The sequence below is a fragment of the Haloarcula japonica DSM 6131 genome, assembly GCF_000336635.1.
Taxonomy (GTDB): Archaea; Halobacteriota; Halobacteria; order Halobacteriales; family Haloarculaceae; genus Haloarcula; species Haloarcula japonica.
The window spans coordinates 1-54,619 of sequence record NZ_AOLY01000039.1 but is presented as its reverse complement, the minus strand read 5'-3'; the positions used below and the strand labels follow the sequence as shown (position 1 = coordinate 54,619).

The window sequence follows — 54,619 nt, the reverse complement described above, 5'->3', positions numbered from 1 at the left end:
TGCGGGCGCTACTACGCGATGGACCGCGACCAGAACTGGGAGCGCACCCGCCGGGCCTACGACGCTATCGTCCACCGCGAGGGTGACCACCACGCCGACGACGCGGTCACGGCGGCCACCGAGTCATACGCCCGCGACACCACGGACGAGTTCATCGAGCCGACGACCGTCGGCGACCACGCCGGCCTCGAAGACGGTGACGCGGTGGTCTTCTTCAATTTCCGGTCTGACCGCGCCCGGCAGCTCTCCCGGATGCTCGGCGACATCCGTCCGGACGACTGGGGGGCAGACACCGAACCGCCGGACATCCGGCTGGTGACGATGACGCAGTACGACGAGACGTTCGACCTGCCGGTCGCGTTCCCGCCGAACCAGCCCAAGGACGTGCTCGGCGAGGTGCTCTCCGAAGCTGGGAAGACACAGATTCGGCTGGCCGAGACGGAGAAATACCCCCACGTCACCTACTTCCTCAACGGCGGCCGCGAGGTCGCGTTCGACGGTGAGAGCCGCGAGATCGTCGACAGCCCCGACGTGGCGACCTACGACCTGCAACCGGAGATGAGCGCGCCGGAACTGGCCGACACCGCTATCGAGTTCATCGAGACCGAGGACCCCGACGCGCTGGTCCTGAACTTCGCCAACCCCGATATGGTTGGTCACACCGGCGACTTTGACGCAGCGGTGACCGCCGTCGAAGCGGTCGACGAGCAACTCGGACGGTTAGTCGAGGCGATTCAGACCGCGGGCGGCCACGTCCTCATCTGTGCCGACCACGGGAACGCCGACGACATGGGAACCGAAGACGACCCGCACACGGCCCACACGACCAATCCAGTCCCGTTCATCTACCTCTCCCCGGACGAGACTGCCGCCGGCCGGACCGCCCGCGACGGCGGGACGTTGGCCGACCTCGCGCCGACGATGCTCACGCTCATGGGTATCGCCAAGCCGGACGCGATGACCGGTACGCCGCTCGTCGAGTAGCGGGCGACGAGACCACGCACAGCCTCCGCGAGTCAAACCTGATCGCGCTATTTTTCGAGCACTGAGAGATACTGCGGCGGCACGCGGGCAGTCGTGTACGTCTCGGCCCCGCGCTTGACGATCCGGCGGTCGTCGGCCTGCATCGCCCCGGCGTCGACGACGAACACGACGGGGTCGTCGGCGTGGCGACACCCCACCTCGCGGGCCGTCGCGACGGAGTCCGAGAGGTGGACCGTCTGGCGGCCCATCGGTTTCAGTCCGTCCTCGCGTATCGGTTCGACGTTCCGCGGCGCGGTTCCGTGATACAGCGTCGCCGGGACCGGGTCGTCGGTCCCGTTGAGGGCCACGTCGACGGAGTGCCCGTATGCCGCCCGGACGCGGCCGCCGGCTACTGACCCTGAATCATCGCCGACTCCTGTCCGCTCGAACCGCCCCTTCGGGTCCGTGGCGATGACGCCGGCCAGCGCCTCGCCGTCTGCCCAGTCGTACTTTCGTTCGACCGCGTTGCGGAGGGACGCGAACGCCGTCCATCCCGCCTCGTCCAACTCGACGTTCGCGTCCTCGGGAAAGTGTCTGAGCGCACCGGAGACGAACTTCGAGAGCTGTCGCCGCCGTGCGCCGTCGAGAACGTGAGTTCCCCTTCCGGCACAGACCGGGCACGTATCGCCCTCGAAGAAGCCGTCATCGGGACAGCGACGGACCGCGTCTGGCATGACTGGGGATGCGCCGTAGTCACACAAAAGCGTCACGCGAGCAGAAACCACGCAGTCGTATCGGTCCGAACGTACAAACACGCTCGCTGCCGGTCGTGGCGTCGCTACTGGCCCGCTGACCCTGAATATCCCGGCATCTGTGCCGGGTGTTTTCAAGTGGATACAGTCACCAATGGCTCGTAGCGAAATGCCGTCCCCCACAGACCTCGAACTCGGCGGTGACCGCTCCGACGTGTATCGGTTCGTTGAACGGTACGGCCCCGTCGCGCCCGCCGAGGTGGCCGAAACCATCAGCGTCGACCCCGAGCGGTTCCAGCACCACGTCTCCATCCTCAAGCGGGACGACCTCATCGAGACCACCGAAGACGGGAAGCTCACCGTGGCACTCCACCACGGTGAGGCGGCCGAATATTACGAGGCCGGCGTCAGCTACGAGATACGGCCCTCCAGACCGTCGGACCTCTCCGGCGTCGTCGGCACGATACGGGATGTCTCCAGCGAGGAGCCCTACGTCGTCGCGGCCGGCATGGCCGAGCAACTGGCCTACGAGGACACGCTCGTCCGCTGGTGCCCGAACCGCTGTCGCGTCGTCTTCGTTGCCACCGTCGACGATGATGTCGTCGGCTGGGTCCACGTCGCCATGTCCGAGGTTGACGAACTCGCGTCGACGGCCGAACTCACGCTGGGGGTGATGGAGACCTACCGCCGCCATGGCATCGGCAGTCACCTGCTTCACCGCGGGGTCGAGTGGGCCGCCAGCCGCGGCTGCCGAAAGGTGTACAACAGCCTGCCGGCCACGAACGAGCGGGCCATTGACTTCCTGCAGGAGGCCGGCTGGTCGGTCGAGGCCGTCCGCGATGACCACTACGAAATCCGTGGGGAACTGGTCGATGAGGTGATGCTGGCGCGGCAGTTCGACGGGCGGGAATGACAGCAAGACGGCGCGGAGGGCCGCTCAGCCAGTCCGAAACGAGAAATCCAGCGTCGGCGCGGAGTGGGTCAGCGACCCCATCGAGATGATGTCCACGCCCGTTTCGGCGTACGCCGGCACGTCCGCAACGGTGATGCCGCCGCTGGCTTCAGTGAGGGCATCTGCGTCGGCCGCCGCCACGAGGTCGGCCGCCCGCTCGGTCTCGCCGGGGGACATGTTGTCCAGCAGGACGATGTCCGCGCCGGCCTCGGCGGTCCGTGGGGCGTCTTCCGGGGCCTCGACCTCTACGTCGAGCTTCGTCGCGAAGGAGGCCCGCTCGCGGAAGTGCTCAATAGCGTCAACGAGGCCCATTTCGGCGATGTGGTTGTCCTTGACCATCACCATATGCGAGAGGTCAAGCCGGTGGGTGTCGCCGCCGCCGGCTGCCACCGCTCGCTTCTCGATGCCGCGCAGGCCCGGAGTCGTCTTTCGCGTGCCGGCGATGCGGGGTGTGGAATCTGTCGTGGTGGATTCCGCCGCATCGACGGCGGCCCGGGTCTTCGTCGCCACTCCCGAGGCGTGGCCGGTGACGTTCACGGCGACGCGCTCGCCACGGAGCACCGACTGCGCAGGACCGTCGACCCGAAGCACCACGTCGCCGGCGTCGATAGCGGTCCCGGATTCAATCGGTGTCTCTACCGCACAGTCCAGATACTCGAACACCGCGGTGGCGGCGTCGAGGCCCGCCACCACGCCGGTCTCTTTCGCTACCAGACGACCCTCCGTCGTTCCGGGTACGTCGTTGGTCACGTCGTGGTGGCCCACGTCCTCGCGGAGCCACCGCTCGATGTCGCTATCGGTGAGCATCAGTCGGCCGTGGACTCCGGTGGTTCCTCGCTCACGTCTACGAGGTTGTGCGTGCCGACGCTCTCCTCGTTCTCGGCGGCGTGGCGCGCGACCAGCAAGGCAGTGACGCTCGCGTGACGGAGTTCGTACAGCGAGCGGCTGGTTCGCGTGCGGAGGTAGGCGTCGACCTCGCCCTTGAGCCGGCGCAGGACAGCCATCGCTCGCTGGAGGTCGGCCGGGTCGCGCTCGACGCCGACGTACTCGTCCATTACCCGGGTCAACCGCTGGAACTTGTCGCGGGCGAACCGCTCTGGTAGGTCCGGGTCCCGTTCCAGCAACTCCGGCGCTTCGATGGGCTCCGGCTCGGCCCCGGCAACGTCTTCGCCGGCGCGCAGGCCCCAGACCAGCCCCTCCAGCAGGGACGTGCTGGCGAGGCGGTTCGCGCCGTGGACGCCGGTGCGGGAGCACTCGCCGACGGCGTAGAGCCGGTCGAGCGTCGTCCGACCGCGGTCGTCGACGCTGATGCCGCCACAGAGGAAGTGTTCAGCCGGCGCGACCGGGATACCGTCAGCCCAGTCGATGCCGTGTTCCGCACAGCGGTCCGCGAGGCCCGGAAACTCCGCGGCGAAGTTCAGCGGCGACACGTCCAGTGTCACTTCTCCCGTCGCCTCCCGCTCGGCTTTGACGGCGCGAGCCACCACGTCACGGGGCGCGAGTTCGGCGTCGGCGTGGTAGTCGGGCATGAATCGCTCGCCGTCGCCGTTGCGGAGCAGGCCGCCCTCGCCGCGGACGGCCTCGCTGACGAGGAACGCGACATCACCCGCTCCGGCGGTTCCACCGCCTCCGTCCGAGCCACGGGGTGGCTCGCTATCGAGCGTACAGGCCGTAGGGTGGAACTGGATGTACTCCATATCCTCGACCTCGGCTCCGGCGAGTGCGGCCATACCGATGCCGTCCCCGGTCGTGTTGTCAGGGTTCGTCGTCCGCGGGTAGAGGTCGCCGATACCGCCCGTCGCCAGCACGACGCTGCCGGCGAAGTACGGGTCGACCTCGCCGTCGGATTCGAGCATTGCGCCGTGGACCCGGCCCTCGTGACGGATGAGTTCCAGCACGGCGGTGTCGTCCAGAATCTCCACGCCGTCGTGGTCGTCGATGTAGTTCAGGAACGGGACGTGGATGTGCTTGCCTGTCGAGGCGTCCACGTGGAGGATGCGGTCTTCGCTGTGGGCGGCCTCGCGGGTGAAGTCGTGGCCCGAGCCGTTCTGATCAAAGTCAATGTCGAGCATCTCCAACAGCACGTCCTCGACGGCCTCGTTGGCGTTCTCGACCAGCACGTCGACGGCCCCGGGGTCGGCGGTGCCGTCCGAGGCGGCCATGATGTCTTCTTTGAACTCCTCGGGCGTGTCCCGGGAGATGGCGATGCCGCCCTGCGCCCACCAGGATGAGGAGCCTTCCGGGCGCGTCGCCTTCGTAGCGAGCGTCACGTCGTCGCCTTCGCGGGCCGCGGCGAGCGCCGCCGCCAGCCCGGCGATCCCGGAGCCGACGACCAGCACGTCCGTCGTAATCGGGTCGTCTGTCATGGTTAGATCTCCAGCATTCGGTCCATCGCGACCTGTGCCAGTTCCTTCTCCTCGGGCGCGACTTCGATGACGTTGCGCTCGCGGCCCTCGACCAGTTCCTCTAGCACCCACGCGAGGTAGTTCGGGTCGATCTGGCGCATGGCGTTGCAGTCCATGCAGGCCTCGCCGCACAGCGGCACGACGTTCACCTCGGGATGCCACCGCTGGAGGTGGTGGGTGAGGTGTATCTCGGTGCCGATGGCCCACGTGTCGCCGGGGTCGGCCTCGGCGATGGACTCGCAGATCGTCGACGTCGAGCCGGCCACGTCGGCGGCCTCAACGACTTCGCGGCGACACTCGGGGTGAACGATGACGTTCGCGTCGGGGTAGTCCTCGCGGATGGACTCGATGTGGTGCTCGCGGAAGCGTTCGTGAACTTGGCAGTACCCCTCCCAGAGAATGATGTCATTCTCGACGGCGTCGGCGGCGTCGGTCCCGTCGACATCCCACGGGTCCCACTCGACCGTCTCGTCGGCCATCCCGAGCCGGTGGGCCGTGTTCTCCCCGAGGTGCTTGTCGGGCAGGAACAGCACCTTGTCACCTCTTTCGAAGGCGTACTCGAACGCTTTGTGGGCGTTCGAGGACGTACAGACCAGGCCGCCCTGCTCGGCACAGAAGGCCTTCAGGTCGGCGTAGCTGTTCATGTACGTGATGGGGATGATTTCCTCGTCAGCGTCGAGGGCTGCGGTCAGTTCCGCCCACGCGGCGTCGACCTGCAGCGCTTCGGCCATGCCGGCCATCGGGCAGGACGCCTCCATTGACGGGAGAATCACGGACTGGTCGTCGTCCGTGATAATGTCAGCGGATTCGGCCATGAACGTCACACCGCCGAAAATCACATAGTCGGCGTCGGACTGCGCGGCTTCCTTTGAGAGCTGGTAGGAGTCGCCGATGAAGTCGGCGTGTTCGACAATCTCCTCCCGCTGGTAGTTGTGGCCGAGGATGACCACGTCGTCGCCAAGCTCGGCGAGCGCGCTCTCGATGCGCTCGGTCCGTTCGTCTGCCTCGAGGTCCCGGTACTCCGGCGGGAGCTGTTCGAGGTTGTCGTACTTGAAGAGGCTGAGGTCCGTCTCGAACGCGGCGGTTTCCATTTCGGGCACGATGTATCCACCTGTGGGTACTCACACTTCGGAACTACTTCGTGAAAAGATTTTATCTTCAAAGAAGTTAGTTGGTGGTGGAAAAGATTTTATAGTGGGTATCGGTGGCCACTATATTTTTGTATCCGGGTTTGGTGGCGGATATAATTTTACACTCAATTTTGGCAACATATCGGCTTCTATATCCCACATTGCTGAATCAAGTTGTATGTTATCGAATACCAATAAACGACCCGCTTCGATACCGCTCTCTGTGTGACTCAGTCGCTGGCGTTGAACACGACGTCGCCGCCACTGACGGTCAGCGTGGTTGGTATGTCCGAAATCTCCCCGTCCGGCACTTCCCACGGCGAGCCCGATAGCACGGTGAAATCCGCGACCGATCCCGGCGCGACTGTGCCCATCCGGTCCTCGTCGAAGCCCGCATACGCAGCACCGCTGGTGTACGCCCGGAGCGCCTCATCGACTGTCAGGCGCTGGCTCGGCTCCGGCGCGGTGACAGCCTGCTGAACGCCATATAGCGGAGAGAGCGGCATACAGTCGCTCCCGAACGCCAGCCGTGCGTCGGCGTCCAGGAGGTCGCGAAAGCGGTTCGTCAGCTCGCGACGCTCGTCGAGGCGTTCGTCGTACAGGCCGCCGGGGGCCGCCCAGCGGTGGAAGTTCGGCTGGGCCGAAACGACCAGTGGCGACGCTGCCAGTCGCTCTACCAGATCGCCGGTAAGGACTTCGGCGTGTTCGACACGGTGGCGCTCGTCGGCGGCGTCGACGGATTCGATAGCTGATAGCAGCGCATCGATAGCCGCATCACCGATGGCGTGGGCGGCGAACTGGAGACCCGCATCGTCGACCGCCAATACGAGTTCCCGGAGTGCGTCCGGATCCGTCCGCCACTCGCCGACGCTGTCGCTGTCGGCGTAGGGGGCCCGGAGCCGGGCGGTTCCGGCCCCGAGCGACCCGTCGATGTACGTCTTGATAGCGCCCGTCCGGACCCGGTCGCTCCCGTGGTTCGTCACTAAACCGAGTTCCCTGATCGCATCGAGGTGGTCCGCCCAGTAGTTGAGCCGGACCCGGAGAGAGAGGGCGTCCTCGGTGTCTAAGTCGCGGTACACTCGTGGGGCGTGCGACTGCCGAACCATGTCGTGGACAGCGGTGACCCCCTCAGAGAGCGCCACTTCCTGTGCAGCCAGCAGGTACTCCCGGGTCTGTGCGTAGCCGGGCGCGACGGCGTCGAAGACGGCTTCGGCGGCTTCCTCGACGAGCACGCCGGTTGGTGCGCCGTCCTCAGTCTGAACGCCGTCGTCGGGGAGGTCCAGCACATCCAGCGCGGCGTGGTTCACCGATACGGTGTGGATGTCCTCCCGCGCGGCCGCGACCGGCCGCTCGGTGCTCACTCGGTCCAGTGTTGCCGCCCGCAACAAGGTCCCGTCCCAGTCGCTCTCATCGTAGCCGAAGCCGAGTATCCAGCCCTCGCCGTCATCGGCCGCCAGCAGCCGGTCGATGCAGTCGTTCGGGCCGTCTGCCCCAGCGAGGTCCGCTTCGACCGCACGCCGGCCGACGATGTCCAGATGCGTGTGGGCGTCGACGAAGCCGGGCAACAGAACGCCACCGCGACAGTCGACGGTCTCGGCACTCGCTGTCGAGAGTTCGTCCGGGTCCCCGACGGCTGTGACGGTTCCGTCCGTTACTGTAACCGCCGACGCCGGGTCGTCGCCGGACAGCGGCCGTACTTCACAGTTCGTGAATACGCGGTCGACCATACAGACTCCGGGCGCGGCGACTGGAAAACCCTTGGCCCGCCAAGAGCAACTGTTAGGAGTCCCGAAGCCACACCGGTCAGTATGACCGACTCCGACGTCGTCGCGCTCGCAGAGCGCGTTCGTGACGGTGAGTTGCGGCTCTACGAACTGGAAGACCACGCTGACCCCGACACTGCGGCGGCGGCCCGCAGACACCTGCTGGCCGAGGAGACCGACACGGACCTTGCTGCAGTCGGCGACTACACCTTCGACGCCGCCGACGCCGAGAGCAACATCGAGAATATGATCGGCGCGGCACAGGTCCCGATGGGCGTCGTCGGCCCGCTGCCCGTCGACGGCGGGGCTGCCGAGGGCGACCACCACCTCCCGCTAGCGACTAGCGAGGGCGCGTTGCTGGCCTCGGTCAACCGCGGCGTCTCGACCATCCGCAATGCCGGCGGTGCGACCGCTCGCGTCCTCAAGTCTGGGATGACCCGCGCGCCGGTGTTCCGCGTCGAGGACGTGGCCGAAGCGGGCGAAGTGTCGGCCTGGGTCCGCGAACACGTCGATGTCCTCGCCGACGCCGCCGAGTCGACGACGAGCCACGGCGAACTACAGGACGTGACACCCTACGTCGTCGGCGACAGCGTCTTCCTGCGCTTTTCTTACGACACCAAAGACGCGATGGGGATGAACATGGCCACCATCGCGACAGAGGCGGCCTGCGAGGTCGTTGAGTCCGAGACGCCGGCCGACCTCGTGGCGCTCTCGGGCAATCTCTGTTCGGACAAGAAGCCCGCCGCGATCAACGCCGTCGAAGGCCGCGGTCGGACCGTCGCCGCGGACGTGCTCATCCCCCACGAGCAGGTCGAGGACCGACTCGATACGACATCTGACGCAATCGTCGAGGCCAACACCCGAAAGAACCTCGTCGGCTCCGCCAAAGCCGGCGCGCTGGGGTTCAACGCCCACGCCGCCAACGTCGTCGCTGCCGCCTTCCTCGCGCTCGGGCAAGACATCGCACAGGTGGTCGAAGGGAGCAACGCCATCACGACGGTCGACGCCCGCGAGGACGGCCTGTATGCCTCGGTCACCATCGCATCGCTGGAGGTCGGCACTGTCGGCGGCGGGACAGGCCTGCCAACGCAGTCCGAAGCGCTGGACGTGCTGGGGTACAGCGGCGGCGGCGACCCCGCCGGGAGTAACGCCGACGCGCTTGCCGAGGTCATCGCCGCCGGCGCGCTAGCCGGTGAACTCTCTTTGCTTGCGGCGCTGTCCTCGCGCCACCTCTCCTCGGCACACGCCGACCTCGGGCGGTAGGGTCGGCTTCCGGGCGGTGCAGTATCACTGCCGTCTCTGACTCACCAGAAAACCGGCCCCCGCGACGAGCACGACGACGCCGGCGAGGAGGAGCGCTTCCTGCCCGAGTAGTGGACCCAGCACCAGCAACGCCCATGCGACGGCAAAGACACCGTGGGCGATGGCGAACAGTCGTCGGCCCCGGCGAGCGAACACGACCGTCCCCAGCGCGAACCCGAGCGTGAGGACGACCGCCGAGAGCGCGATAGTGCTCACCCGCAATGAGCCGACGGCAACGGGTTCGACGACCGGCGTGAGCAAGAACAGCAGTCCCGAGAGACCGACAAGCGTCCCGACTGCAACCGGGCCGGGCTCGAAATCCAGTGTCGCGGTCATAGCAGCCGGTACTGCCCCCGGCTCTCCGATGCCTCGCCTGCGCGAACCAGCTTTTTCAGTGCCTTCCTGGTGTACGATGCCGGGACGCCGCGCTCCTCGGCATAGCCTACGATATCGTCCTCGGTCGGCTCGTCGAGGGTTCGCAACGCATGCAGGACAGTTTCCTTTCGGCTCGACCCGCCCGTTGCACCCTGTTCGGCTCGGTCGGCGGCCGCCGACACGGCATCGGTGTCGACCCCCGAATCTTCGAGGTACGTCTCGTCATCTACCCCTGCGTCGTCGACCTGTCGCTCCATCTCGGCGTAGGAGTCCAACTCCGCGAAGGCGTCGCCCTCTCCCTGCCGGTTCGCCAGCATCGACGCCCGAACCTCGCGAGCGTGGGCCTCGTCGTCCGTTTCGACGAACTTCCGACGCTTCTCGTGTTTGCGGCGCGTGCCACACCGCGGGCACTGGGTCGTCTCCGGTCGCCCCTCGGTGACCCACAGCGCGCTGCAATCACTACACCCGACGACCGCGTACATGCCTCTCTGTCAGGACCGGACGGTACTGAATCCACCGACGTCCGGTGCCGGGGGACGAAGGCTTAGGTTGAGTGGGCGCGACAGCACCGCGCATGGAAGAAGTACCACAGGCGGCCTGTGAGACAGTCGAAGCAGTCGACGGCGTCCACCTGACACAGATGGCCGTCGGAGAGCGGATGAGTGTCCAGCAGTTCCATATCGAACCCGGCGCGGCCGTCCCGGAGCACAGCCACCGCCACGAGCAGGTCGGCTACGTTGTGAAAGGGACCTTTACGTTCTACGTCAACGGCGAGGAGTACGTCATCGGCCCCGGAGACTCCTACGTGGTCCCGAGTGGGGAACCACACGAAGCGCGCAACGACGGCGAGGAGCCGGTCCGTGGCATCGACGTGTTCAGTCCGCCCAGAACGAACCCGGACTGGCAGGACTAACCACAACTGTTTGAGTCCTGCAATCGTATGGTAACTAATGACGCGGGCAGTGGCTGCCGTCGTGACGCTCGCATTCGTACTCGCCGGCTGTTCTGGGTTCGTCCAGCCGGAGAACCCCGAGACGGTCACGCCGGCACCGGTGCCGACCGACGGGGTCGGCTATCCGCCGGGCGTGAGTGACGACGCAGTGGTTCCGTCAACGCTGGCCAGCGCCCACACGCGGACGCTCGCGACGACGAACTACACGCTGGTCACCCGACAGCGGGTTACCGACGGCAACGGGACAGTACTCCGGCGGTCAAACCACATGCGCTACGTCGCGGCGAACAAGACGACGTACGCCGGGCAGTTCCGCCAGAACGGCACCGAACTGAACGCGTTCACCACTCGCATCGACTACTGGACCAACGGTTCCATCGTCGCGGCCCGATACGATGAGCGAGCGAACAGGCGCAACCGGGTCACGTGGCCAGTCCGCGACGACGGCCCGGTCTCGGACCTCTCGGAGCGCCGGACGATACGTGGCGTCGGAGAAGCCGTCGATCTCTCCGTTGCGGACCGGCGTGACAGTGGCGTCGTCCTCGTCGGCACCCGCTTTCGGAACCCTGACAGACTCAACACACCGCTGTTCGTGAGCGACCCCCGCAACGTGTCCGTCCGTCTCCGCGTCAATCACGACGGCACTGTTTCGGCGTTTCGGCTGGCCTTCGACGCTGAACGAAGCGACCGGCAGGTTCGTGTCACACAAGAGATGCGGCTACGACACGTTGGGTCGACGACAGTGAAACAGCCTGAGTGGGTCGCAAATACGACCCAGCGGTCGCTTCAGGACTACAGTCCGCCTGCAGAGAACAATCAGGCGCTATCGAGCGCGGGCAGGACCCGTCGTGAGGCGAGCATATAGCCGGCGTACAGGAGGACCAGCCCCATATACACCTCCCAGGTAGCGAACGCGGAGATGCCACCGGACAGGTCAGCGAGAGCGGCCTGTTCGGTGAGTGCTCCCCCCACAGTTAGCCCGGTCGCGAGCAGCGTTGAGAGCAGGAGTTCGAATAGCTCCGGAATCGATTCTGAAACCATGTATGCACAGATATCACTACGAATGCGCTTGTAGCTCTTTCGATCCGAGAGAGCTTAGTAGGCCCACGAGAACTGACCTGTATGAGTCAAAACTGGAACGCGGACTACGCGACACTCGCAAAGCGCGGGTTCATGCTCGGGGCAGGGTTGTTCCTCCTCGGTATCGCAGGGGAGGTCGCTGGGGGCACCGTTCTCGGAACGCTCCCTGCCTGGGGCGACACGCTGCTGGTCGACATAGAAATGCTCGGTATTCTCGTCGGGCTCCTCTCGCCGCTCGTGTTCGGCGTGGTTATGCCGCTGACCGAGTAACGCTTCTCGGATCGACTGTGCTCCATGGAAAAACGATTCCCGAGCGATAGCTCTGTTCTTCCGATAGTAGCTGCTCGTCTTGCCACTCCGGGCTGTGAGAGACGATAAAAATTGAGCGTCTATGTCGTCGGCGCGGCTCGCTTATGCGAGCTTCTCTATGTTCTCGACGACCTTCTCGGCGAACTCGCTTGTGGCGAGCTTCGTGCCGCCCTCGATCTGGCGTTCGAGGTCGTAGGTGACGTTGCCCGAGGAGATAGTCTCCTCGACGGCGTCACGAACGAGCTCGCCGGCGTCCTTCCAGCCCATGTATTCGAGCATGAGGCGGCCGGAGAGGATCATCGCGGTCGGGTTGACCTTGTCTTCGCCGGCGTATTTCGGGGCGGAGCCGTGGACCGGCTCTGCGAGACAGCGGGCCGAGCCGAAGTTCGCACCGGGAGCGATGCCGAGCCCGCCGATCTGTGCGCCGGCGGCGTCGGACATGTAGTCCCCGTTGAGGTTCATCGTCGCGATGACGTCGTACTCGTCGGTGCGGGTCAGGAGCTGCTGGAGCATGTTATCGGCGATACGGTCGTTGACAACGAGCGCGTCCTCGGGCGCTTCGCCGTCGTACTCGTCCCAGAGCTCGTCCTCGGTGATGACGTGCTCGCCGTACTCCTCTTCGGCGACCTCGTAGCCCCAGTCACGGAAGGCACCCTCGGTGAACTTCATGATGTTGCCCTTGTGGACCAGCGTGACGCTGTCGCGGTCCTCTTCGAGGGCGTAGTCGATGGCCTCGCGGACGAGGCGCTTGGTCCCGAACTCGGTGATCGGCTTGACACCGATGCCGACCGGGCCGTCGTGGATGGTCTCGTCGAAGTCCATCTCGTCCTCGACGAACTCCTTGACCTCCTCGACTTCGTCAGTGCCGGCCTCCCACTCGATACCGGCGTAGACGTCCTCGGTGTTCTCCCGGAAGGTGACCATGTCCATCTCCTCGGGGTCCTTGACCGGTGACGGGACGCCCTCGATGTGGTAGGTCGGGCGGACGTTCGCGTAGAGGTCGAGCGTCTTCCGGAGTGCGACGTTCAGCGAGCGGAAGCCAGCGCCGACCGGCGTCGTCAGCGGGCCCTTGATAGCGACGTTGAACTCCTTGATGGCCTCGACGGTGTCGTCGGGGAGGTTCTCGTCGTACTTGTCCCGTGCGGACTGACCGGCGTAGACGCGCATCCAGGAGATGTCGCGACCAGTAGCGTTCGCGGCGGCTTCGAGCACCTTCTGTGCGGCCGGACCGACGTCCGTTCCGATACCGTCCCCGTGGATGATGGGGATGATCGGGTTCTCCGGAACGTCGAGTTCGTCGTCCTCCGTGACCTGAATCTGCTGTCCCTCGTCGGGAACCTCCACTTTGTCGTAATCGTAGCCCATATTCCGCCAATTGATAGTCGCCCCTAAAGGCGTGCCGCTTTGCCTCAGACGTGGTAACACGGTGCGTAAAGAAAGGGCTACGGCTGCATATCGGCACGTCACTATCGTCATTGCCGGAGGTGATATGCCGTTCGTGTGTCAACTGGATTTTATGCACGTCATCGTCCACGGCGGCGCGGGCAGTCCACCGGAGTCACCGGCTGACCGGCAGGAAACGCTTACTGAGGCCGCTGAACAGGCGATAGAGTCGGAACACCCGATGAACGCGGTGCTGGCCGCGCTTCGGCCGCTTGAATCCGACCCGGCGTTCAATGCCGGTATCGGTGGTGCTGTCCAGAGTGACGGCGAGGTCCGGACTGACGCCGGATTGATGACCCATGACGGTCAGATCGGGGCGGTGTGTGCAATGTCTGGCATTGTACACGCTGCGGATGTGGCCTATTCTGTGGCAACTGAGACGCCACACGTCCTCCTTGCCGGCGACGAGGCTATCGAGTTCGCGGCGGGTTCCGGCGTCGAAACCGGTCGAGACCTTACGACGGCGGAGACCCGACAGCGATACGAGGCCGCTGGCCCACCCGATGGCGGACCCGCAGACCACCTCGACTGGGTCCATGCGCATTTCAGCGGCACCGACACTGTGGGCGCGGTCGCGACTGACGGGGACCAGCTTGCGGCGGCGACATCGACCGCCGGACGCTGGTACGCGCTGGCCGGTCGAGTCGGCGATGTGCCACAGGTCGGCGCTGGCTTCTACGCGGATGACCGCGGTGGCGCGAGCGCGACCGGCGAAGGGGAGGCCATCGCCCGGTTCGGCCTGGCTCGCCGCGCCGTCGAACTCTTAGACACGTACGGCCCGCGGCAGGCCGCCGAAGAAGCAATTGCCGAGTTCGAGGACGCGACCGGCGGGCGTGCCGGCGTAATCGTTCTCGACCGTGCTGGCCACACTGGGGCCGAACGGAACACCGCCGCGATGCAGACTGCGAGGAGATAGCCAGAGGGAAACCCCTTTGCCCGCCACCGACTAACCGGCGTGCATGACCGACGTGGACTTCGATGCCGAGCAGTACGAGAAATGCCGCGAAGCGGGGGAAATTCTAGCGCAGGTGCGCGACGAGGCGGCCGAGCGCGTCGAGGTGGGCGTCTCCCATCTCGAAATCGCTCAGTGGGCCGAGGACAAGATCCGGGAGCTGGGCGGCAAGCCGGCGTTCCCGGTGAACATCTCCATCGACGAGGAGGCGGCCCACGCCACGCCCGAGCGCGACGACGACGCCACCTTCGGCGAGGAGATGGTGAACCTCGACATCGGCGTCCACGTCGACGGATGGCTCGCCGACACCGCCGTGACGGTCGACCTCTCCGGACAGGACGAACTCGCCGAAGCCCCTGCAGAGGCCTTAGACGCCGCGCTGGATGTTGCCGGCCCGGGTGTCGATGTGGGCCAGATCGGCGCAGCTGTCGAGGAGGTCATCGAGGGGTACGGCTACAATCCCGTCGTGAACCTCACCGGCCACGGACTGGGCCACTGGGAGCAGCACACGTCGCCGAACATCCCGAACCGCGAGGTGGCACAGGGCGCAACACTCGACGTGGGCGACGTGGTCGCTATCGAGCCGTTCGCCACTGACGGTCGCGGCAAGGTTCAGGAAGGGGCCGACGAGGAGATTTTCGCCCTCGAACGGGAGGGGTCAGTCCGGAACCGGCAGGCCAGACAGGTCCTCGAACAGATCACCGAGGAGTACCGAACGCTGCCGTTTGCCGCCCGCTGGCTCGACTCGCCACGAGCGGAGATGGCGCTTCGCCGCCTGAAACAGCAGGACATCGTCCACGGTTATCCAGTTCTTAAGGAACAGGACGGGGCCTACGTCAGCCAAAAGGAACACACCGTCATCATCACCGAGGACGGCTGTGAAGTGACGACGCGCTCGCGGTAGCGCGACACCGACTCCGAACTTGTCGGGTGATATCGGACTACTGTTTTCGAGTAGCAACGCTATCGCTCCGAGAGTCGTGTGAAAGGGTGGGGTGTGTGGCCACGCAGTCAGAGACCGCGTGGCGTATTGAAACGGGTGGGTGGGGGGTGTGTGGCCACGCAGTCAGAGACCGCGTGGCGTACGGAAAGGGTGGGTGGGGGGTGGGGTGCGTGGGATGGTTAGGCGTTGTTCATCCGCGTCGACGTGGTTGTCCCACAGATTTGACACTCGCTAACCCGATACGGCTCTCGGGAAAACGCCGCGTTTTCGCGTTTATCGGACTCTGTCTGTATCTGGACACGCACGGCGTGCGGTGTCTCACGGTCACACGTCGAACAGTGTTCGGCCATGTCAACGCCGTCGTTTATCGCTGCCATCCCGTCTGATACAAATCCGGTAGAGAGTATAAAAACCACATTCAGTTCTGGTCCGTTCAGCACTGTTTATCGCAAGACAGCGACCGATTTCAGTCGATTACAACCGTATATTCGCCGAGAATGTTTAAAAAGACCGCTGAGGCCACAGAACCCGGTTAGATTGCGTGAACGGCCAATGCTTTTATATGCCTCTTTCTTGGCATCAGCCACGTCGTTTTTGCTGGTGGGTCGATAACTGGCGGCATGGACAAGGTGTTTGCGCCGTGGCGCATCGAGTGGGTCGAGCGCGAGGAGACGAACCCAGATGTCGACTGCGTGTTCTGTGCGTTTCAGGCACAGGACGACGACCGGGCGAACAATCTCGTGGCGCGAAGCGACCACGCCTTTGTCCTCCTGAACAACTACCCGTACAACCCCGGTCACGTGATGGTCATTCCGCACACCCACACCGGCGAGTACGGCGACCTTGACGACGAGGTCCTGCTCGATCACGCCCGCCTGAAACAGCGGACGTTCGACGCCCTCGAAACTGCGCTGTCCCCGGATGCGTTCAACGCCGGGCTGAACCTCGGTGGTTCCGCGGCCGGCGGGTCCATTGACGACCACCTCCACACCCACGTCGTGCCGCGGTGGAACGGCGACACTAACTTCATGCCGGTCATCAGTGATACGAAGGTCATCGTTGAGGCCGTCGAAGAGACGTACGACCGGCTCTACGCTGCGTTCGCGTCACAGGACGGAACAGCTGATCCTGGGGACGGGGCTGTCCGAATCAACTGAGACAGCCGTAAGCAACGCCCGGAGCGAACCGTGTCAGTGTCGAAGCGGCTTTGATGGCGGCCCGATAACGGAGGAGCAATGTCACGCCGCGCGACGCTCAGGCGAGTCGGCCTGCTCGTTCTCGGCGTCAACCTTCTCCTCGTGCTGCTGAAAGCCAGCGTCTGGCTCACCACCGGGAGCCTCGCTGTCCAGTCCGAGGCGATCAACAGCGCCGCCGACACCGCCTACTCGCTGGTCATCGTCGCTGGGCTGTACCTGACGACGCGCCCGCCTGACTTCGAGCATCCCCACGGCCACGAACGCATCGAGCCGTTCGTCTCGCTGTTCGTCGCCGCAGGTATCTTCGCCGCTGGCGGGTTCGTCCTCTGGAACGCCGGAAACGCCCTGTTGACCGGGGAGATATCGGTGACACAGGGGCCAGCCGCTGTGCTCGTACTCGTGTTCTCGGCCGTCGCGAAGTACGCCCTCTACCACTACTGTCTCCGTGCGGGCACGGACCGGAACTCCCCGGCACTCATTGCGACAGCGAAGGACAACCGCAACGACATCCTCACCGCCGGAGCGGCGCTGGTCGGCGTCGCCGGCGCGATGGCTGGCTACCCAATCGCTGACCCACTGGCCGCACTCGTCGTCGCTGTCGGCATCATCTACACCGGCATTGAGGTCGTCCAAGAAAACGTCACGTATCTCGTCGGCGGCGCACCACCGGAAGACCTCCGGCGCGAGATTCTCCGCCGTGCGCTTGACCACCCGAAGGTCAGCGGCGCACATGACGTCATCGCCCACTACGTCGGTCCCGAAATCGACGTGAGCCTCCACATCGAGGTGGAGGGCGACCTGACGCTGTTCGAGGCCCACGACATCGAGACGGCAGTCATCAAGTCCATCGAGGAACTTCCGGAGGTCGACGACGCGTTCATCCACGTCGACCCGAAGGAACTGGGGGAGTGGAAAGACGACGAAGAAGTAGAGCGGCTTGCCGATCTGGAGTGACGTTTTAGTAGCTTCCGTGCCATGCCGTAGCATATGGGTGACGACTCATCACGTAGCTGGCTCGCGCTTGGACGACTGTTGTTCGGCCTCGGCGTGGCCCTTCAGGCTGCTGAGGACTTCCGCGACATGGAGGACGCTATCGAGTACGCTGAGTCTGCGGGTGTCCCCGCGCCGGACCTGCTGGCTCCGCTGGCCTCGGGAATGATGCTGGTCGGTGGGCTTGGGACGGCGTTCTGGCGGCTCCCCCGGATTTCGACCGGTGCGGTCGCCACGTTTCTGGCCGTCGTCACGCCGACGATGCACGACTTCTGGAACGCTGACCCGGACGACCGGGGCGGCGAGCGTCTGGCCTTCTTCGGGAACCTCGCGATGTTCGGTGCAGCGGTCACGTTCCTTCGCGAAGCCTATCGTAGCGACTGAGTGTCTGGTCGGTTTTTTGACTGAAAATTTGAGCCGACGACCACCTAGTCCGCAACCTGCGCCCGCTCGACCGGTTCGCCGAAGGCGTACACGGTGTTGTGGCTCGTGATCTCCACGTCGACCGTGTCACCGATTTCGAGGCCGCGCTCCTGTGCGTCGGCGATGACGACCTGCCGGTAGGCCTCGTCGTAGCCCACCAGCGACTCGTCGGTGCCGTCCTCGACGAGCAACACCGAGGACGTGTGACCGACCATCTCCTCGTAGGCCTCGGCCATCAGTTCCATCTTCGCCTCGCTCATCTCCTTCGAGCGGTCCTTCTTGATCTGGCCGCCCAGTCCCTTCATATCGTCGGCGTCGGTTCCGGGCCGCTTGGAGAAGCGCGTGACGTTGATTTTCTCGGGTCGGGTCTCGCGAAGCAACGCCATCGACTCCTCGTGGTCGGTCGGCTCCTCGGTCGGGAAGCCGACGATGAAGTCCGTCGACAGCGTCCAGTAGTCCAGGTGGTCGTCCAGCGTCTCGATGACCTCCAGGTACTCCGAGACGGCGTGCTGGCGGCGCATATCGGCCAGTACGTCGTCGCTGCCGGACTGGACCGGCGCGTGGATGAAGTTGTATAGTTCGTCGTGCTCGGCGAACACCGCCGCGAGTTCCTCGCGGACGCCGTGGAGGCCCTTCGGGTTCGCCATGCCGACTCGTACTCGGAAGTCGCCGTCGATATCCGTACAGATGCGGTCGAGTAGCTCCGGTAGGAGGCTCGTCCCCTGGTTCGTATCCCAGCCGTAGACGCCCGTGTCTTGACCGGTAATACGGATTTCTTTCGCACCGGCGTGGACGAGCGCGCGGGCCTTCTCGACGTTCTCGTCGACGGAGGGCGACTCTATTTTCCCGGTCGCCTGCTTGGTGATGCAGTAGGAGCAGTCCGACATACAGCCCCGGGCGATTGGGAGGATGCCGACGACGCCGTTGAGCACCGTTTCGGTGTCCGGCGTGATCGTCGGGCATTCGCCGTTGAGGACATACTGTGGAACGTCGTCCCAGTGGAGTACTTCGGCGTCGATATCGGCGGTTTGGAACTCCTCACCCTGTGCGAGCGCCATACAGCCCGTGATGACGAGGTCGGCCGGCGTTTCCTTGTCGAGTTCTTTGGCCCGTGCGAGCATGTTGCGTTCGGTCTTCTCAAGCACCGTGCAGGTGTTGAGGATCGCCACGTCGGCGGACTCCGGCCCGTCGGCGGGGTGGTGCCCGCCCTCCCGGAGCGCCTGCTCGATCTGCTGGGTCTCACCTCTGTTCGAGGTGCACCCGTACGTCTCGATGTGATACCGGGCCATTCAATCGAACACTATCGCCAGGACGGCAAAAGGGCGACGGATTGGACCGGTCAGTAGCCGTCGGTCGTGTCTGGGTCGTCCCGGTCCCGCTCCGGTTCGGTCACGGTCTCCCCTTCCGTTGCGGCCTGCCATTCCCGAACAATAGTATCGCCACTCGACGCGCCGATCCGCTCGGCCCCGGCCTCGAACATCGCTTGGGCGTCGGCCCACGATCCGACGCCGCCGCTAGCTTTCACTGGGAGGTACTTGCTGAGAATCTCCACGTCGTGGACCGTCGCACCGCCCTCGCTGAAGCCCGTCGCGGTCTTGAGATATGCGGCGTCGGCGTCTGCGACGAGCTGGCCGACCCGTTCGAGTTCGTCGTCGGAGAGCAGCGGCGCTTCGACGATGACCTTCACGGGAACCGGGACGCTGGCGACGACTTCCGTGATGTGGTTCCGGACGGCATCGTCCTCGCCGGCTTTGAGCAAGCCTATGTTGCACACCATATCCAGTTCGTCGGCTCCGGCGTCCCAGGCCAGCTTGGCCGCTTGGCAGACGCTGTCGGTCTGACCCTGTCCGTGCGGAAAGTCGATGACGGCCGTCAGTTGGACGTTCGCGTATTCGGTCGCAAGCGGGAGCGCCCACGGCGGGATGCACGCTCGCATGCCGTACTGGAGCGCCTCGTCGAGACAGGTTCGTACATCGTCCGGTGTCGTCGTCGGTCCGAGGACCGTATGCTCAATGCGGTCTGGTATATCGTCCATACCGCGGGATGATACGTGGTGTCCACGTAAAGACGGCGGGCGGCAGACGGTATCGGCTACTGTCTGTCCGTCTCACTGTCCGATGGGTGTCGCTCAGGCTCCGACACCCACCGTCGGTCTCGTTCGGAAGGTTTTCCCTCATCCGAGTCGGCGTGAGGGACATGGTACTGCCTTCGGGGTTAGCGCTCCCGCCGCTTGAGTACACTGTGGCGCTGCTTGCGGGTACACTCGTGGTGACAGCGCTGTTGTACGCCCTCGAACCACCGATTGGCCAGCGGACCGTGGTCGCTCTGACGCCGTGGATGGCACTTGGCGGCGCGCTCCACGCGTTCCATCAGCCGCCGATTGAAGCGTACAGGCCAGTGGTCGCACCGCTGTTCGGCGCACCGGCGGTGTACCTCACGACGTTGGTCACGCTGGGCGTCGTCTGGATCACGTTGACGCTGTTCAGTGTTCGACGCGGCCACAGCGAAACGATTTCGCGCAACCTCGGCCTCATCGGAACTGGACTGCTGACGGTGTTGCTCGTCATCGCCGTCGTGATGGCACTGGAGTCCGGCCTGCTAGGGCTCATCTGGCCGACCGTCGCTGTCGTTGTCGCGACTGTCGTCACCGCGGCGACAGTGCTTGCGGTCGCGCTGTGGCGGACGCCGGTCGTGGTTCGGATGCGCTATGCGGCCCCGACGGTCGTGTTCGCGCATATGCTCGACGGCGTCTCGACGGCAGTCGGCGCTGACGTCATCGGCATCACGGAGCGAACGCCGATCCCGGCCCGGATCATGGAGTTCGCCGGCACGCTCCCAACGGCTTCGTATCTCGGCAAAGGCTGGCTGTTCGTCTTTGTCAAATTGCTCGTGGCGGTTGCGGTCGTCTTTCTGCTGGATGACTACCTCGAAGAAGACCCCGCAGAAGCCAGCCTGCTGCTCGCGCTCGTGACCGCGGTCGGCATCGGTCCGGCCACGAACAACATCGTCCTGTTCCTGTTTAGCCCGGTCTGAAGACGGTTATTCTGCTACCGGATCGTCGAATCGCTCCTGTCGTTCCTGTTCGAGCCGTTGACACCCGAACACGAGCGGATCCGGAACATCTGTTGCGTTGGACTGTAGCGATTCGAACACGACGGCCACCTCTTCGAACCGTGGTCCGCGACCGGCGACCAGTGGCTCTGTATCCCACGTAATGAACCCGTAGTCGGACAGCATCGGCAGGTGACAGTGGTACAGTTTCTGTCGAAGGACCGCCGGGTCGCGCGGGACGTTGGGGTTTACGGCACTTTCGGGGAGTGGGACTGTCTCGTCGGGGTTAGCGTCCGCCAACGAGATAATGAGTTGCCGCCTCGATTCGGCCGTAACGGCCTTGAAAACCTCGTCCCAGCGTCTGATCACCTGCTTTCCGTTCTGGTAGCGCTGCTGTGTCATGGTATAACTTGTAGCACTTTTCCACACGACTACATATATATTATCGTGGTGTACTATATTGAGTGAATCGACTGTTGAGGGCGGCTGTCCCTGGTTATATCGAGACGCGAGGATGCTGAAACAAGCTTATTTGCACTCAGTGAGACATCCCGAACAAATATCCTGACAGCAGGCTGTTCTGGCCACAGATCCCGTATTTACAGCAGTCGTCGCTGCGCCGCTCTGATCACATGACACAATGCTCATTGGCACTGCGAACGAGGGACGATACGTGCTTGACTACCCCATCACGCAGTGGGCGTTCGCCTGTGTCGTCGCCGGTGCGGTCATCGGTCTGTTGTTGAACATCCCGATGGTGACACAGGACCAGGGGTATCTGCCGGCGTACGTCGCCGCGGCCGGCCTCACTCGCGCCGATCCGGCTACGGTGAGCCGCCCCCTCGCCGTCGCTGTCCATCACGGCACTGCTCTCGTCGCGGCGCTGCTGTACGGCGCGGTCGTCGCTGGCCTCTCGGTCGTGCTCCCGACGGCGGTCTCGCTCAACGGCGTCCCGCTGATACCCCATATCGTCGGTATTGCAGGCATCTCCGCGTTCATCTACTACTTCTTCGCTCGTATCGCCATGCCTCGCTTCGGCGGCAGCGTCCGGGACGACGCTGACGAGATCATCCGACAGTGGGCACTCACGGCGTTCATCTTCGGGACAGCGCTCGCACTGTTCATCCCGGTGCTCGTCACCTGGCTGTAGGCTACGTGTCCCCGGCCCGCTTCGAGAGGTTTCTGTAGGCTCCGAGATACAGGAAGACGCTGGCGAGCAGCGCGAACGGGACGACGAGGGTCCACGAGGGGCCGTCCGGCGTTCCCGCGCCGACGGTGTAGCCAGTCAGCAGTCCGAGGACGACTCCGGCGGCGAGAGCGATACCCGCCGCCCCCCGCATCCGCCTGTCGAACAGCGAGATATCGTCTGCCATACGTCCTCTCTCGCGGCCGTCCTACCTCACTGTTGTGACTGACGGGAATCCACTGACTACTAAATGGCTCCGTACGACTGGCCTGTATGGCGAAACAACCGCATCTACTCGTCGAACCGGGTGACCTGACAGACATCGCGCTCGTGCCGGGCGACCCCGGCCGTGTCGACCGCATCGCAGGCCTCTGTGACGACCACGAGGTCGTCGCACAGAACCGCGAGTACAAACTCGTCAACGCCACCTACGACGGCCGCGAACTGACGATCTGTTCGACCGGCATCGGTTCGCCGTCGACGGCTATCGCCGTCGAGGAACTGGAGGCGGTCGGCGTCGAGACGCTCATCCGCGTCGGAACGACCGGCGCGCTCCAGGAGGGCATCGAAATCGGCGACATGGTCGTCGCCAATGGCGCTGCCAAGGACGAGGGAACGTCCCAGCGCTACGAATCCAAGTCCGTCCCGGCCGTCCCCGATTACGACGTGCTCTCGTCGCTGGTCGACGCCGCCGAGGCGAACGACGAGGACGTTCACGTCGGCCCCATCGCCACGGACGATGCCTTCTATGCCGAGACTGACGAGTACATCAACGACTGGGAGGCTGCCGGCCTGCTGGCCGTCGAGATGGAGGCGGCCGCGCTGTTCTCCCTGTGTCGCCGCAAGGGCCTGCGCTCGGGCGCTATCTGTACCGTCGACGGGAACCTCGTCGAGGGGACACAGAAGGGCGAAACCGAGGGCGAGGAACTCCCCGAGAAAGCCAAGAACAACGTCGAGCGCGCCATCGAAATCAGTCTGACGGCGGCTGCGTCGCTGTAAGCGTCGGAACTCCTGGATTCTGCGAGCGCCCGTCGGGGGTATCGGACCCGAATGAATGTCCGGCCGCGCCGCTTCCCGGCGGAGGGCTTAACAGACACTCTCCCGTGAGAAACGGTATGCTCGACCAGTTCCGGAAACGACTCCGCGCGGCGGTCAGACGGCTCCGGCGGGTCGAGCGCCGTGAACTACGGGACTTCAGACGGTGGGCCGAGGTGACCGAAAACCTCGTCCACCTCTCTATGCTGGTGTTCGTCCCGCTGGCTATCGTGCTGGTGACGACGCTGGCGAACGCCGTCCCGCAACTGAGCTTCCTACTGTTCCCGCCACTTGCAGCGGGGTCGTACACGCTGTTCGTCGACCCGACGAGCAAGTACTCCGACCCGAAGCGGTTCGTCGCGGGACTCACTATCGGCGCGGTCTGTGGGCTGGGGGCACTCGCTGTCTCGAACAGCTACCTCACAGCACCGGGCGGCCAGTTCGGCGTCAACGCGCTGGGTGCCGGCCTCGCCGTCTTCGCGACTGGTGTTGTCACCTGGCCGCTGGACATCGAGGAGCCGTCGTCGTACTCCACTGCCTTGCTGGCGCTGCTGGTCGAACCGAACCAGCGAGTGACGTTCGTTGCCAGCATCTTCCTTGCCAGTACACTCGTGGCGGTCCTCTTTGTCATCTGGCGCGAGCAGTTCTACGAGCAGCGAGCGACGTATCTGTACGAGTCGATGTCCGGTGACGACCACGTTCTGGTCCCGATGCGCGGCGACTCAGCGGGACAGACGGCGATGTTGGGCGCACGGCTTGCGGCCGCCCACGAGGCCGGCAAAGTCGTCCTGCTGGACGTGGTTTCGGATAGCGACACCGCCACGGCCCGGCAAGCCCTCACGCGGGACACAATACAGATGGACATCCGGTCGGAGAGCGGGTCGGACTCGCCATCGGCTCGGACCCGCCTCGTCGGCGATGGCGGTGACCCGGCCACTGCGGGGATGTCGCCCGGCAAGACCGACCTCGAAGCGGAGGTGGACTGGCTAGAGACCCACGCCGACCGAATCGAGACGCGAACGGGCGTCTCCTGTCAGGTCGTCGTCGCAAGCGACGACGGCTCGCCGGCCAAAACGACGCTGCAAACCGCGGCCGAAACCAACTGTGACCTCATCGTCGCACCCTACGAGAGCCAGCACGGGGCGTTAACGCCGTATCTACAGCGGCTGTTCCGCAGTAAGAGCGACATCGTCGTCCATCGGTCCCGGAGCGACCGGACCCGCTGGAAACAGGTCATCGTCCCCGTGCGGTCTGTCAGCGACGTAGCCCACAATATGGTCGACTTCGCCACGCGACTGGCCGGTCGGAGCGGGCGGGTCGCCGTCGCGACCTGTATCGGCTCCCGCGGGGATCGCCGCCGGGCAGAAGAGATGCTTGCGGACCTCATCGAACCGTACGAGGGCGCGTTCGAGACGAGGGTTCCGCGGACAAGCATCCAGACGTTTCTGTCCGATACTGCATCGCAATACGACCTCGTCATGATCGGAGCAAGCCGTGACCGGAGTAAGGCGTCGCGGTTCATCTCCCCGCCGACGTTCGAACGGCTTGAGGACGTGGAGACGGACATCGCTATCGTCGACCGCGGCCGGGCCTAGAGCTCTGCGTCGTCCTCGTCGTTCACGTCGAGCAGGTGGTCGGCAATATTCTCCATCCCCTTCCGACCCAGTGCCGACTGAACGATGAGGTGGCCGCCAAGTACTGCCGGGCTGATGACCGTGTCCGCGCCCGCTCGGCGGAGCTTCTCGATGTTCTCGCGGTCGGTTGCCCCGGCGACGATGTTTACCTCCGGATTAAGCGTCTGTGCCGTCAGTATCGCCAGCGCGTCCTGTGCGTCGTCGTTCGTCGCCGCGACGACCGCCGCGGCGTCCTCGATACCGGCCCGTTGCATTGGCTCCTCGTCGCTCGGGTCCGCGGTCAGGACGGCGATATCCTGTTGCTGGAGCCGCGTCGCCGTCTCTGTGTCGGGTGTGATGACCACGAAATCGATTGCGCCGGTCAGTTCTTCGATAATCGGTTCCGTCAGGTCGCCGTGGCCGAGCACCAATACGTGGTTCTCGAGCAAGTCCAGTTGTGCGTCAGTCATGTTTCCGAGTGCCTCCGAAAGCCGCTTCTCGATTGCTGGGCCCAGTAACGACCCCAGCGCGATGGCGAAACTGGCCGTTCCGAGGACGACCACCGACATCCCGAACAACTTCGCCTTCTGGCTCTGTGGGGTTACGTCGCCGTACCCGACGGTACTGGCCGTGACCAGCGTGTAGTAGAACGCATCGGTCGCCGTCGAGAGATTGGTGAACTCATCGCGGAGCGCGTACGACCCCGCCGTTCCGTACATGAGCGAGCCGATGAGTGCCGCGCCTGCGGCCAGTTGCGCCGTCGAGAGGTCGACCGGCCGGTCGAACCGCCGCCGGTTCAGCAACATCGCCGGGAGCGAGAGCAGCGAGAGGACGACGAGCGGTATCGACACCGCCGAACTCGGTACAGGGCCGATAAGCGGGAGCGGGACCTCCGAGTTCTGTACGAGGCCTTGAACCGCCGCCACGGGAAGTAAGACGATGGTCGCATACCACGCAATTCGCAGGCGGCGTCGGAGTCCGATGGCGCTGACGAGTAGCGTGAACCCCGTGAGTGCACCAGTGAACCCGGCGGTCCGCTGGATGCTTCGTGGAATGAGGTCCCCGAGCGGCCCGCTGATCGACACAGCACTGATGTTGACCACACCAGTGACGAACGACAGCACCGCCACCAGCACTGGCAGGATGATCGCCGTTCGTGCCCCCAACCAGTTCCGCGGCCTGTCCATACCCATCAAGATTACAGCGGTCGGTGTAAATGTACTGTCCGCGGGCCGGAAGCGATTTACTACCGGCCACGCAGGATGTGGACATGGCTTCGCTCCCAGTCGAGGTGTTGATGGGGATCTATCTGGGGCTGTTGGTGGGAGTGATACCGGCGCTCGTGTCGTGGGCGCTGGGGTTTACTTTCAAGTACTTTACTGGCATTACCGTGCCGGGATTCGGTGTTGTCGTGCTGGCAATCGCGCTTGCCGGCGTCAGCGGCGGCCTCATGGCGCTGGCGGATAAGTCGATTACGCAGGCCCCCAACGCCGAGCGAATCATTACTGCAATCATCCTCGTCGGGATGGTGTCGCTGTACGCTCACAGCAAGGGCGACCAACTCGGGGCGAACTTCCCGAAGCGACTCTCCTTGCAGGGGCTACGCGAGAAGAAACTCTCCGCGGACATGGTCGAATTCGTCGGCGGCCGCGACGAGGTCCGTATTCGCATCATCGGCGACGTGGCCGACATGGAGGGGTATCCGCCGCTTTCGGAGCCGCTCCGGGCCGAAATACGCACTGAGGAGTGGCGGTTCCCGGCGGACCTCCGCATCGGCGAACTCGAACGCCGGATGGAGGAGCGCCTGAAATCGGCGTTCGACCTCGGCGATGCCGCCGTCTCAATCGACGAACAGGGGCGGGCAACGGTCATCGCTGCGCCGCCGTTTTCGGGCCTGTCCAAGCGTGTGGGCGACAACCGCCACGCCGTCTCGGTGGACGCGCTGTTGCCGACCGGGCTGGCTCGCAACGACGAGGTGACAGTGCTGACTGAGGACGCACAGGTTCGGGGGACTGTCGTCAGCGCACGGTCAACGCCGTCGGTCGACGAGACACCAGCCGAGACCCCGGCGGAACCGGAAATCGTCGATGCAGAGGCGTCCTCGACCCCAGTTCAGGCACCGACGACCGACGGCGGCGAGGGCCGGCTCACGGTCGCTGTGACTCGGACGGACGTGCAACCGCTCCTGCGGTCGGCCCAGCCAAAGGTCGTGGTCGAACCCCGCGGGACACACCGGGAGTACGAACTCGTCTCCCTGCTCCGGCGGGCAGGGAGCCGGTTCCGGCGGCTCACGGTCCGGGCCGACGGTCCGCTTGACGGGACAACGCTCCGGGACGCCCATGTTCGGGAGGCACACGACGTTGCTATCGTCGCTATCCGGACGCAGGACGGCTGGCAGGTCGCGCCGCGTGGCGATGCGGCCGTCGAAGCCGGCGACGAACTGTACGCGATTGGCCGCCGTACCGACCTCGATGCCTTCGCGGAGGCGGTCGCATGATGCCATTCGGTCCGACACTGCTTGCACAGATCGGCTCGAACCTGCAACTGGGGATGGTGTCACAGGCGCTAGTTGAGGGCGTTGTCTGGCTTCTCGTCATTATGATCCTCGCCGCAACGCCGGCGGGCGCTATCGCCGTCTTCTACCGCTGGTACGTCCGTGAACGAATTCAGACCGGGCTGGCACTCCTGTTTGGGCTGACTGCGGTCGTCCTCGTTATCGGCGCGACGACCGCGCTCAGCGAGGTTATCCTCGGCGACGATGATGTGCTAGCGGCCAGTGCGGTCCTGTTGAACCTCGCCGCGTTCCTCGCCGGCGGCATCGGAGCCTACGGCGGGATGCGTGTTGGAGACCGACTGGGTGTCGACCTCTTTGCCGCGACCGGCGGCCGGAACATCGACGCCGACGTGAGCGAAATCGTCCAGACCGTCGGCCGCGTCACATCCGTTCGCCTCCCCGAAGACATCGACGACATCATCGGTTACGATCCGATGCCCGAGGAGACAAAAGAAACGCTCGCGGATCGCCGCTTTCTCTTCCCTCGGCGGCTGACGAAAGACGAACTCCGCGACCGTCTGGTTGGTCGGCTCAAGACTGACTACGGCGTCGGCCACGTCGATGTCGAACTGGCCGACGACGGCACCGTCGACTACCTTGCGGTCGGGTCGCGGGCGGCCGGTATCGGCCCGACGCTGCCACCCTCGACGAATGCCGTCGCTATTCAGGCTGATCCAGCCCATGCTGCGAGCGCCGGCGACCTCGTTCAGGTCTGGGAGCAAGCGCCGTCGAAGCGCGTCCTCACCGGCGAGCTCCGGGGCGTCGCCGACGACGTGGTGACGGTCGCTATCGACGCCTCCGACACGCCGAAACTCGACCCGCAAACGCAGTACAAGCTCGTCACGCTCCCCGTGCAGGACCGTTCCGACCGTGAGTTCGCTTCGCTGCTCCGGGCGGCCGACGAGACAATGGGAACTGCCACCGTCGAACCGGGGAGCGCGCTCGACGGCGCACCGGTCGGCAGTCTGGCGGTCTCGGTGGTCGCGATCACCCGCGACGACACAGCGCCGGAGACGATCCCGTCCCGCGAGCGCATCCTCACAGCCGGCGACACAATCTACGCAATTGCCACCCCGGACGCATTGCGGCGGCTGGAGGAAGCCACGGAGGGGACAGGCGAACCGGCCTCCACGGTGGCTGTGACGGACGAGCCGGGAGACGATACTGATGACAAGGACGGTCAGCCAGGCGCGTCTGACGCTGCTGACCGGAGCGAACAGACCGACGAGACAGAAGAAACGGCGGCTGATGCGACTGCTGCCACGGCTGACGACGGCGTTACGACTGCCGACGCCGCCGAGACTGATGTCGATGACTCAGCCAGCGCTGACGCAGGCGCAGACGCGGCTGACACCGCCGCCGTCGACGAGCCGGCAGACACCGCTGTTGAGGATGAATCGGCTGATGCCGACCTCGCTGATGTTGGCGCTGGCGACAGGACAACCGAAGCCGGTGACGAGTCCCCAGACGACGACCCGCTGGAAGCACTCCGAAACGCCGACGTGGCGGACGCAAGCGACGAGCTGACCGCGGACGAGGCATTTGACGACCTGCCCGCGGACGACAGCGACGACACCGTCGAGGTGTGGGACCCCGAAGAGCGGATCGGCGAGGCGGACGGCGAGACTGCTGCCGACGAAGCCGACGACAACGACTCGGCGGACTCCGAAGCGCTGACCGAGGACGGAGACGGCGGAGACGACGAACCGACCGCTGGTGACGATTCGGAGAAACCAAACTGAATTGCGGGTATCGCTGCCCCAGATGCACACCGTCGCAGACTATCCCTCTCCCGCCTGCCCGAACGAACTGGAGACACCGCAGTCCGGAACTCTCTTTTGCTGGACGCTCGGAGTACAGCTATGGAGTGGAAACTGTTCGCACACCTCCGGGACGCGGCCGACGGCCAGTCGGTCAGCGTCGATATTGAGGAGGACGCCACGGTCGAGACGGCGCTCGATGCACTGCTCGCGTCGCGACCGGCGCTCGCCGAGGAGGTGCTCGACGAGAACGAGAAGTTGGCCGACCACATCCGGGTGCTCGTCGACGGTGAAGACCCGTTCGCCGCCGGCGATGGGCTGGCGACGGCAGTCGACGAGGAGACGGAACTCGCGTTGTTTCCGCCGGTCAGCGGCGGGTAATACGGACTGGTGGCCGGGTCAGTTTTCCAGCGGTCCCGCCACCGTCACGTTCGAGATGACGACACGAACGCCGCCCTGATACTCAGTATCGAGCGCCACGTCCCAGCCGTGGGTCCGTGCAAGCATCCGCAAGTTCGGGAGAGTCATCCCGGCCGCGGCGTCCGGTATCGCGCCGCCGTATTCGAAAAAGGCCTCCGACGCTGTCTCGCCTGCCGGGGTCCCGTCGTCGGTGATGACGATCTCGTCGGCCTCTCGCTCGACGGTGACCGTCGACGCACCGTTGTGCGCCGCGAACGTGAACCCGCTCTCAAAGAGGTCCCGCAAGCGTGTCGGGTCGGCGATGACCTGTCCATCCACGTCGGCCGCCATAGTGAGACCGTCAGTGTCGGCACGTTCCCAGGCTCCTTCGATGACTGGCTGGAGCTCGACAGGCATTGTTTCGTCGATTGTCTGCCCATGCCGAGCCAGCGTCGCAAGCCCGTCGACGATTTCGGACATGCGGTCGGCCGTCTCGGACGTCGACTGGAGGGAGTCTCTGGCCAGGTCGACCTCGCCGCGGTCTAGGGCATTACCAGCGGCGGAGACGCGGCCGGTGATTATCTGGAGCGTGTTCAACAGTTCGTGTCTGATTGCAGTTGCAAACCCCTCCAACTGCTCGTTCTGTCGGTCGAGTTCACGGCGACGCCGCTCGCTTTCAGTCACGTCGGTGAACACGAGCATCCGACCGATATCGACCTGTCCCAGCGAAAACGAGGTGTCGCTGACGAGGTAGTACTCTGTCCCGTCGTCCCGGTTCCGTTCGAGAATCTGTTCGTCTGTTTGCATGATTTCCGAAACGGCCGGCAACACCGTCTCAAGCTGCTGTCCGCGGCTTCCGGCCAGCGCCGGGAAGAGCCGCTGTGCCTCGCCGTTGGACTCCTTGATGTGGTGTCCGTCGTCGAGATACACGACAGCTTCGTCCACGCCGTCGGTCAACTGCACGGCGAGAAACGCCTCGTCGTAGACGTAGAGGACACCGAACGCGAACAGTGCGACGCCGAGCGGTTCGTGGTTGATGTCGAGCAGGATGTCGCTGACGTACCCGATGATATCAAGCACCGCCGGGATCGCCGTGACACCGACGAGAACGCCGAGCGGACGGGTGTCGTAGTCCGCTTCGAGGAACAGTTCGAACAGCATAAAAAAGCCGACGGTGACGAGCGCGTAGGACAGTCCTGTCACCACCCAGTGGAATACGCCGTGTGTGATCGCCAGATGCGGGAACGGGTCAGCAACGAACTGCGTGGCGAAGTAGAGCCCGTGAAGCGGATTGGTCAGCTTCACCGTGACGATACCGAGGTACACGCTCACGGCGACCACGCGGTATAGCCGGTTCCGGTGGAATGCCCGCCCGGTGTATGCCGAACAGAAGTACAGCCACGCGCCGACCGTCGCGAGACCGACGATGAGGCTGCCGAGGTAGAACGCGTATCCAAGCGTCCCTGGAGTGATCAGGAAACCGAGTTCCAGCGCCGCCCAGCCGCCGCTACAGAGAAGGAGTCCGACCATCCCGCGGCGGGTATCGGGGTCCTCCATGCGAGTCGCTCTGTAGAGCCCGACACCGCACCCGATTGCCGCGAGGCCGTACGCCGCGACATACGCGAGAAATGCCGGAGGGCTCCCAACAAGATCCATCTACCGGTGATAGGGCTGGTATTTGAATGAGTGTTGCGTCCGCGTTATCGGTTATGATAACTCTTAGCATGTCATAGAAACCATCACTCGCTCTGTCTATCCAAAGTCTGTCAAGACTCGCCTACAAGATACAAGGCGCGTATCGGGCACTGCTAATTCGCCATTTTGGGCGGGAACGGAGTGATAAATACAGACAGTAGTTGTAACATATCGGTTATCGGCTTCTGGGACTAAACATGCATCCACACTAGTTTTGTGTCCGGCGAGTTAGTAGCCTCCCCGTCCGGTGGCTCTCACGACAGGGAGCCTTTTGTTCTCAAGCAGAGTGAAAACACGTATGTCTGGTGAGAGGTCGTTTGGTCATGAGGAACTATCGAACGCAGATCTAATCGTGGACGCGGTGTACGAGGGGGGCGAGGCAAACAACCTCTCTGCTGCTCCACTCCCGGACTTGCTCAACGTGGGGACTGCGGGTGGATTCCGCCCGGTTCGTACCCCACCGAATAGTACGCAGAAGTACTCGTACGTCGTTCTGTACACAACGTTCAACGAACCAGATTGGCCAGATACCTTGGACGCACAAACTGGAACGTTCACCTACTATGGAGACAACCGGAATCCCGGGTCAACGCTTCACGAAAAGACCGGAAACAAGATTCTCAGAGACGCCTTCCACAACCTTCACAATGGCCAGCGGGGAACGATTCCACCCTTCTTTGTGTTCAGTAAAGGCGACGGGTGGGACAGAACATTCAGAGGGCTCGCCGTGCCGGGAGACCGACTCGCGAATCAATCTGAAGACTTGGTGGCGCTGTGGAAAATCAGAAACGGCAGTCGTTTCCAGAACTACAAAGCAAAGTTCACTATTCTCGACGTCAGCCAAATCCCTCGAATGTGGATTTCCGATCTTGAGGAGGGTAATTTTCTAACCGAGAACACACCAGATGTCTGGGCAGAATGGCGAGAAAGTGGAAGCTACACGCCACTCCAAGCTGAACAGACGAAGGACCACCGAACGAAAGCAGAGCAGATGCCCACATCCACAGAGAAACGGACCATCCTGGACGCGGTGTATTCCTACTGCAACGACGACTCCGGCCAGGCGAGAAAGTTTGAGCATGTTGCTGCGGCCATCTTCGAACTCATGGATCCGAATGTTACTCGCTCCGAGGTCACCAGGCAATCAAGAGATGGTGGGCGGGATGCGATCGGAACGTATCACATCTCCCCAGATATCGGGTCCGAAAGTGACAGTCTGGGTGTTGAGTTCGCACTCGAAGCGAAGTGTTACGGTCCAAATTCATCGGTCGGAGTGCATGATACGAGTCGACTCATTTCTCGTATCAGACACCGTCAGTTCGGTGTCCTGATCACCACTTCGTACGTCCACGAACAGGCGTACAAAGAAATCAAACAAGACGGTCATCCTGTGTTGATTCTCAGTGGTGGTGACATTGCAGAGGTTCTACTTGAGAACGGAGTAACCTCTGAGAGCAAAGTGAAGGAGTGGATTAAAAACCAAATACCGAAGTAGGTAGCTCTGTTAAGACCCTCAGTCGTTGATAGTTTGTTGAGGCCGTGCTGAATACAATTTCTATATCTTGCACTGCTTTCTGTAGCTGTCTCCATCCCAACATTTCTATCCTGAACTGCGGCACAGTAAATCGGCTGTGACTGTTTCTATGACACGCTGAACCCTTCGCCATCTATCTCGAACACGAAGTCCGGGCACTCATCGATGTTCCCGCTGGCGTACGCGGCCTCGGCGACGTGGCGCGGTGTCTCGGGGATAAGAACCCGTGTCCCGTCAACGCCGAGCGTAGCTGCGTCGGCGGCTATCGCAGTGAACAACGCCCGCGCAGCGTCGACGTCGCTCCATACTCCGACCGCGTACTCCGCGAGTTGCTCGCCGTTAGCTTCTGTCGTCCGGACGCGACAGGCCATCCCTTGTGGCTTATCCCCGACGGTCAGGACCGTCTGCTCAGTCGCCAGTCGGTCCAGCGTTTCCCGCGTCAGCGTCGAGAGCGCCCAGCTCTCCCCGCTATCGAGTGCGAGCCCTGACAGGGCGTCCCGGCCGTCGCTCTCCTGCCAGTAGCGCCACGCTGTCGCAGGGTCGTTTCCGACAGTCATCTCGGGCGTCTCGTCGGTCCGGTCGGGGTGTGCCCAGCGGAACGACGTGACCGCTTCGAAGCCAGCAGCCAGTGACTGGCCGAGCCCGGCCTCGTTCCAGGAAAACACCATGCTTCGACCGACTGACGCCCCGGCGTTGGCCGCCCATTGAATGAGGTGATCGGTCAGCAGCGACCCGAACCCCCTCCCCCGGTGGTCAGAATCGACACGCATCCCCTGGAACCACGCCTCGGTTTCGGTGAGTATGACGGCCTGCGCGATGCCGACAGCGTGGCCGTCAACGTCGACGACGAGGGTTTTCCGATCCGGGCCGTCAGCGTCGACCCAGTCGCGGAACACGTCGGGGATGTAATCGGCCATCGCACGGTCGGCCCAGACATCGCTAGTCAGTTCGACAATATTGTCGTAGTCGTCGTGACGAGCCGTCCGAACAGTCGGCGACATACCGGGAGACTCGCCCGCGACGACAAAAAAGAGGCGCTCCGGTGTCGGAGTCGCTGTTTGCACCGTGACTACGTCACCGTACCGGTCCCGGTGCTACAGCCACGGCGTCGAGCGCTGCTGAATCTCACCGGCAAGGGGCTCCTGCATCGCATCGGCAACCTCGTCGCTGTTTGCCAGCGCCCACATGAGCTTAACCTTCGCCGTGCCGGGGAGCATATCCTCGCCCTCGATGACGCCGGCGTCGAGCAGGTCCCGACCGGTGTCGTACACGCGGTCACAGACACGCCCTTCGAGGCACTGGCTGGTCATGACGACGGGGATGTCCAGGTCCTCGATGGTCCCGATCCAGTCGGTGTTGACGTGGCCCAGCCCGGTCCCTTCGATGACGATGCCCTCGCTGCCCTCGGCGGCCGCTTCGAGCAGCGACGGGTCCATCCCCGGCGAGAACTTCAGCAGTTCCACGTCCGTCTCGATGTCGTCGTGCAGCGCCAGGTCGACGGCGTCGCGCTCGACGTATTCGCGGCGGAACGTGACAGTACTCCCGCCGTCGATGTCGTAGTCGACTTCGCCCAGCGGCTTCGCACCGACCGTCTCGAAGGCGTCCCGACGTGAGGTGTGGTTCTTCCGGACGCGGGTGCCCCGGTGGAGGGCGCAGCGGTCGTCAGACTCGTCGGCATGCATACAGACCAAGACCTCCGCGCAGTCGCTCGTCGCGGCCTCGACGGCAGAAACGGCATTCATCACGTTATCGGAGGACGGGCGGTCAGCCGACCGCTGGCTACCGGTGAAGACGATTGGGACCGGCGTGTCGAGCATGAAGGCCAGCGCCGACGCGGAGTACTGCATCGTGTCGGTGCCGTGCATGACGACGATGCCGTCCGCGCCGGCTTCGATCTCCTCGTGGACCGCCTGTGCGAGGTCCTGCCAGACGGCTGGGGTCATGTTCTCCGAGAGGATGTTGGCGACGACGCGGCCGCGGTAGTTCGCCATTCCCGCGAGATCCGGGACCGCCCGCAGCACGTCCTCGGCGTCGAACTGGGCCGTCACCGCGCCGGTGCGGTAGTCGACCGTCGAGGCGATGGTTCCGCCGGTGGAGATGAGCGACACCGTCGGCAGGTCGTCGTCGAACTCGATGGCTGACTGGCTCTGTTCGTCCTGTGCGCTCTCGACATCGTACACGTCCGATTCCAGTACGTCGACGGATGCGTCCTCTCGGTCGATGCCGACGTTGTACCCGCCGTCGAGTTTGACGACGAGGTGCTCGGGCGTACTCGATGGGAGCAACACGCCCTCGTAGGTCTGGGCCGCGCGCTCGACGCGGACCCGGTCGCCTGCGTTCATGCGCGGCACTTTCCGCCGGTGGGACTTGAACCCACTCGTTTCGGTGTGCACCGCAGTGAGTCTCGGCCCGTACTGTCGCCGTGCATCACCGCAACCGCCGCTACCCTCCCTGTGACACTCGCCTCCTATCTGGCAACCCTGAGAGAGCAGCGTTGCAACTGCAAACCACGGATGGTGTTGTCCCACAGTGTTATCCCACTAGATAGTCATCTAACAAGTATGGCAGACAACAAGAACGGCCGCGAAGCCCAAGCCCGAAACGAGGAGCGTCGCCAGCGGGAGCGCGCTATCGCTGAGGAGCTTGAGCGCGCAGACGAATCCGAGCCGCCGGTCGACCCAACGGAACTCGCGTACTTCGAGAGTGAACTCGAAACGCTCGAATTCCCGGCGACAGCGGCTGAGGTAGTCGCGACAGTCGGCGGCCACGAGATTGAGTCTGTCGACGGGACGTACACCGTTGTGGACCTCTTGCCCGATGCAGAGGTCGAGTCTTTTGACTCGCCAGCAGAAGTCCGAACGCGAGTCCAGCGACCGACGATAGCGGGGGCGATGAAACGGGTCGTGGAGGCCGCCGGCGAGCACCAGAGCGCGACTTTCGGCACCTCACAGCGAGACGGTTACGAGCGGACCTTCCGGGAGCTACGGACCATCGATGCGGATGACGACGATGAAGGGATCGAAGTGATCGCTGACTGGATTATCGAGCGCATCCACGAGAAAGAGACGCTTCCCGGGTCCCGCGACGTGCGCCGGCGGGCGGCGGAGTTCTGCCGCTCGAACGGCTACTCGGTTCGCAACGACGAGTGGCTCGGTATCTGAGCGACACACCACCGTCTCCCTGACTGTCGGTGGACCCCACAAGGACCATACTGTTCGCGGTCCCACACTCTTTATGTCCGAACGAACCGAGGAACGGACCCGCGACGCGGACGCGAAATCGGGCAGTGACCTCGGAATCGATGTTGGCACGACCGAGTCGGTCGAGACGGATGTTGCTGTCGGGGAATCGCGCGATGCGACGTCGTCTGGCACCGAAACGTCCACGACAGACAGCCGCAGCTACTTTTCACTGCGGGCGCTGCTGTTCGCCTTCGGCGCGGTCGGCGGCGGAATGGTGCTCGGCGGGCTGATACCGCTCGTTCCGTTCACCGAACTGGTCGGCATACTGCTTGGCGGATTCGTCTACGGACTGCTCGCGAGCGAGCGTCGATACGCCGAACTGGGGCTGGCGGGCGGTGTCAGCGGCGGTGCGACGGCCGTTCTGTCTCTCCTCCCACAGCTCGCCGCGGGGCTGAACGGAACCAGACTGTTCGCCATCGCCGGCGCTGTCGGTTTGGTACTCGCGGTCGTGGGGCACTACTTCGGGCGTGACCTCCGCAGCGGACTGACGAAGGATCTGGGCTGAACTGCCCTCAGACGATTTCCCACCCGTCGTCGGTTCGCTCGACCACCTCGTCGTCTTCGAGTCGGTGAAGCGCTTCCTCGACGATCTCCGGTGGGGCCTCTATTTCTCGGGCCAGTGCCGGTACCGTATCGATACCGTTTGCGAGTCCGCTGACTAGTTCTGCGTACAGCCGGCCATCGCCGTTCTCGAAGCCGGAGTCGATGCGGTCCCGCACGTCGGTCATACGGGCCTGCACCCACCGCTGGGCCAGCGACAGTTCGTTCTCTAGCTGCTGGAGATGCTCCAGTTCGCGTGCCAAGTCGTGAAAATTCCCGCCAGCTTCCTCTCCCACATCTATCGAGAGGTGGCGGCAGGAGGGCATCTCGAACTCGGGATTTGCCGGATAGGCGCTTTTCGTACCGAACTCGTAGGGAGAGACACGGACCTCCAGACGGAGGTTCCGGGCGATAGAGAAATACTTTCGGCGTTGGTCGTCCGTCCGGGAATCGATGAGTCCGGCGTCTTCGAGCTTCTGGAGGTGGTCGATGACCGCTTTCGGACTGACGCCGATGTATTCGCTGATCTCGGTGACGTAGCAGGGCTTGTGTGCGAGTAGTTTGAGAATCCGCCGGCGGTTGGCGTTTCCAAGGAGATTGAGTAACTCGGCGGAATCCATCGATACGTAGGTAGCGGGTCACGGTTCAAAAGCATGACTCTCGTCGGGCGGTTTACTGGCGCATTGCCTGGCTACGTTAGCTGGTCCATCCACGACACACTCTGTGAGCCGCTGTTCCCGTTCCCCTGGCCGCTTCCGCCATCACCGCTCTGTCCGCCACTGTTCCCTTGCCCACCACTATCTCCACCGTTATTCGCATTGTCGCTGCCACCGTCAGCATCGTCGGAACCATCACTGCCAGCGCTGTCGTCGGAGCCGTCAGTATCGTCACTGTCAGAATCGTCGCTAGAGTCATCGGCATCGTCGCTGCCAGACTTATTGTCGGAATCGCCGGCACTATCATTGCCAGAATTACTATCGGAATTGCCGGCATTATCGTTGCCAGAATTGTCCCCCGAGTCGTCGGTATTCTCACTGCCAGAACTGTTGTCCGAATCCGACGAATCGGCTGAATTGTCTTTTCCGTCGCTGTCAGAACCTTCCCCCGAATCGCTGCTGCCTTCCGCGGTATCGTCGCCGTTGTCGCGTTCATCCCCGGCTCCGTCGCTGTTACCCCTGTCGTTTCCCTCTCCCTGCGTTGTTCCGTTGGACTCGTCGGTTTCGTTTTCGCCGTCGTCAGGTCCATCGTCCGGTGGCCCCTGGTCGCTCTCGTTACGTTGCTGTCCCGGGGCATTAGGGGGTGGTCCCCGCTCGCTTTCGTTGGTACCCTCCCCAGACGTGTTGGCTGGTGGCCCCTGCTCGCTCCGGTTGACTCCGGCGTCGTCGGGCGGTCCTGTCTCATTCCGGGTGACGCCAGCGTTGTCCGGTGGTCCCTGCTCATCCGGGCCGGCAGTCTCTGGCGGTCCGGCGATGCCGCGAGCAATTGATGCGACCTGCTGGCCGGAAAGTTTGCTTGCGTTCTGTTTCAGTCGCTCCAGTGCAGTGTCGTTCACACCGGTCTGTTCGGCGGCCGTGTCGGTGTCGTTAATCGCGGTCTGTAGGCCCGCGATTTCCGCGGTGAGTCGGCTCTGCTGTGCCACGTAGGCCTGCTCACTGATGGTGCCGCTCTCGTATCGCTGTTCGAGCGTCGCGTTCCGCTCCTGTAGGCGTTCGAGTCGGCGTTCGAGCGAGCCGGCTCTGTCCGTGACTAGTTCGGCTCGTTCGGTTCCGTTTGACTGGTTGTATGCCGACCGCCACATCCCGTTCTCGACCGTATCGTTCGCGGCAGCGGAGTTCGACTGCAAGAACGCAGTGAGCTGCGCTCCCATCCCGCTGGCAGCGTCGTTCTGCGTGGCCACTGTCTCCGTCGCGGTCTCCTGTGCTGTCACAGCCGGGAGGCCGACAGCCACAGTGCCGACGATGACCAGCACGGTGAGGAGCGTGGCCTGGCGTTGGCTCATTCCTATCCCTACTTCTGCCCTCCCACATCAAAAAGAAACGCCTTCGTTCGTGTTGTTCACAGACTACTGAAACAACTGCAGATAGTCCAAGAGTGTTTAAGCTGCCTTTTGCGTCGGCTGCTCCACCGGAAGCAGCCACCAGGCCAGCACCACCGACAGCACCGAGAGTGCGACGGTAGCGAGCGGTAACACGAGTCCTGGGTCGTATCGCAACGGCGGATAATACCCGAAGCCGTAATCGAGCACGTCGTTACCGAGTGCCAGCACCAGCGCAGTCACGAGCGCGCCTTTCGTCGTCCGGGCGTAGTGCGGGACTAACAGCCCCTCAGCGACGAAGCCGAGGTGGGTGACGATGATGCCGAAATACGCCCACGGGGCCGGGAAGTAGGCGTCGAAGCCGATGTTTAACGCCACGACGGTCCACAGCCCCATCTTGACGAGCCAAACCAGCGCAATCGTGTGGAGATACGCCAGCGGCACCGTCAGCGGGACCTCGTCAAGCGACCTGCCAAGGAACGGTAAGAGCGTAGCTACTGAGAGCGTCATCAGGAACAGTGCCGCCGGCGAATCAGCGTACAGCGGCCAGAGAAACGTCGACACCTCGGGCATCGTTTCGACGTAGAACCGGACTCCGACGAGCATTGCGACGGCGTTGACGACCAGTAGCCACACGAGACTCGGCGTCTGTTCCAGATAGTACCGCGCGTATCGACGTGGCAACGGCCCTCGCTGCTCGCTCATAGGTCGATTCGGGGCCGGCCGTGGCAAAGCCCTGTCGGACGGAGGCCGGCATCGGGGTACCGGCCCCTGAGTCCGCGCTGTTTGCACGACGGCAAAAGGTTGCCGGCGAACACTTATGTATGTCAATGACACACATCCAGGTGCACCGATGTTCGAACAGTTTTCGCGCGGATACTACCTCGGCCGCCTCTACGTCGAACCGAGAGACGACGCGGCGGCCGCGATGTGTCGCGAGCAGCACGAGCGAGTGAACGAACAGTTGTACGCCTCCGGCGAGGGGGTCGAACGCACAGACTATCCGCTGGTAATGAAACTCGGCTCCCAGCACTTCGCCGTCCATGGGGACGAACAGGTCCCGGCGGACACACTCGTCGTTCCCGAAGCGATGCTCGAAGATGCCAACGTCCAGAACCCGCCCAGCCTCGAAGAGGTATTCCTGGCGAAGGCGGACCACGCCGCACAACTGCTCTCTATTTCAGAGGGGACGCCGACACTGCCCGACACCGCCGTCTGAGGGACGTCGGAAGTCACTTTTAAGCCTGTCCCCGTCTGCCATTCAGTCGATGCTTGACCGGTTGCTGGGACGGGCGTCGCTGAAAGAGCGGGTGGCCGAACTCGAAGAGGAGAACCATCACCTCGAACGACAGCTTGACGCCGAGAAGGAGCGCCGCGCCGACGCAGCGACCGAGCGCCAGCAGGCCGAGGCCGAGGTCAATCGGCTGGAGGACCGCGTCGCCGAGCTTCAGGACCGAGTCGAACGCCTGCAAAACGAGGAGGGTGAATCGACGTTCCGAGCCGAGGAGACGCTCAGCCGGGCGCGACTGAGTGAGGTTCTCGACCGGTTGGAATCCGTCGAGACAGAACCAGAGGGGGTCTTTACCGCCTACGTCGACGCGGAGCGCTCCCTGCCCAGCCCGGTTCGGGACGCGTTCGGTGACCGTGCGTCGCTGGTCGCCAGCGCCGCGCCGTGTCTGGCTGTGACGGATGACGCCGGCCTCCTGTCGGCATGTCTGTCCGTCCCCGCGCCGCCGTCCCCGTTCACCGGGTGGGCCGACACTGTCCAGCTGGAGCGGTCGTGGTTCGAACCGACCGGCGAGCACGTCGTCGCACTGGTTCGCTCAGACCTGTTCGCCATGGGCGAGTACGACGGCCGGGAGCGGACCGCCTTCCACGGGTTCGACTCGGAGCTGAAAAGCCAGCACTCGAAGGGCGGCTTCTCACAGAGCCGATTCGAGCGGCTCCGGGACCAACAGATCGACTCCCACCTCGACCGCTGTCGGGCCGCTATCGAGGAAGTGTCCCCCGACCGGCTGTACGTCGTCGGCGAAGGGTCAGTTATCCACGAGTTCGAGGACCTCGCGACGGCGACGAAGCCGGTCGACGCGACCGGGGAGCCCGACGCAGCGCTCGACGACGCCGTTCGGTCGCTGTGGACTGTCCGGTTGCGCGTGCCGTAGTCCGAGATCCGTTCATTCCAGCTCGGCCGGTGCCGGTTCCGTAGCTTTTTCGCGGGGCGGCGATTCTGTCCGGCTATGGCCGTTGCCATTTTAACACACGACGCTTTCCCCGACCGGGCCAAGACGGCCGTCGGGCTGTTGCGGTACGGTGACCGAACGGTGGAAGCACTTGTCGACCGTGAGCGGGCCGGCCAGCGCGTCCACGATTCGCTGCCGGACGTGCAGGACGCCCCAATCGTCGCGTCGATGGCCGACGCACCAGAGGTGGACACGCTCGTCATCGGCATCTCGCCTATCGGCGGCGAGTTCGACGAGTCATGGCGCGAGGACGTTCGCACGGCGCTTGAACGCGGCTGCGACGTGTACTCGGGACTGCATGACTTCCTGGCTGACGACAAGGAGTTCGCCCGCCTCGCCGAGGAACACGATGCCGAACTCCACGACCTCCGGAAGCCGCCCGAAGACCTGACCGTGGCAGCGGGAACGGCCGGCGACGTGGACGCGACGGTCGTCACGACTGTCGGCACTGACTGCTCGACGGGGAAGATGACCGCGTCGTTTGAGATCCGCGATGCGGCGCGGGAGCGCGGCCTCGATGCCGCCGTTGTTCCGACGGGTCAGACCGGTATCGCCATCACCGGCTGGGGCATCGTCATCGATCGCGTCATCGCCGACTACGCTGCCGGCGCAGTCGAGCGGCTGGTCGAAGAAGCGCAGGCGGCGGACCTCCTCGTCGTTGAGGGCCAGGGTGCGCTCGCCCATCCGGCCTATTCGGGCGTGACGACGAGCATCCTCCACGGGTCGGTCCCGGATGCGCTCGTCATGTGCCACGAGGCCGGCCGCGAGGCCATCCACGGCTACGAGTCCTTCGATATCCCGCCCCTCCCCGAGTACGTCGACATCTACGAGCGTCTGGCCGCGCCCATCTCGGACGCCTCTGTCGTTGCGGGCATGTTGAACACGCGCCACCTCGACGACGGTGCGGCCGCGGATGCTGTTGCGGAGTACAGCGACGCTCTGGACGCACCAGCGACTGACCCGGTCCGCCACGGCGTCCCCGACGAGATCTTGGACGCCATTCTATGAACTGGACCGTCGACCGCTACGACCTGCCGCTGTCGAATCCGTTCGGCATCTCCCGAGAGACAAGTGAGACCAGCGAGACGGTTATCGTGGAACTCACACACGAGGGAACTACCGGTATCGGGGCTGTCACGCCGTCGGCGTACTACGACGAGAGCGCGCAGTCGGTGGCTGAAACGCTGCCCGCGCTCTGTGAGACCGTCGGTCGCATCGGCGACCCACATGCCCAGCAGCGCATCGAGCGGGACCTCGCCGAGCAAGCACCTGACCAGCCCGCCGCACGGATGGCGCTCTCTATCGCCGTCCACGACCTCGCCGCCCGGCAGTTGGACCTGCCGCTATACCGTCAGTGGGGACTCGACCCTGACGCTGTCCCGCCGACCACCTACACGGTCGGCATCGACTCGGCTGAGCGGATGGCCGAGAAAGTGAGGGAGGCGGTCGACAACGGCTTCGGCCACCTGAAAGTCAAACTCGGGACTGAGGACGACCGGGCGCGATTCGATGCGGTCCGAGACGCGGCCCCTGACGCCGAGCTACGCGTCGACGCCAACGCCGCCTGGACTGCACAGGAGGCTATTGAGAATGCGGACTGGCTTACCGACGCTGGCGTGACGATGCTGGAACAGCCGGTCGCGGCCGACGATATCGACGGCCTCCGCCGCGTGACCGACGCGACCGACATCCCCGTCGCGGCCGACGAGTCCTGCGTCACCGCGTCGAACGTGCCGCGGGTCGCTGACGCCTGTGATATCGTCAACGCCAAGCTCGTCAAATGCGGCGGCCTCCGGCCTGCAACCCGACTGCTCAACGCTGCCGACGCCCATGGTCTTGAGTTGATGCTTGGATGTATGGTCGAGTCCAACGCCAGCATCGCCGCGGCGGTCCATCTCGCGCCGCTGGTCGACTACGTCGACCTCGACGGGGCGCTCTTGCTGGAAGCAGACCCCTACGCCGGCGTACCGCTCGACGGTGACGTGTTCGACCTCACTGCAGTGTCGGCCGGCACCGGCGTTCGGCGGACGACAAACGCGTAACTACGAGGTTGTAGAATAAAAACCAGATTCGGCCGGTGACCGCTTACGCCGATTTGACGGCGTCCAGCAGCTCCTCGTAGTCCGGCTCGTTGGTCGGGTCGTCGGCGACCCAGCTGTAGGCGACTTCGCCATCGTTGTCGACGACAAACACGGCGCGGTTTGCGACGCCGAGCAGCCCGAGGTCTTCGATGTCAATTTCGAGGTCGTAGTCCTGAATCGCCGACCGGCCCATGTCGCTGACCAGATCGAACTCCAGCCCGTGCTCGTCGCGGAAGGAGTTCAGCGAGAACGCCGAGTCGGCGCTGACGCCGAGGACCGTCGCGCCGGCGTCGTGGAAGTCCGCGAGGTGCTCCTGCAGGGCCACCATCTCGTTGGAACATGGCGGCGTAAACGCGCCCGGGAAGAACGCGAGCACGACCGGTCCGTCGCCCAGGTGGTCGCTCAGTTCGAAGGCCTCTACCTCACCGTTCGCGATTGTCGCCGAGATGTCCGGCGCTGTGTCGCCTGTGGATACCATCACCCGAATATAACGGCGTCATCCGAATAAATACCCGCCATCCGGCAGAGGACTCCCGGCGGGCTAGCAGGAGCCGACCGCTTACAGCCACTCCGCGAAGGAATGGTGTTCGCGGCTCGCCGCGATGTAATCCCGCTGCATCGACTCGATGGCTGTCGAGAGGTCGTCGCCCGAATCGAGGGATTGTCGAACCCGGTCGATCTTCCAGTCGCTCGGGGTCATGCCGGCTTCGTAGCGGGCTTCAATCGGGCCAAGATACTCGTCGATGCGAGCCTCGGGCACGCCCTGCTCGGCCAGCCCCAGACGGGCGTACTGGAAAACCTCGTCGTAAATCTCCTCGTGATCGGCCGTCCGCTCGCCCTCGGCCGTCACCCATGATAGGTCCGCGTCGGAGCCGTCCTGTGCGGCGCTGTAGAAACTCTGCCTGGCCTCCTGCCACGGCAGTTCCGCGGCGGGGTGGTCGGCGACGACCAGCCCGCGAATGAGGCCGACCGTCAGCGCCTGCAGCCCGATCATGTCCTTGGCGTGAGGCTGGGTCGGGAGCGGGCGGTACTCGATACGGAGCGACCGCTCGGTGCTGGCTCCCTCGACCGGGGTTCCGCCGGCGACACAGCGGAGCCAGCGCCAGTAGGTCCCGCGCTTGTGGTCGAACTCCCAGAACTCGTCTTCGAACGCCGCCCGGTCATCGTCGTGCAAGAACTCCCGGAGGAACGGCGCGAACAGGTCGTCGTCGACGACGCGGCCGACAATGTCTGTCGTGTCGTCGAGGTCCCGTGGGACCCGGACCTTCGGGTTCTCACTGGTATTGACCGACTGCTCGAAAGCCGCGATGCGGAGTTCGTGGTGGGTGTTCGCACAGAGCCACTCGCCGTCGGTATCGCCATACATATCCGCCGGGAGGAACGGCGAGTTCACCGACAGCGCAAGCAGCGGCCCGAGCGTCCGGATCGCGGCGTTGTAGTACTCGGGGAACGCCCCGGCGTCCGGAATCTGGAGGTGCGGCTGGATCGAGGTGGCCAGCGACTCGAACAGAATCGTCGGGAACGACCCGGTGTACCCCGGTACGTCGAAGTCGATGCTGCCACCGGCGTGGTCGAGCGCCTCGTTGTCCAGCGCCACGTATCTGGGGGCCTGCCGCATGTTGTCCGCGAGGACGACGCCGTCGTTCGTCTCGTGTGCCGAGAGATACTGCTCGCTGCCCTCCTCGGGCGGAATGGTCCACATCGCGTCGAGGACGAGTTCGCAGTTGTGCTTGCTCGCCTGCTGGCGGGCCTGTTTCGTCTGCATCTCCACCGCCGTCGTCTGGACCTCCATTCCAGTCTGGTCGAAACTGTTCGGCTCGGTGTTGACCTCGGCGTTGTGCAGGCCCAGTTCCTTGTTGGCCTCGCCCTCGAACACCACGTCCGGGAGGCGGGTCAGCCGCCCCTCCCAGTCCTCGGGGGCCATGTAGGGCTCGTCGTCCGGCTCGTCCTCGACCGACGACTCGACGGCCGGCTCGGTCTCTTCCTCGGGCGTCTCCGGTTCGTCCTCGGCCAGCGGGCTGTCCGGGTCGATGTCGAGTGACGGCCCCTCTCCGGGACCGAATGAATCTTCGGGCTCGTCAGCGGCTTCGCCAGCGTTCTGGTCCAGTGACTCACCGCCGGCGGGTTCCAGAGGGTCGCCCTCGTCTGGTTCCAGCGACGACCCGTCGCCGTTTGGCTCCAGCGATGCGCTACCGCCACCTTCTGGCTCCGCCGGCGCGTCGAGTGAGCCGCTCCAAGCCGCTCCGTCCGATCCGCTCAGGTCGTCGTCGAGGTCCTCTTCGGTGACTCCCTCGTCGTCTGTTTCCTCGTCTGGTTCGGGTGGGTCCGGCTCCGCGTTGATAGCGTACAGCTCGATCTCCAGACCGACGGAGAACGCCTCGTTGTCGAACTCCCCGGCCTCGATGGCTCTCCGGAGCTGCATCGCCTGTTCGTCGACCCGCTCAGTGAACTCAGCGGCAGTGTCGTCGGCGAGCGACCGGGTCACCAGGTCGACGATATCGTCCATGCTCGGTACTGTGTGGGCTCTTCCACTATAAGTGACCCGTCGTTCGTTTACAGAACTGCTACCGGGCGTTACTCGAACAGGTCCTCGTGGCGGGCCGCGAGGTTGGCGTAATCGCCGGAGCTGAACGCCTCGAACACCTCGTTGGGGTCGATTGTTGTCTCGGACAGTGGCGTCACCGTGGCGGGGCTCCCACGGACGAATGACTCCGCAGGCACCTCGTAGCCCGGCGGGACGACCGTTCCCATCGCGACGATGGAACCCTCGCCGATGGTGGCGTCGCTGACCGTCGAATTGAACCCGACGAGCGCCCCGTCCTTGACTGCTGCATCGTTGAGAACGGCCCCGTGGCCGACCATCACCTTCTCGCCGACGGTCGAGGCGTGGACGATGGCCCCGTCACCGATGGCCGATTCGCGGCCCACTTCGACGGGGGCCACGTCGCCGCGCAACACGACACCGGGCCAGACGTTCGCGTTCGGGCCGACAGTGACATCACCCACCAGCGTCGCCTCGCGGCTGACGTGAGCGTATCCGTGGATGTCAGGTGTGGCTCCTTCGAAGGCGTACTCTCGGCTGTCCATACTGCTACCATCGTGTCGGCGGCTCGAAAAGATACCGGTCAGAAGGGGGTGCTACCGGTCGTACAGCCGCTGTCGTGTCCGTCCTCACTGCAACCGCAAGCGACATCCGAGCTATTCGATGTGGACCACGAGGACAGGAACGGGCGCGCTCTGGACGACACGTTCCGTGACGCTGCCGAGGTTGGCGACCCGGTCCCGTCCGGTTCGGCCGTGAGTCCCCATTACGATGAGGTCGATGCCTTCCTCCTCGGCGTAGTCGGTGATCGTCTTGTGGGGAATCCCTTCTTCCATGGTCGTGACGACCTCGACACCGGACTCCTCGCCGCTGACTACGATGTCGTCGAGCGCGACGTCCCCCTCTTCCTCCAGTGACTGACGTACTTCGTCCTGATTGGCCTTGTCGGCCGCGAGGTACAGCCGTTTGTCCACGACGTACAGCCCGTGGAGGGTCGCGTCGTTGTCGCGCGCGATTGAGGTGGCGTGTGCGAGCGTCTCCGTCGTTCCCGAACTGCCGTCTGTGGCTACGAGCACCGAGTCGTACATATGCGGCTTCCCATGCGAACTGTGCCCACATAGTACTCCCTATCACCCTGACGCAATCCGTGGCTGTCCAACCGACGGTGTACCGTTTGATTCAGTTTCCGTCGTTCAGCGTATAACTGTTCTAACCATTATTTGTCAACAGGAATACTTTTGCCAGTTGCTGCCCATTAATTTCTATACGATGCAGGGGAGCACGCAGCCAGACGGCACACGGGCAGAACTGTACGTTCGTTCACTACTGCCCGACGGGCACACGCAGCAACAGGCTGCGGTCATCGACCGGCTTCAGGGGCTGTTGGACGCTGATGTTCTGTCAGATATCACCGTTCAGGTCATCGGTCGGCAGATACCGTCCACGCCAGCGGAGGCACGGACCGAGCTCGGGCTATTCGCACTCAACCGAGTCAGCGTCTTTCAGGAATGGGCAAAACGCAACGGCTGTTCACTCGACCCCGCGTTTCAGGTTCGGTCGGTGAATTCGGAAATAACGGGAGAGCAGTATCGGTCGCTCGTGTTTCCGATCCAACTATTAGCCGAGTATGATGGATCGAAGCTCAGGTGCGTGACGCCACACACGACCGACGGAGAGACAGTCACTGTCACGGATCGGCTTACCATGCTCGAAGGTGAGGAAGAACTGGCGCTCTCATCGCTGGAACGGGCAAGCGCAGCACGGCCACCGGCCCAGTCTGACCTGCCGGCGGCCGACACTATCGACGAGGATTCGGACCCGCCGTTGCCAGAGTAACGCCAGCGTCGCCCGCGTCTCAATACACTTATCCCCGGCCGCCGTCGTATCCTCGGATATGAGTACGGTCACGGTCACGCTGCCCGACGGGACCCCACTAGAGGTCGAACGCGGCAGCACGGTCGAGGATGTCGCCTACGAAATCGGGCCAGGGCTGGGTGACGACACGGTCGCCGGCGTCGTCGACGGCGAACTTGTCGATAAACACGCGCCGTTGACAGCCGACGTCGAGCTCGAAATCGTCACCGAGAGCAGTGACGAGTATCTCGACGTGCTTCGTCACTCGGCTGCCCACGTCTTCGCGCAGGCCCTACAGCGCCTCTATCCCGATGCCAAGCTCACAATCGGGCCGTGGACCGACAACGGGTTCTACTACGACATCACCGGCGTCGACATCGATGAGGACGACCTCGAAGCCATCGAAGCCGAAGCCGAGGAGATCATCGAGGAAGACCTCGACATCGAGCGCGAACTCGTCGACCGCGACGACGCCTTCGAACGGTACGAGGACAATCAGTTCAAACAGGACATCCTCGAAACCGAGGCCGCGGACGACGAGGAAGTCTCTTTCTACACGCAGGGCGAGTTCGAGGACCTCTGTCAGGGCCCCCACGTCGAATCGACCGGCGAAATCGGCGGCTTCGCACTGCTCGAAATCTCCGCGGCCTTCTGGCGCGGCGAGGAGGACAACGAGACGCTGACCCGCGTGTACGGAACCGCCTTCCCGACAGAGGACGCGCTTGACGAGTTTCTCGAACAGCGCCGCAAGGCCGAGGAACGGGACCACCGCAAGATCGGCCAGGAGATGGACCTGTTCTCCATCGACGAGACGACCGGGCCGGGCCTGCCGCTGTACGAGCCCAACGGCAAGAAGATCCTCAACGAACTCTCGGAGTACGTCGCCGGCCTCAACCGCGACGCGGGCTACGACGAGGTCGAGACGCCCCACGTCTTCCGCACCGAACTCTGGAAGAAGTCGGGCCACTACGAGAACTACGTCGACGACATGTTCCTGCTGGATGTCAACGACGAGGAGTACGGCCTGAAGCCGATGAACTGCCCGGGCCACGCCACCATCTTCGAGCAGAACTCCTGGAGCTACCGTGACCTGCCGGTGCGGTACTTCGAGGACGGGAAGGTGTACCGGAAAGAGCAGCGCGGCGAGCTCTCCGGACTCTCCCGGACCTGGGCCTTCACTATCGACGACGGCCACCTGTTCGTCCGCCCGGACCAGATCGAGGAGGAGGTGCTGGCGACGGTCGATATCATCCTCGACACGCTGGACACGTTCAATCTCGACTACACCGTCCAGTTCGCCACCCGGCCGGAGAAGTCCGTCGGCGGCGACGAAATCTGGGAGAAAGCCGAATCCCAGCTCGAAGCCGTCCTCGACGAGCAGGACATCGACTACGTGATCGAGGAGGGCGACGGCGCGTTCTACGGCCCGAAGATCGACTTCGCCTTCGAGGACGCACTGGGACGGCACTGGGACGGGCCGACTGTTCAGCTGGACTTCAACATGCCCGAGCGGTTCGACCTCTCCTACACCGGTGAGGACAACGAGGAGCACCGCCCGGTGATGATCCACCGCGCGCTGTACGGCTCCTACGAGCGGTTCTTCATGGTACTCACCGAGCACTACAACGGGAAGTTCCCGCCGTGGCTCGCCCCCGAACAGATCCGCCTGCTTCCGGTCAGCGACGACAACATCGCCTACTGCGAGGAGATTCAGGACGAACTCGACGACTTCCGTGTCACTATCGAGGACCGCTCCTGGACCGTCGGCAAGAAGATTCAGCAGGCCCACGACGACCGCGTCCCCTACATGTGTGTCATCGGCGACAACGAGGAGGAAGCCGGCACCATCTCGGTCAGGGACCGCAAGGAGCGCGAGGAGAAGGACATCGACATCGCCGAGTTCCGCGACCATCTCGAAACCGAAGTCGAGCAACAGCGAACCGCTGTGACGTTCCTCGCCGGCCGGTAGTCGCCGCCCATCCGACTGATTCTCGCCGGTGTCGCGCCGACGACCGCGCGAGTGCTGGGCTCGCGCTTTTATGTTCGGCGGGTGAGCCGACGTGTATGACCTCTGACAGCGAGGAGTCGAGTGACACCATGCGGGAGCGCGCCGCCGGTGACACGCGACTCCTCTGGTTCCTCCTGGATGCCGACCGCTGGCTCGTCACCGCCATCCTCTCGGGCATCCTGTTCTGTGGGGTCCTCGCAGTCGGGCTCCTCCACCCCACCCCGGCCCTGACGCTGCTGACCCGCGGCGACCCCGTCGAAACGCTGTTCCAGGCGCTGATTACGGGCACCATAACCGCCGTTACGCTGGTCCTGACGCTGAGCCAACTCGTCCTGTCACAGGAACTCGGCGCGGTTGGCGACCAGCGCGAGCGGATGGACGGGTCGATGCAGTTCCGGGCCGATGTGGCCGACGCCGTCGACACGCCCGTCAGTCCCGCGGAGCCCTCGGCGTTCCTCCGGTCGCTGGTCCGCGGGACCGCCGAACGGGCCGAAACGGTTCAGGCCGCTGTCGACAAGACGGCACTCGATGACGACCTGACCGAGCTGCTCACGCAGTATCTCGAAGACGTGAGAACGAACGCCGACAGCGTCACCGACCAACTGGAAGGCCGCAGCTTCGGTGAGTTCGACGTCGTCAAGGCCGCGCTGAACTACAACTACTCTTGGAAGCTGTACGTCGGTCGCCGCATCCGGGAGGCCTACGCCGACGAACTCACTGACGATATCGACGACTCGCTCGCGGAACTCGTCGAGACACTCGAGCTGTTCGGCCCGGCCCGGGAACACTTCAAGACGCTGTACTTCCAGTGGGAGCTGTCGGACCTCTCCCGGACGCTGCTGTACGTCGCGATTCCGGCGCTTACCGTCGCAGTCACGTCGCTGTTGTTCCTCGACGCGCGGGACATCGTCGGCGTCACGGCCGGCGTCCCCGACGTACTGTGGATCATGGCGGCGACGACGACGGCGTCCGTGCTTCCGTTCACTGTCCTGCTGTCGTACATCCTCCGCATCGTCACGATAACCAAACGAACGCTCGCTATCGGTCCCTTCATCCTCCGCGAGACGGACCGGAGCGTCGACGTCGACTGGGAGTGACGACGTCACACCACCACGGTATAAGTGCCGGTCCGGACTCGCTAGTACCATGCAAATTGGCTCGCGTCGGTGCATCCTCAACCCCGTCAGCGGCGACGGCGAGCACGCCGACTACGTCCCGCGGCTGATGGAGGCCCGCGGGTTCGAGGTGTACGAGACCGAAGCGGCCGGCGACGCGGTCGAACTCGGCCGCGAAGCTGGCAGGGCCGAGGCATCTGAAATCGCTGTCTGTGGCGGTGACGGGACGGTGAACGAGGTCGTCCGTGGGCTCGACGACGCTGGCCACCTCGACTCGGTGACGCTGAGCGTCATCCCGGCCGGAACGGCGAACCTTCTGGCCGGAAATATCGGTGTCAGGGATATCGAACACGGCGTCGAAATCGCCGACACCGGAGAGACGCGACCGGTCGATGTGGGTGTCGCCGGTGACGAACCGTTTCTGGTCTCCTGTATCGCCGGCCTCCCCGCCGACGCCAGCGTCTCGACGCCGGGCGATCTCAAGGAGCGGTTCGGCACGCTGGCGTTTCTGCTCACCGGCGCACAGGAGGCGCTCCGTTTCGACGGGCTCGACATCACTATCGCGGCTGTCGGCGAAGACGGGCCGTTCACCTGGTCCGGCGAGGCCACCTGTCTGCTGGTGGGCAACGCCCGCAAGTTCGTTGCCGAGGGCGGGCAGGCAAACATGGAAGACGGGCTGCTCGATGTGGCCATCGTCGAACAGATGCCCGCGGGCAACCTCGTCGCGGAGGCCATCGGACAGCGGCTGCTGGCGCTTGACACCGACGGCGTGACCCACGTTCGGGCGGACGAGATTACCGTCGACGGTCACGACGAGGCAATCACGTTCAGCCGGGACGGCGAACTCAGTACGCACGAGACGCTGTCGCTGTCGGTGCGTGAGACCGCACTGACACTCCGGGTCGGCCCGGGGTACGAGCCGGACCCGACGTAACGAGACGGACGACCCGCGGGCGGCGGTGAGCGAAGCGTCCGCTCGCGAAACCCCCAGACGGCGTCCCGGACGTTTTTATCACCGACCGCCGAGTGGAGTGGTATGCCCTCGCTCTCGATGGGCGCGCTCGTGGTCTTCGCGCTCGTCGCCGCCGCGCTGACGCTGTTTGTCACCGAATGGCTCCCGCCGGACATGACGGCTGTCGCCGTCCTCGTCGCTCTGGTCGTGCTGGAACCGTACACCGGCGTCCCGGCACGGACAGCCATCGACGGGTTCGCCAGCCCGGCGGTGGTCACTATCGTCGCGATGTACATTCTCAGCGCCGGCGTCGAATCGGCTGGCGTCGTCGACTGGCTGGCCGGGCGACTCGCAGTGCTGACGGGGGGAGACGAACGGCGTCTGTTGACCGCCATCGTCGGCACGACGGGCGTCAGCGCGGGCTTTGTCAACAACACGCCGGTGGTCGCGGTGTTCATCCCGCTGGTCACCGGGCTCTCGGAACGATACGGTATTTCGCCGTCGAACCTGCTGCTACCGCTCTCTTTTGCCGCGATGCTCGGCGGGACGCTCACACTGGTCGGCACGGCGACGAACCTGCTCGCGAGCGACCTCTCGGCGCAGTTGCTCGGCCGGCCGTTCTCGATGTTCACGCTGACGCCCGTCGGCATCGTCGTCCTCGCTGTCGGCGTGGGCTACCTGCTGACGGTCGGGCGGGCGCTCGTTCCCGAACGAGTCCACCCCGCAGCCGACTTCACTGAGGAGTTCGAAATGGACCGCCACCTGGCGCAGCTACGGGTTCGTGAGGCGTCCCCGCTGGTCGGCCTGACAGTGCGAGAAGCGCTTGAGGGCAGCGTTCCAGACGACACAGTCGAGGCGGTCGTAGACGCGGTCGATGTGGGGGAGTCACTGCCGACCGAAGCCACCGTCGAACAGGTCCTCGCCGTGAGTGGCCCGCTCGATCTCGACGTGCTCCAGATCGACCGCAACGGCGAGTCGTTCTTCGCGACGGCCACCGACCGCCCGCTCGAACCCGGCGACGTGCTGACTGTCCGTGGGAACCGCCAGGCCGTCAACCGACTCGCTCAAACGCTCAACCTGCGAGACCTCGCCCGTGAATCCGTTACGGCGGACCTGCTGGCGGAGAGCGGGCATCCGGGCGTCCTCGCGGAGGCCGTCATCGACAGGGAGTCGCGGCTCCGCGGCCGAACGCTCGCCGACGTGCAACTCCGCAGTCGGTTCGATGTGACGGTCCTCGCCGTCCGCCGCGGCGACGAGATCATCCGCGAGAATCTCTCGGCAGTCGAACTGTCCGCGGGCGACCTGCTCTTGCTCCAGACGCCCCTCGACGAGGTGGGCCATCTTCAGGATGAGGGCTATCTGACCCTAACTGAGGGGCCTCCGGAGCTGTTCGACACGCTCGACGGCGGCCCACCCTCCCTCGACGCCGCTGCGGCGGTCCCGCTCGCGACCCTGCTCGCCGTCATCGCGCTCGCGGCGCTGGACCTGCTGCCCATCTACATCGCCGCGCTGGGCGGCGTCGTCGCCACGGTCGCCACCGGTACGCTGAGCGCGTCGAAAGCCTACGACGCGGTGAGCTGGAACGTCGTGTTCCTGCTTGCCGGCCTGCTCCCGCTGGGGCAGGCGATGCAGGCCACCGGCGGAGCCGCGTTCGTCGGCGCGCTCCTCGTCGACGCCGCCGGCGTCCTCTCGCCGCTCGCACTGCTGGCGCTGGTGTACCTTCTGACGGCTGTCCTCGCCAGCATCATCACCCCGCCCGCGACCGTCGTGTTGATGATCCCGATTGCCGTCGCCACCGCCGCCGAGATCGGCGTCTCCGGGTTCCCGTTCCTCGTTGTCGTGACGTTCGCGGTCGCGACGGCCTTCCTGACACCCATCGGGTACCAGACGAACCTGATGGTCTATGGCCCCGGCGGCTATCGCTTCACCGACTTCGCACGCGTCGGCGGACCGCTACAGCTGCTTCTGTGTGTCGTAACGACGCTCTCGGTGTCGGTCGTCTGGCCGCTGTAAAGTCCCGCGCCGCCGGCGTTACTGCTCGTCCTCTTTCAGTTCGTCCAGCTCCGACTCGACTTCGCTCTCGTCGACATCGACCTGCGTACTCTCGTCGGCGAGTTCCTGTTCAAGTTCGGCCTCGGAGACGTCCGCGTCGCTCGACCCGCTATCCCCGTCCTCGGCTTTCCCCATCTCGGCTTTCAGCGTGTCGAGTTCGGCGTCGACCGAACCTTTCTGTCGGACTTCTTCAAGTTCCCGCTCCAGTGAACTCTCGTCCGATATCTGACTTTCGAGGACGCCGTCCTCGCGGAGTTCGTCCATCGCTTGCGAGCGGGCCTCCATGTCCTCGGTGCGTTCCTCCGCACGCTCGATAGCCTGGTTGATGTCCTGCATCTCGTCGCCCGCGCCGGTCATCGCCTCGTTGACGCGTGCCGACGCCTTGGCGGCCTCGTGGCGAGCCTTCATCGTTTCCTTCTTCGTCCGGAACTGCTCGATCTGTTTCTGGAGTTCGTCTTTCTGCTCGACCAGTTGGTCCTGCTGGTTCTGCAAGTCCTGTATCTGGCCTTCCAGGTCCTCGATCTGGCTCATCTTCTGCTTTTTCTTTTCCAGCGCCTGGCGAGCGAGGTCCTCGCGGTCCTGCTCGACGGCCTGGCGCGCCTGTTCGTTGTGCTTCTCGACGTTCTCTTCGAGGCGGCGCTTCTGAATTTCCAGTCGCTTCTTCTGGGTCGTCAGGTCCGCGATGCCCTGCTTGACGTCCTGCAGTTCGTCACGCAACTGCTCGTAGCTGTAGTCGAGGGTCTCTGTCGGGTCCTCCGCTCGGTTCAGGACGGCGTTGAGTTTCGAGCGGATGACGTACGACGCGCGCGAGAGGATTCCCATGTATGCGCATTGGTCCCTCCAACCTTAAATTTCTTACAGAGGGATGGCGAGTGAACACGTATGACTACCGTCGGGATACCGGGCGGGCGAGATGTCACCGCATCGCTCGACCGGCCGGCATCGGACACTGTCGTCGTCGCGTGCCCGCCGCATCCGCAGTACGGCGGTAAGCGGTCGGACACGCGCCTGAACGCGGTCAGTGATGCGTTGGCCCCCGATATCGGTTGTCTCCGCTTCGACTACGGCGCGTGGGACGAGGGCCGTGGCGAGCGGGCCGACGCCGAGAACGCGCTGGCGTGGGCCGACGAGAAGTACGACGCAGTCGGCCTGTTTGGCTACAGTTTTGGTGCGGCTGTGGCACTGTGTGCGGCCGCAGAGG

Annotated in this window: 56 protein-coding genes and 1 pseudogene (1 of these 57 cut by a window edge); 31 read left to right on the top strand and 26 right to left on the bottom strand. The window is 64.3% G+C overall.

Annotation, left to right across the window (positions count from 1 at the left end; genetic code table 11):
• Positions 1-984 carry the 3' portion of a 2,3-bisphosphoglycerate-independent phosphoglycerate mutase gene (gene gpmI / locus C444_RS14655; protein WP_004593760.1) on the top strand. Its footprint begins 576 nt before the window's first position, so only the last 984 of its 1,560 coding nucleotides appear in the window; its start codon lies beyond the left edge, outside the window; the stop codon is at positions 982-984.
• A gap of 47 nt (positions 985-1,031) precedes the next feature.
• On the opposite strand, the gene C444_RS14650 is transcribed toward gpmI, so the two are convergent.
• Entirely contained in the window at positions 1,032-1,697 is a 666-nt protein-coding gene (locus tag C444_RS14650; protein WP_004593759.1) for an RNA 2'-phosphotransferase, read from the bottom strand.
• A gap of 187 nt (positions 1,698-1,884) precedes the next feature.
• Here C444_RS14650 and C444_RS14645 point away from each other — a divergent pair, with 187 nt between their 5' ends.
• Positions 1,885-2,628: a bifunctional helix-turn-helix transcriptional regulator/GNAT family N-acetyltransferase gene (locus C444_RS14645; RefSeq protein WP_004593758.1), complete on the top strand. Its 744-nt coding sequence runs from the start codon at positions 1,885-1,887 to the stop codon at positions 2,626-2,628.
• Between the two features lie 24 nt (positions 2,629-2,652).
• On the opposite strand, the gene nadC is transcribed toward C444_RS14645, so the two are convergent.
• From nadC to C444_RS14625, 4 genes are all read right to left on the bottom strand, one after another.
• Positions 2,653-3,474 (bottom strand): carboxylating nicotinate-nucleotide diphosphorylase, encoded by an 822-nt coding sequence (gene nadC, locus C444_RS14640; protein WP_004593757.1) that lies wholly within the window; start codon positions 3,472-3,474, stop codon positions 2,653-2,655.
• Positions 3,474-5,033 carry an L-aspartate oxidase gene (locus C444_RS14635; RefSeq protein WP_004593756.1) on the bottom strand — a complete coding sequence of 520 codons (1,560 nt, stop codon included), beginning with the start codon at positions 5,031-5,033 and terminating at the stop codon, positions 3,474-3,476. Before C444_RS14635 ends, nadC begins: the two co-directional genes overlap by 1 nt.
• A gap of 2 nt (positions 5,034-5,035) precedes the next feature.
• Complete coding sequence (gene nadA / locus C444_RS14630) at positions 5,036-6,163, bottom strand: quinolinate synthase NadA (protein WP_193363359.1); 1,128 nt, start codon at positions 6,161-6,163, stop codon at positions 5,036-5,038.
• A gap of 269 nt (positions 6,164-6,432) precedes the next feature.
• Complete coding sequence (locus C444_RS14625; RefSeq protein ID WP_004593754.1) at positions 6,433-7,929, bottom strand: amidohydrolase; 1,497 nt, start codon at positions 7,927-7,929, stop codon at positions 6,433-6,435.
• A gap of 81 nt (positions 7,930-8,010) precedes the next feature.
• Between C444_RS14625 and hmgA the strand changes: the two genes are divergently transcribed.
• Positions 8,011-9,228 carry a hydroxymethylglutaryl-CoA reductase (NADPH) gene (gene hmgA / locus C444_RS14620; protein WP_004593753.1) on the top strand — a complete coding sequence of 406 codons (1,218 nt, stop codon included), beginning with the start codon at positions 8,011-8,013 and terminating at the stop codon, positions 9,226-9,228.
• Between the two features lie 24 nt (positions 9,229-9,252).
• On the opposite strand, the gene C444_RS14615 is transcribed toward hmgA, so the two are convergent.
• The gene (locus C444_RS14615) at positions 9,253-9,603 is read right to left on the bottom strand and encodes a hypothetical protein (protein ID WP_004593752.1); all 351 of its coding nucleotides are present in this window, start codon (positions 9,601-9,603) and stop codon (positions 9,253-9,255) included.
• Positions 9,600-10,124, bottom strand: coding sequence for a DUF5817 domain-containing protein (locus C444_RS14610; protein WP_004593751.1), 525 nt, complete (start codon positions 10,122-10,124; stop codon positions 9,600-9,602). The genes C444_RS14615 and C444_RS14610 overlap by 4 nt, the downstream gene beginning before the upstream one ends.
• A gap of 92 nt (positions 10,125-10,216) precedes the next feature.
• On the opposite strand from C444_RS14610, the gene C444_RS14605 reads away from it, so the two are divergent.
• Both C444_RS14605 and C444_RS14600 read left to right on the top strand, forming a co-directional pair.
• Positions 10,217-10,555, top strand: coding sequence for a cupin domain-containing protein (locus C444_RS14605; protein WP_004593750.1), 339 nt, complete (start codon positions 10,217-10,219; stop codon positions 10,553-10,555).
• A gap of 37 nt (positions 10,556-10,592) precedes the next feature.
• Entirely contained in the window at positions 10,593-11,459 is an 867-nt protein-coding gene (locus tag C444_RS14600; RefSeq protein WP_004593749.1) for a hypothetical protein, read from the top strand.
• Here C444_RS14600 and C444_RS14595 read toward each other — a convergent pair.
• The gene (locus C444_RS14595; RefSeq protein ID WP_004593748.1) at positions 11,411-11,635 is read right to left on the bottom strand and encodes a hypothetical protein; all 225 of its coding nucleotides are present in this window, start codon (positions 11,633-11,635) and stop codon (positions 11,411-11,413) included. The two genes, C444_RS14600 and C444_RS14595, sit on opposite strands and share 49 nt — an antisense overlap.
• 81 nt (positions 11,636-11,716) lie before the next feature.
• Between C444_RS14595 and C444_RS14590 the strand changes: the two genes are divergently transcribed.
• Complete coding sequence (locus C444_RS14590; protein ID WP_004593747.1) at positions 11,717-11,944, top strand: DUF7860 family protein; 228 nt, start codon at positions 11,717-11,719, stop codon at positions 11,942-11,944.
• 141 nt (positions 11,945-12,085) lie between these two features.
• Here the strand turns inward: C444_RS14590 and icd are convergent, their stop codons facing one another.
• Positions 12,086-13,348, bottom strand: a complete 1,263-nt coding sequence (gene icd, locus C444_RS14585; RefSeq protein ID WP_004593746.1) for an isocitrate dehydrogenase (NADP(+)) — start codon at positions 13,346-13,348, stop codon at positions 12,086-12,088.
• A 151-nt stretch (positions 13,349-13,499) separates the two neighbouring features.
• Between icd and C444_RS14580 the strand changes: the two genes are divergently transcribed.
• On the top strand, positions 13,500-14,342 hold the full coding sequence (locus tag C444_RS14580) for an isoaspartyl peptidase/L-asparaginase (protein WP_049909541.1): 843 nt from the start codon (positions 13,500-13,502) through the stop codon (positions 14,340-14,342).
• A gap of 43 nt (positions 14,343-14,385) precedes the next feature.
• Positions 14,386-15,282, top strand: a complete 897-nt coding sequence (gene map, locus C444_RS14575) for a type II methionyl aminopeptidase (RefSeq protein ID WP_004593744.1) — start codon at positions 14,386-14,388, stop codon at positions 15,280-15,282.
• A 218-nt stretch (positions 15,283-15,500) separates the two neighbouring features.
• Here map and C444_RS22780 read toward each other — a convergent pair whose 3' ends face one another.
• Positions 15,501-15,698, bottom strand: coding sequence for a DUF7835 family putative zinc beta-ribbon protein (locus C444_RS22780; protein WP_004518623.1), 198 nt, complete (start codon positions 15,696-15,698; stop codon positions 15,501-15,503).
• Between the two features lie 243 nt (positions 15,699-15,941).
• Between C444_RS22780 and C444_RS14565 the strand changes: the two genes are divergently transcribed.
• From C444_RS14565 to C444_RS14555, 3 genes are all read left to right on the top strand, one after another.
• Positions 15,942-16,478, top strand: coding sequence for an HIT family protein (locus tag C444_RS14565; RefSeq protein ID WP_004593743.1), 537 nt, complete (start codon positions 15,942-15,944; stop codon positions 16,476-16,478).
• Between the two features lie 78 nt (positions 16,479-16,556).
• Positions 16,557-17,471, top strand: a complete 915-nt coding sequence (locus tag C444_RS14560; RefSeq protein WP_004593742.1) for a cation diffusion facilitator family transporter — start codon at positions 16,557-16,559, stop codon at positions 17,469-17,471.
• Positions 17,472-17,504: 33 nt separating this feature from the next.
• Positions 17,505-17,891 (top strand): DoxX family protein, encoded by a 387-nt coding sequence (locus tag C444_RS14555; protein ID WP_004593741.1) that lies wholly within the window; start codon positions 17,505-17,507, stop codon positions 17,889-17,891.
• A 44-nt stretch (positions 17,892-17,935) separates the two neighbouring features.
• On the opposite strand, the gene C444_RS14550 is transcribed toward C444_RS14555, so the two are convergent.
• Both C444_RS14550 and deoC read right to left on the bottom strand, forming a co-directional pair.
• Positions 17,936-19,219, bottom strand: coding sequence for a tRNA (N(6)-L-threonylcarbamoyladenosine(37)-C(2))-methylthiotransferase (locus C444_RS14550; protein ID WP_004593740.1), 1,284 nt, complete (start codon positions 19,217-19,219; stop codon positions 17,936-17,938).
• A 50-nt stretch (positions 19,220-19,269) separates the two neighbouring features.
• Positions 19,270-19,965 carry a deoxyribose-phosphate aldolase gene (gene deoC / locus C444_RS14545; RefSeq protein ID WP_004593739.1) on the bottom strand — a complete coding sequence of 232 codons (696 nt, stop codon included), beginning with the start codon at positions 19,963-19,965 and terminating at the stop codon, positions 19,270-19,272.
• Positions 19,966-20,126: 161 nt separating this feature from the next.
• Here deoC and C444_RS14540 point away from each other — a divergent pair, with 161 nt between their 5' ends.
• Complete coding sequence (locus C444_RS14540) at positions 20,127-20,963, top strand: DUF63 family protein (RefSeq protein WP_004593738.1); 837 nt, start codon at positions 20,127-20,129, stop codon at positions 20,961-20,963.
• Positions 20,964-20,969: 6 nt separating this feature from the next.
• Here the strand turns inward: C444_RS14540 and C444_RS14535 are convergent, their stop codons facing one another.
• Entirely contained in the window at positions 20,970-21,383 is a 414-nt protein-coding gene (locus C444_RS14535) for a hypothetical protein (RefSeq protein ID WP_004593737.1), read from the bottom strand.
• Between the two features lie 238 nt (positions 21,384-21,621).
• Here C444_RS14535 and C444_RS14530 point away from each other — a divergent pair, with 238 nt between their 5' ends.
• Positions 21,622-22,131, top strand: a complete 510-nt coding sequence (locus C444_RS14530; RefSeq protein WP_004593736.1) for a hypothetical protein — start codon at positions 21,622-21,624, stop codon at positions 22,129-22,131.
• Position 22,132: 1 nt separating this feature from the next.
• Here C444_RS14530 and C444_RS14525 read toward each other — a convergent pair whose 3' ends face one another.
• The gene (locus C444_RS14525; RefSeq protein WP_004593735.1) at positions 22,133-22,354 is read right to left on the bottom strand and encodes a hypothetical protein; all 222 of its coding nucleotides are present in this window, start codon (positions 22,352-22,354) and stop codon (positions 22,133-22,135) included.
• 86 nt (positions 22,355-22,440) lie between these two features.
• Here C444_RS14525 and C444_RS14520 point away from each other — a divergent pair, with 86 nt between their 5' ends.
• Positions 22,441-23,166 (top strand): nucleoside phosphorylase, encoded by a 726-nt coding sequence (locus C444_RS14520; protein ID WP_004593734.1) that lies wholly within the window; start codon positions 22,441-22,443, stop codon positions 23,164-23,166.
• A 116-nt stretch (positions 23,167-23,282) separates the two neighbouring features.
• Complete coding sequence (locus C444_RS14515) at positions 23,283-24,797, top strand: HPP family protein (RefSeq protein WP_004593733.1); 1,515 nt, start codon at positions 23,283-23,285, stop codon at positions 24,795-24,797.
• Here C444_RS14515 and C444_RS14510 read toward each other — a convergent pair.
• Complete coding sequence (locus tag C444_RS14510) at positions 24,794-26,002, bottom strand: NAD-binding protein (protein WP_004593732.1); 1,209 nt, start codon at positions 26,000-26,002, stop codon at positions 24,794-24,796. The genes C444_RS14515 and C444_RS14510 overlap by 4 nt on opposite strands.
• Positions 26,003-26,031: 29 nt before the next feature.
• Between C444_RS14510 and C444_RS14505 the strand changes: the two genes are divergently transcribed.
• The 3 genes from C444_RS14505 (at position 26,032) to C444_RS14495 (ending at position 29,510) form a co-directional block, all read left to right on the top strand.
• A complete protein-coding gene (locus C444_RS14505; protein WP_004593731.1) occupies positions 26,032-27,312 on the top strand; it encodes a potassium channel family protein in 1,281 nt (426 codons plus the stop codon).
• The gene (locus C444_RS14500) at positions 27,309-29,111 is read left to right on the top strand and encodes a TrkA C-terminal domain-containing protein (protein ID WP_004593730.1); all 1,803 of its coding nucleotides are present in this window, start codon (positions 27,309-27,311) and stop codon (positions 29,109-29,111) included. The genes C444_RS14505 and C444_RS14500 overlap by 4 nt, the downstream gene beginning before the upstream one ends.
• Before the next feature lie 120 nt (positions 29,112-29,231).
• Entirely contained in the window at positions 29,232-29,510 is a 279-nt protein-coding gene (locus C444_RS14495; RefSeq protein WP_004593728.1) for a ubiquitin-like small modifier protein 1, read from the top strand.
• A gap of 18 nt (positions 29,511-29,528) precedes the next feature.
• On the opposite strand, the gene C444_RS14490 is transcribed toward C444_RS14495, so the two are convergent.
• Positions 29,529-31,184, bottom strand: a complete 1,656-nt coding sequence (locus C444_RS14490; RefSeq protein ID WP_080509719.1) for a histidine kinase N-terminal 7TM domain-containing protein — start codon at positions 31,182-31,184, stop codon at positions 29,529-29,531.
• A gap of 337 nt (positions 31,185-31,521) precedes the next feature.
• On the opposite strand from C444_RS14490, the gene C444_RS14485 reads away from it, so the two are divergent.
• Positions 31,522-32,718: a restriction endonuclease gene (locus C444_RS14485; protein ID WP_004593724.1), complete on the top strand. Its 1,197-nt coding sequence runs from the start codon at positions 31,522-31,524 to the stop codon at positions 32,716-32,718.
• A 146-nt stretch (positions 32,719-32,864) separates the two neighbouring features.
• Here the strand turns inward: C444_RS14485 and C444_RS14480 are convergent, their stop codons facing one another.
• Entirely contained in the window at positions 32,865-33,758 is an 894-nt protein-coding gene (locus tag C444_RS14480) for a GNAT family N-acetyltransferase (RefSeq protein ID WP_004593722.1), read from the bottom strand.
• Positions 33,759-33,851: 93 nt separating this feature from the next.
• A complete protein-coding gene (gene gatD, locus C444_RS14475; RefSeq protein WP_004593720.1) occupies positions 33,852-35,099 on the bottom strand; it encodes a Glu-tRNA(Gln) amidotransferase subunit GatD in 1,248 nt (415 codons plus the stop codon).
• A 219-nt stretch (positions 35,100-35,318) separates the two neighbouring features.
• Here gatD and C444_RS14470 point away from each other — a divergent pair, with 219 nt between their 5' ends.
• Positions 35,319-35,918, top strand: coding sequence for a DUF5789 family protein (locus C444_RS14470; protein WP_004593719.1), 600 nt, complete (start codon positions 35,319-35,321; stop codon positions 35,916-35,918).
• Positions 35,919-35,991: 73 nt separating this feature from the next.
• A complete protein-coding gene (locus C444_RS14465) occupies positions 35,992-36,504 on the top strand; it encodes a hypothetical protein (protein ID WP_004593717.1) in 513 nt (170 codons plus the stop codon).
• A 7-nt stretch (positions 36,505-36,511) separates the two neighbouring features.
• On the opposite strand, the gene C444_RS14460 is transcribed toward C444_RS14465, so the two are convergent.
• From C444_RS14460 to C444_RS14450, 3 genes are all read right to left on the bottom strand, one after another.
• Entirely contained in the window at positions 36,512-37,159 is a 648-nt protein-coding gene (locus C444_RS14460) for an ArsR/SmtB family transcription factor (RefSeq protein ID WP_004593715.1), read from the bottom strand.
• Positions 37,160-37,230: 71 nt separating this feature from the next.
• Positions 37,231-38,538 (bottom strand): hypothetical protein, encoded by a 1,308-nt coding sequence (locus C444_RS14455; RefSeq protein ID WP_004593713.1) that lies wholly within the window; start codon positions 38,536-38,538, stop codon positions 37,231-37,233.
• 96 nt (positions 38,539-38,634) lie between these two features.
• On the bottom strand, positions 38,635-39,279 hold the full coding sequence (locus C444_RS14450) for a DUF1405 domain-containing protein (RefSeq protein WP_004593712.1): 645 nt from the start codon (positions 39,277-39,279) through the stop codon (positions 38,635-38,637).
• 148 nt (positions 39,280-39,427) lie between these two features.
• Between C444_RS14450 and C444_RS14445 the strand changes: the two genes are divergently transcribed.
• The 4 genes from C444_RS14445 (at position 39,428) to C444_RS14430 (ending at position 42,856) form a co-directional block, all read left to right on the top strand.
• Positions 39,428-39,793: a DUF5802 family protein gene (locus C444_RS14445; RefSeq protein ID WP_004593710.1), complete on the top strand. Its 366-nt coding sequence runs from the start codon at positions 39,428-39,430 to the stop codon at positions 39,791-39,793.
• Between the two features lie 49 nt (positions 39,794-39,842).
• A complete protein-coding gene (locus C444_RS14440) occupies positions 39,843-40,736 on the top strand; it encodes a Vms1/Ankzf1 family peptidyl-tRNA hydrolase (protein ID WP_004593708.1) in 894 nt (297 codons plus the stop codon).
• Positions 40,737-40,811: 75 nt separating this feature from the next.
• Positions 40,812-41,822: a DUF1611 domain-containing protein gene (locus C444_RS14435; protein ID WP_004593707.1), complete on the top strand. Its 1,011-nt coding sequence runs from the start codon at positions 40,812-40,814 to the stop codon at positions 41,820-41,822.
• A complete protein-coding gene (locus C444_RS14430) occupies positions 41,819-42,856 on the top strand; it encodes a dipeptide epimerase (RefSeq protein ID WP_004593706.1) in 1,038 nt (345 codons plus the stop codon). The genes C444_RS14435 and C444_RS14430 overlap by 4 nt, the downstream gene beginning before the upstream one ends.
• Before the next feature lie 43 nt (positions 42,857-42,899).
• On the opposite strand, the gene C444_RS14425 is transcribed toward C444_RS14430, so the two are convergent.
• The 4 genes from C444_RS14425 to C444_RS14410 all read right to left on the bottom strand — a co-directional run bounded on the left by C444_RS14425 (position 42,900) and on the right by C444_RS14410 (position 46,525).
• Positions 42,900-43,373 (bottom strand): peroxiredoxin, encoded by a 474-nt coding sequence (locus C444_RS14425; RefSeq protein ID WP_004593705.1) that lies wholly within the window; start codon positions 43,371-43,373, stop codon positions 42,900-42,902.
• A gap of 81 nt (positions 43,374-43,454) precedes the next feature.
• Positions 43,455-45,401 carry a hypothetical protein gene (locus C444_RS14420; RefSeq protein ID WP_004593704.1) on the bottom strand — a complete coding sequence of 649 codons (1,947 nt, stop codon included), beginning with the start codon at positions 45,399-45,401 and terminating at the stop codon, positions 43,455-43,457.
• A gap of 68 nt (positions 45,402-45,469) precedes the next feature.
• A complete protein-coding gene (locus tag C444_RS14415) occupies positions 45,470-45,982 on the bottom strand; it encodes a gamma carbonic anhydrase family protein (protein ID WP_004593703.1) in 513 nt (170 codons plus the stop codon).
• 111 nt (positions 45,983-46,093) lie between these two features.
• A complete protein-coding gene (locus C444_RS14410; RefSeq protein WP_004593702.1) occupies positions 46,094-46,525 on the bottom strand; it encodes a universal stress protein in 432 nt (143 codons plus the stop codon).
• Between the two features lie 181 nt (positions 46,526-46,706).
• Here C444_RS14410 and C444_RS14405 point away from each other — a divergent pair, with 181 nt between their 5' ends.
• The 5 genes from C444_RS14405 to C444_RS14385 all read left to right on the top strand — a co-directional run bounded on the left by C444_RS14405 (position 46,707) and on the right by C444_RS14385 (position 53,379).
• On the top strand, positions 46,707-47,273 hold the full coding sequence (locus C444_RS14405; protein ID WP_004593701.1) for an HTH domain-containing protein: 567 nt from the start codon (positions 46,707-46,709) through the stop codon (positions 47,271-47,273).
• A gap of 58 nt (positions 47,274-47,331) precedes the next feature.
• Positions 47,332-49,260 carry a threonine--tRNA ligase gene (thrS, locus tag C444_RS14400; RefSeq protein WP_004593700.1) on the top strand — a complete coding sequence of 643 codons (1,929 nt, stop codon included), beginning with the start codon at positions 47,332-47,334 and terminating at the stop codon, positions 49,258-49,260.
• A 95-nt stretch (positions 49,261-49,355) separates the two neighbouring features.
• Entirely contained in the window at positions 49,356-50,396 is a 1,041-nt protein-coding gene (locus tag C444_RS14395) for a hypothetical protein (RefSeq protein WP_004593699.1), read from the top strand.
• Positions 50,397-50,445: 49 nt separating this feature from the next.
• Positions 50,446-51,348 (top strand): diacylglycerol/lipid kinase family protein, encoded by a 903-nt coding sequence (locus C444_RS14390; RefSeq protein WP_004593698.1) that lies wholly within the window; start codon positions 50,446-50,448, stop codon positions 51,346-51,348.
• Between the two features lie 102 nt (positions 51,349-51,450).
• Positions 51,451-53,379: an SLC13 family permease gene (locus tag C444_RS14385; protein ID WP_004593697.1), complete on the top strand. Its 1,929-nt coding sequence runs from the start codon at positions 51,451-51,453 to the stop codon at positions 53,377-53,379.
• A gap of 18 nt (positions 53,380-53,397) precedes the next feature.
• Here the strand turns inward: C444_RS14385 and C444_RS14380 are convergent, their stop codons facing one another.
• Positions 53,398-54,240, bottom strand: a complete 843-nt coding sequence (locus C444_RS14380; RefSeq protein WP_004593696.1) for a PspA/IM30 family protein — start codon at positions 54,238-54,240, stop codon at positions 53,398-53,400.
• A gap of 60 nt (positions 54,241-54,300) precedes the next feature.
• On the opposite strand from C444_RS14380, the pseudogene C444_RS14375 reads away from it, so the two are divergent.
• Positions 54,301-54,619, top strand: a pseudogene (locus C444_RS14375) (alpha/beta hydrolase); the annotation flags it as partial.

What these genes read in the sequence shown, in the direction of transcription:
- C444_RS14460 (WP_004593715.1), bottom strand. Translation starts at nt 37,159, where the DNA reads ATGGATTCCGCCGAGTTACTCAATCTCCTTGGAAACGCCAACCGCCGG.
- C444_RS14565 (WP_004593743.1), top strand. Translation starts at nt 15,942, where the DNA reads ATGGACAAGGTGTTTGCGCCGTGGCGCATCGAGTGGGTCGAGCGCGAG.
- C444_RS14495 (WP_004593728.1), top strand. Translation starts at nt 29,232, where the DNA reads ATGGAGTGGAAACTGTTCGCACACCTCCGGGACGCGGCCGACGGCCAG.
- C444_RS14480 (WP_004593722.1), bottom strand. Translation starts at nt 33,758, where the DNA reads ATGTCGCCGACTGTTCGGACGGCTCGTCACGACGACTACGACAATATT.
- C444_RS14525 (WP_004593735.1), bottom strand. Translation starts at nt 22,354, where the DNA reads ATGGCAGACGATATCTCGCTGTTCGACAGGCGGATGCGGGGGGCGGCG.
- C444_RS14635 (WP_004593756.1), bottom strand. Translation starts at nt 5,033, where the DNA reads ATGACAGACGACCCGATTACGACGGACGTGCTGGTCGTCGGCTCCGGG.
- C444_RS14490 (WP_080509719.1), bottom strand. Translation starts at nt 31,184, where the DNA reads ATGGATCTTGTTGGGAGCCCTCCGGCATTTCTCGCGTATGTCGCGGCG.
- C444_RS14510 (WP_004593732.1), bottom strand. Translation starts at nt 26,002, where the DNA reads ATGGACAGGCCGCGGAACTGGTTGGGGGCACGAACGGCGATCATCCTG.
- C444_RS14560 (WP_004593742.1), top strand. Translation starts at nt 16,557, where the DNA reads ATGTCACGCCGCGCGACGCTCAGGCGAGTCGGCCTGCTCGTTCTCGGC.
- C444_RS14505 (WP_004593731.1), top strand. Translation starts at nt 26,032, where the DNA reads ATGTACTGTCCGCGGGCCGGAAGCGATTTACTACCGGCCACGCAGGAT.
- C444_RS14625 (WP_004593754.1), bottom strand. Translation starts at nt 7,929, where the DNA reads ATGGTCGACCGCGTATTCACGAACTGTGAAGTACGGCCGCTGTCCGGC.
- C444_RS14435 (WP_004593707.1), top strand. Translation starts at nt 40,812, where the DNA reads ATGGCCGTTGCCATTTTAACACACGACGCTTTCCCCGACCGGGCCAAG.
- C444_RS14465 (WP_004593717.1), top strand. Translation starts at nt 35,992, where the DNA reads ATGTCCGAACGAACCGAGGAACGGACCCGCGACGCGGACGCGAAATCG.
- C444_RS14605 (WP_004593750.1), top strand. Translation starts at nt 10,217, where the DNA reads ATGGAAGAAGTACCACAGGCGGCCTGTGAGACAGTCGAAGCAGTCGAC.
- deoC (WP_004593739.1), bottom strand. Translation starts at nt 19,965, where the DNA reads ATGGACGATATACCAGACCGCATTGAGCATACGGTCCTCGGACCGACG.
- C444_RS14405 (WP_004593701.1), top strand. Translation starts at nt 46,707, where the DNA reads ATGCAGGGGAGCACGCAGCCAGACGGCACACGGGCAGAACTGTACGTT.
- C444_RS14645 (WP_004593758.1), top strand. Translation starts at nt 1,885, where the DNA reads ATGCCGTCCCCCACAGACCTCGAACTCGGCGGTGACCGCTCCGACGTG.
- C444_RS14415 (WP_004593703.1), bottom strand. Translation starts at nt 45,982, where the DNA reads ATGGACAGCCGAGAGTACGCCTTCGAAGGAGCCACACCTGACATCCAC.
- C444_RS14515 (WP_004593733.1), top strand. Translation starts at nt 23,283, where the DNA reads ATGCTCGACCAGTTCCGGAAACGACTCCGCGCGGCGGTCAGACGGCTC.
- C444_RS14455 (WP_004593713.1), bottom strand. Translation starts at nt 38,538, where the DNA reads ATGAGCCAACGCCAGGCCACGCTCCTCACCGTGCTGGTCATCGTCGGC.
- C444_RS14485 (WP_004593724.1), top strand. Translation starts at nt 31,522, where the DNA reads ATGTCTGGTGAGAGGTCGTTTGGTCATGAGGAACTATCGAACGCAGAT.
- nadA (WP_193363359.1), bottom strand. Translation starts at nt 6,163, where the DNA reads ATGGAAACCGCCGCGTTCGAGACGGACCTCAGCCTCTTCAAGTACGAC.
- C444_RS14535 (WP_004593737.1), bottom strand. Translation starts at nt 21,383, where the DNA reads ATGACACAGCAGCGCTACCAGAACGGAAAGCAGGTGATCAGACGCTGG.
- C444_RS14420 (WP_004593704.1), bottom strand. Translation starts at nt 45,401, where the DNA reads ATGGACGATATCGTCGACCTGGTGACCCGGTCGCTCGCCGACGACACT.
- nadC (WP_004593757.1), bottom strand. Translation starts at nt 3,474, where the DNA reads ATGCTCACCGATAGCGACATCGAGCGGTGGCTCCGCGAGGACGTGGGC.
- C444_RS14430 (WP_004593706.1), top strand. Translation starts at nt 41,819, where the DNA reads ATGAACTGGACCGTCGACCGCTACGACCTGCCGCTGTCGAATCCGTTC.
- C444_RS14580 (WP_049909541.1), top strand. Translation starts at nt 13,500, where the DNA reads ATGCACGTCATCGTCCACGGCGGCGCGGGCAGTCCACCGGAGTCACCG.
- C444_RS14500 (WP_004593730.1), top strand. Translation starts at nt 27,309, where the DNA reads ATGATGCCATTCGGTCCGACACTGCTTGCACAGATCGGCTCGAACCTG.
- C444_RS14470 (WP_004593719.1), top strand. Translation starts at nt 35,319, where the DNA reads ATGGCAGACAACAAGAACGGCCGCGAAGCCCAAGCCCGAAACGAGGAG.
- C444_RS14425 (WP_004593705.1), bottom strand. Translation starts at nt 43,373, where the DNA reads ATGGTATCCACAGGCGACACAGCGCCGGACATCTCGGCGACAATCGCG.
- map (WP_004593744.1), top strand. Translation starts at nt 14,386, where the DNA reads ATGACCGACGTGGACTTCGATGCCGAGCAGTACGAGAAATGCCGCGAA.
- C444_RS14380 (WP_004593696.1), bottom strand. Translation starts at nt 54,240, where the DNA reads ATGGGAATCCTCTCGCGCGCGTCGTACGTCATCCGCTCGAAACTCAAC.
- C444_RS22780 (WP_004518623.1), bottom strand. Translation starts at nt 15,698, where the DNA reads ATGGCAGCGATAAACGACGGCGTTGACATGGCCGAACACTGTTCGACG.
- C444_RS14610 (WP_004593751.1), bottom strand. Translation starts at nt 10,124, where the DNA reads ATGTACGCGGTCGTCGGGTGTAGTGATTGCAGCGCGCTGTGGGTCACC.
- C444_RS14530 (WP_004593736.1), top strand. Translation starts at nt 21,622, where the DNA reads ATGCTCATTGGCACTGCGAACGAGGGACGATACGTGCTTGACTACCCC.
- C444_RS14385 (WP_004593697.1), top strand. Translation starts at nt 51,451, where the DNA reads ATGCCCTCGCTCTCGATGGGCGCGCTCGTGGTCTTCGCGCTCGTCGCC.
- C444_RS14540 (WP_004593738.1), top strand. Translation starts at nt 20,127, where the DNA reads ATGGTACTGCCTTCGGGGTTAGCGCTCCCGCCGCTTGAGTACACTGTG.
- C444_RS14450 (WP_004593712.1), bottom strand. Translation starts at nt 39,279, where the DNA reads ATGAGCGAGCAGCGAGGGCCGTTGCCACGTCGATACGCGCGGTACTAT.
- gatD (WP_004593720.1), bottom strand. Translation starts at nt 35,099, where the DNA reads ATGAACGCAGGCGACCGGGTCCGCGTCGAGCGCGCGGCCCAGACCTAC.
- C444_RS14440 (WP_004593708.1), top strand. Translation starts at nt 39,843, where the DNA reads ATGCTTGACCGGTTGCTGGGACGGGCGTCGCTGAAAGAGCGGGTGGCC.
- C444_RS14410 (WP_004593702.1), bottom strand. Translation starts at nt 46,525, where the DNA reads ATGTACGACTCGGTGCTCGTAGCCACAGACGGCAGTTCGGGAACGACG.
- C444_RS14590 (WP_004593747.1), top strand. Translation starts at nt 11,717, where the DNA reads ATGAGTCAAAACTGGAACGCGGACTACGCGACACTCGCAAAGCGCGGG.
- C444_RS14555 (WP_004593741.1), top strand. Translation starts at nt 17,505, where the DNA reads ATGGGTGACGACTCATCACGTAGCTGGCTCGCGCTTGGACGACTGTTG.
- C444_RS14595 (WP_004593748.1), bottom strand. Translation starts at nt 11,635, where the DNA reads ATGGTTTCAGAATCGATTCCGGAGCTATTCGAACTCCTGCTCTCAACG.
- hmgA (WP_004593753.1), top strand. Translation starts at nt 8,011, where the DNA reads ATGACCGACTCCGACGTCGTCGCGCTCGCAGAGCGCGTTCGTGACGGT.
- thrS (WP_004593700.1), top strand. Translation starts at nt 47,332, where the DNA reads ATGAGTACGGTCACGGTCACGCTGCCCGACGGGACCCCACTAGAGGTC.
- C444_RS14390 (WP_004593698.1), top strand. Translation starts at nt 50,446, where the DNA reads ATGCAAATTGGCTCGCGTCGGTGCATCCTCAACCCCGTCAGCGGCGAC.
- C444_RS14445 (WP_004593710.1), top strand. Translation starts at nt 39,428, where the DNA reads ATGTTCGAACAGTTTTCGCGCGGATACTACCTCGGCCGCCTCTACGTC.
- C444_RS14650 (WP_004593759.1), bottom strand. Translation starts at nt 1,697, where the DNA reads ATGCCAGACGCGGTCCGTCGCTGTCCCGATGACGGCTTCTTCGAGGGC.
- C444_RS14600 (WP_004593749.1), top strand. Translation starts at nt 10,593, where the DNA reads ATGACGCGGGCAGTGGCTGCCGTCGTGACGCTCGCATTCGTACTCGCC.
- icd (WP_004593746.1), bottom strand. Translation starts at nt 13,348, where the DNA reads ATGGGCTACGATTACGACAAAGTGGAGGTTCCCGACGAGGGACAGCAG.
- C444_RS14615 (WP_004593752.1), bottom strand. Translation starts at nt 9,603, where the DNA reads ATGACCGCGACACTGGATTTCGAGCCCGGCCCGGTTGCAGTCGGGACG.
- C444_RS14395 (WP_004593699.1), top strand. Translation starts at nt 49,356, where the DNA reads ATGACCTCTGACAGCGAGGAGTCGAGTGACACCATGCGGGAGCGCGCC.
- C444_RS14520 (WP_004593734.1), top strand. Translation starts at nt 22,441, where the DNA reads ATGGCGAAACAACCGCATCTACTCGTCGAACCGGGTGACCTGACAGAC.
- C444_RS14550 (WP_004593740.1), bottom strand. Translation starts at nt 19,219, where the DNA reads ATGGCCCGGTATCACATCGAGACGTACGGGTGCACCTCGAACAGAGGT.